The sequence below is a fragment of the Kitasatospora sp. NE20-6 genome, assembly GCF_045862635.1.
Genome location: NZ_BPRL01000003.1, coordinates 57492 through 115162 on the forward strand (window position 1 = coordinate 57492; position 57671 = coordinate 115162).

50 protein-coding genes and 1 pseudogene (2 of these 51 cut by a window edge) are annotated in these 57671 nt (G+C 74.6%); 28 read left to right on the forward strand and 23 right to left on the reverse strand.

Annotated elements, in window-relative coordinates:
- The 13 genes and pseudogenes from SNE206_RS02570 to SNE206_RS02630 form a co-directional block, all read left to right on the forward strand.
- A pseudogene (locus tag SNE206_RS02570) lies at positions 1 to 425 on the forward strand (sensor histidine kinase) (its annotated part extends 793 nt beyond the left edge of the window); the annotation flags it as partial.
- The gene (locus SNE206_RS02575) at positions 422 to 865 is read left to right on the forward strand and encodes a roadblock/LC7 domain-containing protein (protein WP_405010978.1); all 444 of its coding nucleotides are present in this window, start codon (positions 422 to 424) and stop codon (positions 863 to 865) included. The pseudogene SNE206_RS02570 and the gene SNE206_RS02575, both read left to right, overlap by 4 nt.
- The gene (locus tag SNE206_RS02580) at positions 862 to 1218 is read left to right on the forward strand and encodes a DUF742 domain-containing protein (protein WP_407911661.1); all 357 of its coding nucleotides are present in this window, start codon (positions 862 to 864) and stop codon (positions 1216 to 1218) included. The genes SNE206_RS02575 and SNE206_RS02580 overlap by 4 nt, the downstream gene beginning before the upstream one ends.
- Positions 1219 to 1372: 154 nt before the next feature.
- The gene (locus tag SNE206_RS02585) at positions 1373 to 1954 is read left to right on the forward strand and encodes a GTP-binding protein (RefSeq protein ID WP_407911971.1); all 582 of its coding nucleotides are present in this window, start codon (positions 1373 to 1375) and stop codon (positions 1952 to 1954) included.
- Entirely contained in the window at positions 1951 to 3210 is a 1260-nt protein-coding gene (locus tag SNE206_RS02590) for a cytochrome P450 (protein WP_407911662.1), read from the forward strand. Before SNE206_RS02585 ends, SNE206_RS02590 begins: the two co-directional genes overlap by 4 nt.
- On the forward strand, positions 3207 to 4430 hold the full coding sequence (locus SNE206_RS02595; protein ID WP_407911663.1) for a cytochrome P450: 1224 nt from the start codon (positions 3207 to 3209) through the stop codon (positions 4428 to 4430). The genes SNE206_RS02590 and SNE206_RS02595 overlap by 4 nt, the downstream gene beginning before the upstream one ends.
- A gap of 577 nt (positions 4431 to 5007) precedes the next feature.
- A complete protein-coding gene (locus SNE206_RS02600) occupies positions 5008 to 6066 on the forward strand; it encodes a transposase domain-containing protein (RefSeq protein WP_407911665.1) in 1059 nt (352 codons plus the stop codon).
- A gap of 106 nt (positions 6067 to 6172) precedes the next feature.
- Positions 6173 to 6520, forward strand: a complete 348-nt coding sequence (locus SNE206_RS02605) for a peptidase inhibitor family I36 protein (RefSeq protein ID WP_407911666.1) — start codon at positions 6173 to 6175, stop codon at positions 6518 to 6520.
- A 293-nt stretch (positions 6521 to 6813) separates the two neighbouring features.
- Positions 6814 to 7164: a peptidase inhibitor family I36 protein gene (locus SNE206_RS02610; protein WP_407911667.1), complete on the forward strand. Its 351-nt coding sequence runs from the start codon at positions 6814 to 6816 to the stop codon at positions 7162 to 7164.
- Positions 7165 to 7449: 285 nt separating this feature from the next.
- A complete protein-coding gene (locus SNE206_RS02615) occupies positions 7450 to 8259 on the forward strand; it encodes a hypothetical protein (RefSeq protein ID WP_407911668.1) in 810 nt (269 codons plus the stop codon).
- Between the two features lie 130 nt (positions 8260 to 8389).
- The gene (locus SNE206_RS02620; protein WP_407911669.1) at positions 8390 to 9814 is read left to right on the forward strand and encodes a hypothetical protein; all 1425 of its coding nucleotides are present in this window, start codon (positions 8390 to 8392) and stop codon (positions 9812 to 9814) included.
- Between the two features lie 196 nt (positions 9815 to 10010).
- Positions 10011 to 10268: a hypothetical protein gene (locus SNE206_RS02625; protein WP_407911670.1), complete on the forward strand. Its 258-nt coding sequence runs from the start codon at positions 10011 to 10013 to the stop codon at positions 10266 to 10268.
- Positions 10269 to 10412: 144 nt separating this feature from the next.
- The gene (locus SNE206_RS02630) at positions 10413 to 12428 is read left to right on the forward strand and encodes a BTAD domain-containing putative transcriptional regulator (RefSeq protein ID WP_407911671.1); all 2016 of its coding nucleotides are present in this window, start codon (positions 10413 to 10415) and stop codon (positions 12426 to 12428) included.
- A gap of 122 nt (positions 12429 to 12550) precedes the next feature.
- Here the strand turns inward: SNE206_RS02630 and SNE206_RS02635 are convergent, their stop codons facing one another.
- Positions 12551 to 14074 (reverse strand): MFS transporter, encoded by a 1524-nt coding sequence (locus SNE206_RS02635; RefSeq protein WP_407911672.1) that lies wholly within the window; start codon positions 14072 to 14074, stop codon positions 12551 to 12553.
- Positions 14075 to 14368: 294 nt separating this feature from the next.
- On the opposite strand from SNE206_RS02635, the gene SNE206_RS02640 reads away from it, so the two are divergent.
- From SNE206_RS02640 to SNE206_RS02665, 6 genes are all read left to right on the forward strand, one after another.
- A complete protein-coding gene (locus SNE206_RS02640) occupies positions 14369 to 14947 on the forward strand; it encodes a TetR/AcrR family transcriptional regulator (RefSeq protein WP_407911673.1) in 579 nt (192 codons plus the stop codon).
- 455 nt (positions 14948 to 15402) lie between these two features.
- Entirely contained in the window at positions 15403 to 17367 is a 1965-nt protein-coding gene (locus SNE206_RS02645; protein WP_407911674.1) for a sensor histidine kinase, read from the forward strand.
- Entirely contained in the window at positions 17364 to 17798 is a 435-nt protein-coding gene (locus SNE206_RS02650; protein ID WP_407911675.1) for a roadblock/LC7 domain-containing protein, read from the forward strand. Before SNE206_RS02645 ends, SNE206_RS02650 begins: the two co-directional genes overlap by 4 nt.
- A 50-nt stretch (positions 17799 to 17848) precedes the next feature.
- On the forward strand, positions 17849 to 18268 hold the full coding sequence (locus SNE206_RS02655) for a DUF742 domain-containing protein (RefSeq protein WP_407911972.1): 420 nt from the start codon (positions 17849 to 17851) through the stop codon (positions 18266 to 18268).
- The gene (locus SNE206_RS02660) at positions 18249 to 18884 is read left to right on the forward strand and encodes a GTP-binding protein (protein ID WP_407911676.1); all 636 of its coding nucleotides are present in this window, start codon (positions 18249 to 18251) and stop codon (positions 18882 to 18884) included. The genes SNE206_RS02655 and SNE206_RS02660 overlap by 20 nt, the downstream gene beginning before the upstream one ends.
- A gap of 41 nt (positions 18885 to 18925) precedes the next feature.
- Positions 18926 to 20164, forward strand: coding sequence for a styrene monooxygenase/indole monooxygenase family protein (locus tag SNE206_RS02665; RefSeq protein WP_407911677.1), 1239 nt, complete (start codon positions 18926 to 18928; stop codon positions 20162 to 20164).
- A gap of 79 nt (positions 20165 to 20243) precedes the next feature.
- Here the strand turns inward: SNE206_RS02665 and SNE206_RS02670 are convergent, their stop codons facing one another.
- The 3 genes from SNE206_RS02670 to SNE206_RS02680 form a co-directional block, all read right to left on the reverse strand.
- Complete coding sequence (locus SNE206_RS02670; protein WP_407911678.1) at positions 20244 to 21308, reverse strand: glycosyltransferase family 2 protein; 1065 nt, start codon at positions 21306 to 21308, stop codon at positions 20244 to 20246.
- Positions 21309 to 21471: 163 nt separating this feature from the next.
- A complete protein-coding gene (locus tag SNE206_RS02675) occupies positions 21472 to 22560 on the reverse strand; it encodes a dipeptide epimerase (RefSeq protein ID WP_407911679.1) in 1089 nt (362 codons plus the stop codon).
- Positions 22557 to 22823 (reverse strand): hypothetical protein, encoded by a 267-nt coding sequence (locus tag SNE206_RS02680; RefSeq protein WP_407911680.1) that lies wholly within the window; start codon positions 22821 to 22823, stop codon positions 22557 to 22559. Before SNE206_RS02680 ends, SNE206_RS02675 begins: the two co-directional genes overlap by 4 nt.
- Positions 22824 to 23125: 302 nt before the next feature.
- On the opposite strand from SNE206_RS02680, the gene SNE206_RS02685 reads away from it, so the two are divergent.
- Positions 23126 to 25345, forward strand: coding sequence for an NADP-dependent isocitrate dehydrogenase (locus tag SNE206_RS02685; RefSeq protein ID WP_407911681.1), 2220 nt, complete (start codon positions 23126 to 23128; stop codon positions 25343 to 25345).
- Positions 25346 to 25436: 91 nt separating this feature from the next.
- On the opposite strand, the gene SNE206_RS02690 is transcribed toward SNE206_RS02685, so the two are convergent.
- From SNE206_RS02690 to SNE206_RS02715, 6 genes are all read right to left on the reverse strand, one after another.
- Positions 25437 to 26624, reverse strand: a complete 1188-nt coding sequence (locus SNE206_RS02690; RefSeq protein WP_407911682.1) for a 3-hydroxybenzoate 6-monooxygenase — start codon at positions 26622 to 26624, stop codon at positions 25437 to 25439.
- Between the two features lie 133 nt (positions 26625 to 26757).
- On the reverse strand, positions 26758 to 27099 hold the full coding sequence (locus SNE206_RS02695; protein WP_407911683.1) for a hypothetical protein: 342 nt from the start codon (positions 27097 to 27099) through the stop codon (positions 26758 to 26760).
- Complete coding sequence (locus SNE206_RS02700) at positions 27087 to 28976, reverse strand: anthranilate synthase family protein (protein ID WP_407911684.1); 1890 nt, start codon at positions 28974 to 28976, stop codon at positions 27087 to 27089. Before SNE206_RS02700 ends, SNE206_RS02695 begins: the two co-directional genes overlap by 13 nt.
- Positions 28973 to 29635: an isochorismatase family protein gene (locus SNE206_RS02705; protein ID WP_407911685.1), complete on the reverse strand. Its 663-nt coding sequence runs from the start codon at positions 29633 to 29635 to the stop codon at positions 28973 to 28975. Before SNE206_RS02705 ends, SNE206_RS02700 begins: the two co-directional genes overlap by 4 nt.
- Before the next feature lie 69 nt (positions 29636 to 29704).
- Positions 29705 to 30475 (reverse strand): 2,3-dihydro-2,3-dihydroxybenzoate dehydrogenase, encoded by a 771-nt coding sequence (locus SNE206_RS02710; protein ID WP_407911686.1) that lies wholly within the window; start codon positions 30473 to 30475, stop codon positions 29705 to 29707.
- A gap of 174 nt (positions 30476 to 30649) precedes the next feature.
- The gene (locus tag SNE206_RS02715; RefSeq protein ID WP_407911687.1) at positions 30650 to 31822 is read right to left on the reverse strand and encodes a 3-deoxy-7-phosphoheptulonate synthase; all 1173 of its coding nucleotides are present in this window, start codon (positions 31820 to 31822) and stop codon (positions 30650 to 30652) included.
- Between the two features lie 223 nt (positions 31823 to 32045).
- Here SNE206_RS02715 and SNE206_RS02720 point away from each other — a divergent pair, with 223 nt between their 5' ends.
- From SNE206_RS02720 to SNE206_RS02730, 3 genes are all read left to right on the forward strand, one after another.
- Positions 32046 to 32537: a cupin domain-containing protein gene (locus SNE206_RS02720; RefSeq protein WP_407911688.1), complete on the forward strand. Its 492-nt coding sequence runs from the start codon at positions 32046 to 32048 to the stop codon at positions 32535 to 32537.
- 25 nt (positions 32538 to 32562) lie between these two features.
- Entirely contained in the window at positions 32563 to 33558 is a 996-nt protein-coding gene (locus SNE206_RS02725) for an amidohydrolase family protein (RefSeq protein ID WP_407911689.1), read from the forward strand.
- A 104-nt stretch (positions 33559 to 33662) separates the two neighbouring features.
- Entirely contained in the window at positions 33663 to 35387 is a 1725-nt protein-coding gene (locus SNE206_RS02730; RefSeq protein ID WP_407911690.1) for an FAD-binding oxidoreductase, read from the forward strand.
- Positions 35388 to 35496: 109 nt separating this feature from the next.
- Here SNE206_RS02730 and SNE206_RS02735 read toward each other — a convergent pair whose 3' ends face one another.
- Positions 35497 to 37095, reverse strand: a complete 1599-nt coding sequence (locus tag SNE206_RS02735) for an FAD-dependent oxidoreductase (protein WP_407911691.1) — start codon at positions 37093 to 37095, stop codon at positions 35497 to 35499.
- A gap of 108 nt (positions 37096 to 37203) precedes the next feature.
- Positions 37204 to 38715, reverse strand: coding sequence for an MFS transporter (locus SNE206_RS02740; protein ID WP_407911692.1), 1512 nt, complete (start codon positions 38713 to 38715; stop codon positions 37204 to 37206).
- A gap of 213 nt (positions 38716 to 38928) precedes the next feature.
- Here SNE206_RS02740 and SNE206_RS02745 point away from each other — a divergent pair, with 213 nt between their 5' ends.
- Both SNE206_RS02745 and SNE206_RS02750 read left to right on the forward strand, forming a co-directional pair.
- Positions 38929 to 39309: an ArsR/SmtB family transcription factor gene (locus tag SNE206_RS02745; RefSeq protein ID WP_407911693.1), complete on the forward strand. Its 381-nt coding sequence runs from the start codon at positions 38929 to 38931 to the stop codon at positions 39307 to 39309.
- 285 nt (positions 39310 to 39594) lie between these two features.
- Positions 39595 to 41082, forward strand: a complete 1488-nt coding sequence (locus tag SNE206_RS02750; protein ID WP_407911694.1) for a PucR family transcriptional regulator — start codon at positions 39595 to 39597, stop codon at positions 41080 to 41082.
- A gap of 148 nt (positions 41083 to 41230) precedes the next feature.
- Here SNE206_RS02750 and SNE206_RS02755 read toward each other — a convergent pair whose 3' ends face one another.
- Positions 41231 to 42520, reverse strand: a complete 1290-nt coding sequence (locus SNE206_RS02755) for an IS701 family transposase (RefSeq protein ID WP_407911695.1) — start codon at positions 42518 to 42520, stop codon at positions 41231 to 41233.
- A gap of 414 nt (positions 42521 to 42934) precedes the next feature.
- Here SNE206_RS02755 and SNE206_RS02760 point away from each other — a divergent pair, with 414 nt between their 5' ends.
- On the forward strand, positions 42935 to 43537 hold the full coding sequence (locus SNE206_RS02760) for a superoxide dismutase (protein WP_407911696.1): 603 nt from the start codon (positions 42935 to 42937) through the stop codon (positions 43535 to 43537).
- A 75-nt stretch (positions 43538 to 43612) separates the two neighbouring features.
- Here SNE206_RS02760 and SNE206_RS02765 read toward each other — a convergent pair whose 3' ends face one another.
- Both SNE206_RS02765 and SNE206_RS02770 read right to left on the reverse strand, forming a co-directional pair.
- Positions 43613 to 45667, reverse strand: a complete 2055-nt coding sequence (locus tag SNE206_RS02765; protein WP_407911697.1) for a protein kinase domain-containing protein — start codon at positions 45665 to 45667, stop codon at positions 43613 to 43615.
- A gap of 100 nt (positions 45668 to 45767) precedes the next feature.
- Positions 45768 to 46727, reverse strand: coding sequence for a helix-turn-helix domain-containing protein (locus SNE206_RS02770; protein WP_407911698.1), 960 nt, complete (start codon positions 46725 to 46727; stop codon positions 45768 to 45770).
- A 99-nt stretch (positions 46728 to 46826) separates the two neighbouring features.
- Here SNE206_RS02770 and SNE206_RS02775 point away from each other — a divergent pair, with 99 nt between their 5' ends.
- Both SNE206_RS02775 and SNE206_RS02780 read left to right on the forward strand, forming a co-directional pair.
- On the forward strand, positions 46827 to 47876 hold the full coding sequence (locus tag SNE206_RS02775; protein ID WP_407911699.1) for an NAD(P)-dependent alcohol dehydrogenase: 1050 nt from the start codon (positions 46827 to 46829) through the stop codon (positions 47874 to 47876).
- 150 nt (positions 47877 to 48026) lie between these two features.
- Positions 48027 to 48728, forward strand: a complete 702-nt coding sequence (locus tag SNE206_RS02780) for an SDR family oxidoreductase (RefSeq protein WP_407911700.1) — start codon at positions 48027 to 48029, stop codon at positions 48726 to 48728.
- 59 nt (positions 48729 to 48787) lie between these two features.
- On the opposite strand, the gene SNE206_RS02785 is transcribed toward SNE206_RS02780, so the two are convergent.
- The 8 genes from SNE206_RS02785 to SNE206_RS02820 form a co-directional block, all read right to left on the reverse strand.
- Positions 48788 to 50206 (reverse strand): VWA domain-containing protein, encoded by a 1419-nt coding sequence (locus SNE206_RS02785; protein WP_407911973.1) that lies wholly within the window; start codon positions 50204 to 50206, stop codon positions 48788 to 48790.
- A gap of 98 nt (positions 50207 to 50304) precedes the next feature.
- Complete coding sequence (locus SNE206_RS02790; protein WP_407911701.1) at positions 50305 to 51192, reverse strand: AAA family ATPase; 888 nt, start codon at positions 51190 to 51192, stop codon at positions 50305 to 50307.
- A gap of 113 nt (positions 51193 to 51305) precedes the next feature.
- Positions 51306 to 51875: a TetR/AcrR family transcriptional regulator gene (locus SNE206_RS02795; protein ID WP_407911702.1), complete on the reverse strand. Its 570-nt coding sequence runs from the start codon at positions 51873 to 51875 to the stop codon at positions 51306 to 51308.
- A gap of 96 nt (positions 51876 to 51971) precedes the next feature.
- The gene (locus SNE206_RS02800) at positions 51972 to 53540 is read right to left on the reverse strand and encodes a long-chain-fatty-acid--CoA ligase (RefSeq protein WP_407911703.1); all 1569 of its coding nucleotides are present in this window, start codon (positions 53538 to 53540) and stop codon (positions 51972 to 51974) included.
- A 137-nt stretch (positions 53541 to 53677) separates the two neighbouring features.
- Positions 53678 to 54934, reverse strand: a complete 1257-nt coding sequence (locus tag SNE206_RS02805; protein WP_407911704.1) for an ABC transporter substrate-binding protein — start codon at positions 54932 to 54934, stop codon at positions 53678 to 53680.
- Positions 54931 to 56088: a branched-chain amino acid ABC transporter permease gene (locus SNE206_RS02810; RefSeq protein ID WP_407911974.1), complete on the reverse strand. Its 1158-nt coding sequence runs from the start codon at positions 56086 to 56088 to the stop codon at positions 54931 to 54933. The genes SNE206_RS02805 and SNE206_RS02810 overlap by 4 nt, the downstream gene beginning before the upstream one ends.
- Positions 56089 to 56092: 4 nt before the next feature.
- Positions 56093 to 56983, reverse strand: coding sequence for a branched-chain amino acid ABC transporter permease (locus tag SNE206_RS02815; protein ID WP_407911705.1), 891 nt, complete (start codon positions 56981 to 56983; stop codon positions 56093 to 56095).
- On the reverse strand, positions 56980 to 57671 hold the 3' portion of the coding sequence (locus SNE206_RS02820) for an ABC transporter ATP-binding protein (RefSeq protein WP_407911706.1). The gene runs 88 nt beyond the window's last position; the window shows 692 of its 780 coding nt (coding positions 89-780); its start codon lies off the right edge, out of view; its stop codon occupies positions 56980 to 56982. The genes SNE206_RS02815 and SNE206_RS02820 overlap by 4 nt, the downstream gene beginning before the upstream one ends.

Consider the following 57671-nt stretch of genomic DNA (forward strand, 5'->3'; position numbering starts at 1 on the left):
CGCTCGGTTCCGGTACGGCGGGCGGTGCGGGCCGCCCGGCCGCGCCTGCGGCTGCCCCGGCGGCCGCTCCTGCCACTGCCTCTGCCTCTGCCTCTGCCCCCGCTCCTGCCACCGCGCCGTACGAGCCGGGCCGGTCCGTCACCGCGGAGGAGGCTCCCGGCGCCGGGGGCCTGGCCCGCCGGCAGCGCGGGCAGACCCTTGCCGCTGCGGAGGGGGGCCGCCGTGAGAGCGTGCCGCCCCGGACGGCGCCGGGCACCAGCGCCGGCGCGGGCCTCGCCCGCTTCAGCAGCTTCCGCCAGGCCGTCCGCGGCACCTCGGCGGGCACCGTCCCGGTGCCCGGGCATCCGGAGCAGCCGGACGCCGAACCGATCACCGGCCGGGCCCCGGCCGCTTCCCCGTACCCGGAAGGTGACACCCCCCGATGACCGCCACCGTCAACGAGCCCACCCCGGCGTCCGCGTCCACCACCGACGGCACGCTGGACTGGCTCCTGGAGAACCTGCTCGCGCGCACCCCCGGCGCCCGGCACGCGCTCGCCCTCTCCCGTGACGGCCTGAAGCTCTGTCGCACGTCCGGGCTCTCCGTCGACCAGGCCGACCAGCTCGCGGCGATCGCCGCCGGCATCCAGTCCCTCTCGTACGGCGCGTCGATCGAGTTCGGCGACGGCTCCGGCGGTGTGCGTTCGGCGGTGACGGAGTTCTACGGCGGGCTGCTGTTCATCGTGGAGGCCGGCGAGGGCGCCCATGTGGCGGTCATCGCCACCGAGGAGGCGGACGCGGGGCTCGTCGGCCACAACGTCAGCGAGCTCGTCGAGCAGATCGGCGAGCACCTGCGCGCCGCACCCCGCCGCACCGAGCAGCCGTGAGCCGCCCCGGCAGGGACGACGCGCCGGACCGGCTGTACACCGTGACCGGCGGCCGCAGCCGTGCCGGGTCGGACGTCTTCGACCTGGTGACCCTGGTGGTCGCCGAGTTCGACACGGCGGTCGGCCTGCAGTCCGAGCACGCCGCGATCCTGCGGATGTGCCAGCGGCCCACCGCGGTGGTGGAGATCGCCGCCGAACTCCGGCTGCCGGTGAGCATCGTCCGCATCCTGCTCTCCGACCTGCTCGACACGGGCCGGATCAGCGCCCGCCATCCGCGCACCGCGGCGGCCGCCTACAGCCGTCCCGACCCCGACCTCCTGGAGCAGGTGCTCGTTGGCCTCCGCAACCTCTGAACGGCCGGGCGGCACCGGCCGGTCGGACGGCACCGACCTGCCCACCGGCAGCGGCCTGCCGGCCGACCCGGACCTGCCCACCGGCAGCGGCCGGCCGGCCGACCCGGACCTGCCGGCTGACCCGGACCTGCCCGACGGTACCGGCCTGCCGGCCGTGCGCACGGAGCTCCGGGCCACCTCCGACAACGGTCTCAAGATCGTCGTCGTCGGCGGCTTCGGTGTCGGCAAGACCACGATGGTGCGTTCCGTCAGCGAGATCCGCCCCCTCAGCACCGAGGAGACGATGACCCGCGCCGGGGAGGCCGTCGACGACGTCACGGAGGTCCGCGGCAAGGAGTCCACCACCGTGGCCTTCGACTTCGGCCGGATCACCCTGGACGCGCGCAACGTGCTCTACCTGTTCGGCGCCCCCGGGCAGGAGCGCTTCTGGTTCCTCTGGGACCGGCTGTTCTCCGGCACCCTCGGTGCCGTCGTGCTGGTCGACACCCGCCGGATCTCGGACTCCTGGTACGCCATCGACTGTCTGGAGGCGCACGGCACCCCGTTCATCGTGGCGTGCAACGAGTTCGACGGCCCCGTCCACACCGAGCAGGAGGTGCGCGAGGCCCTCGACCTCGACCCGAAGGTGCCGCTCGTCGTCTGCGACGCGCGCCTCCGGGACTCCAGCAAGCACGTGCTCATCACGCTGGTGCAGCACGTCCGATCCCTGTACGCCCTCCAGGAGACCTCCCAGTGACTGCCGAGACCGCCGAGACCGCCGAGACCGCCGACGGCCCCGCCCGCGTCCCCCTGTCGGGTGCCGAGTTCCAGACCGAACCCGCCGTGCTGTACCGGCGGATGCGGCAGGAGCACGGCACCGTGGCGCCCGTCGTGCTCGACGGCGACGTGCCCGCCTGGCTGGTGCTCGGCTACCACGAACTGCACCAGGTCACCGGCGACCCGGTGCTCTTCAGCCGCGACTCCGACCTGTGGAGCGAGTGGGACCGCATCCCGGAGGACTGGCCGCTGCGCCCGATGATCGGCCACAAGCAGCCGTCCATCCTCTACACCGTCGGCGAGCGGCACCGGGAGCGCGCCGCGATGGTGAGCAACGCCCTCGGCGCCGTCGCCCCCACCGAACTCCGCCTGCACGCCGAGCGGTTCGCGGACGAGCTGATCGACGCCTTCTGCGCCCGCGGCAGTGCGGACCTCGTCGGCGACTACGCGATGCTGCTCCCGGTGCGCGTGCTTGCCCGGCTCTACGGCTTCTCCGACGGGCAGGGGCCCGGCCTGGTCTCCGCGATGAACGACATGATCGACGGCCAGGACCGCGCGATGGCCGGGATGATGCACCTGGGCGCGTCGATGCAGAGCCTCCTCGCGGACAAGCACGCCGTGCCCGGCGACGACGTCGTCTCCCGGATGCTCGCCGACACCTCCGGCTTCACCGACGAGGAGGTCGCGCAGGACCTGATGGTCATGATGGCGGCCGGCCACCAGCCCACCGCCGACTGGATCGGCAACTCGCTGCGGCTGATGCTCACCGACAACCGGTTTGCCGCCTCCCTCTTCGGCGGACGCAACAGCGTCGCCGAGGCCATGAACGAGGTGCTCTGGGAGGACACCCCCACCCAGAACGTGGCGGGCCGCTGGGCCTCCCGCGACACCCGGCTCGGCAACCGCCACATCAGGGCCGGCGACATGCTGCTGCTGGGCCTGGCCGCCGCCAACTCCGACCCGCGGGTCCGCACCGACGGCGCCGCCCTCACCGGCGGGAACAACGCGTTCTTCTCCTTCGGTCACGGTGAGCACCGCTGCCCGTTCCCGGCGCAGGAGATCGCCGAGGTGGTCGCCCGGACCGCCATCGAGGTCGTCCTCGACCGGCTGCCCGACATCGACCTGGACACCCCCGCCGAAACGCTCTCCCGCCGGCCGTCCCCCTGGCTGCGCGGCCTGACGGAGCTCCCCGTGCGATTCACCCCGACCCCGACCCTTGGAGGCACGACGAGATGACTTCTTCCAGCGGCACGCGCATCGTTCTCGACCCCTTCGTCACCGACCTGGACGGCGAGAGCGCCCGGCTGCGGGCCGCCGGCCCCCTCGTCGAGGTCGAACTCCCCGGCGGTGTGCCCGTCTGGGCCGTCACGCGGCACGCCGAGGCCCGCCAACTGCTCACCGACAAGCGGTTGGTCAAGGACATCAACCTGTGGGGCGCCTGGCAGCGCGGCGAGATACCCGCCGACTGGCCGCTGATCGGGCTCGCCAACCCGGGCCGCTCCATGCTCACCGTGGACGGCGCGGACCACCGCCGGCTCCGTACGCTCGTCGCCCAGGCCCTCAGCCCGCGCCGCGTCGAGCTGATGCGCGAACGCGTCGCCGAGCTGACCACCGGACTGCTGGACGGCCTCGCCGACCGGCCGGCGGACGAAGTGGTCGACCTGAAGGCGGAGTTCGCCTACCCGCTGCCGATGTACGTCATCAGCGAGCTGATGGGCCTGCCCGAGGACGGCCTGCCCCGGCTCAAGGTGCTCTTCGAGAAGTTCTTCTCCACCCAGACCCCGCCCGCCGAGGTGCTCGCGACCCTCGCCGAACTCGGTGGCCTGATGGGCCAGGTGGTCAAGGCCCGCCGCGAGGAGCCCGGGGACGACCTCACCAGCGCCCTGATCCTCGCCTCCGACGGGGACGACCGGCTCACCGACGAGGAGATCCTCAACACCCTCCAGCTGATGATGGCGGCCGGCCACGAGACCACCATCTCGCTGATCGTCAACGCCGTCGTCAACCTCTCCACCCACCCCGAGCAGCTCGCGCGGGTGCGCGCCGGCGAGGTCGGCTGGGACGCGGTGGTCGAGGAGACCCTGCGCTGGTCCACCCCGACCTCGCACGTGCTGATCCGGTTCGCCGCCGAGGACGTGCCGGTCGGTGACGCGGTGATTCCCGCGGGAGACGCCCTGATCGTCTCCTACGCCGCCATCGGCCGCGACGAGGAGGCCCACGGGCCCACCGCCGGCGAGTTCGACGTGACCCGCTCGCCCAACCGCCACATCGCCTTCGGCCACGGGCCGCACGTCTGCCCCGGCGCCGCGCTCTCCCGCCTCGAAGCCGGCGTGGCCCTGCCCGCCCTCTACGCGCGCTTCCCGGACCTCCACCTGGCCGTCCCGCGCACCGAACTGCGCAACAAGCCGGTCCTCACGCAGAACGACCTCCAGGACCTCCCCGTCCGCCTCCGCTGACACCTCCCCGCTCCCGCCCGCACCTCCCCGCTCCCGCCCGGCCGGGACGGCCCGTGAGGCCGGCACGGGTGCCGGGGGTGGTGCCGGTGCCGCTATTCCGACGAAGCCGCAGGTCCGCCGACCTGCGGCTTTTTCGTGCCCGGAGCCGGGGTGGCGCCGCGGGGGACCCCGCGGCAGGACCGGTGCCCCGGTGGCGGGATCCGCGCGACGGCGCCCCGCGGGCGGGACGCACGGCGATACGCGGGGGATACCGGGCCGGGTGAGGATGGCCGGGCGGGTGCCGTTCACCCGGGCCGGTCGACGTGCCCGGTGTGCGCGGGGCCGACCGGTCGCGGCCGGTCGGCCCGTCGCGTCCGCGTGTCCGGCGTGCAGGGCGTGTACGGAGGGGGGTTGTGCTGTGAGATCGCCGATCGGCGTCCGGTGCAACCCCGGTGACCGGCCCCGGGCACGTCGTGCGGACACCGCGCCCGCTTCCCGGGGCTGTTGACGGGCCTGCCCGCCCCGCCCGTCCGCCCGCGGTGCCGCGCACGGCCGTTCCGTGCGCGCCGTCGGCCCACCACTACGCGAGGGATCGCCCTTGTCCGAACACACCGATTTCGACGGGTTGAGCCTGCTGGTCCGTACGTACCCGGCGTCCGCCGTCGATGCGGCGATCGCCTCGTGCGGCCGCACCGAGCAGCGCCGGCGGCGGTTGTCCGCCCGGTTGATGGTCTACTTCGTGCTGGCCATGGCGCTGTTCGCACCCGCGCCGTACCTGGAGGTGATGCGGCGGCTGACGTCCGGGCTGTGCCGGGCCGGGCTGTGGGAGGACGGACCGCTGCCGACCAAGGCGAGCATCTTCCAGGCCCGCGAACGCCTGGGCGCGGGCCCGTTACGCGAGTTGTTCCGTTCCTGCGTGCGCCCGTCGGCAGGCCCGGACACGCCGGGCAGCCGCTGGCGGGGGCGGCCGGTGCTGCTGGTCGAGGAGCACGCCGTCGACCTCCCGGACGGTTCCGGCCGGGCGCGGCTGCCACTGGCCGGGCTGGTCGAGTGCGGCACCGGTGTCGTGCTCGACGCGGAGTGGGAGGCGCCCGATCCGGTCGGGGCGCTGCTGCGTTCGGTGGCGCCGGGGGCGCTCCTGGTGGTCGAGGGCGGGCCGTTCGGTCCGGAGGCGGCGGCCGCCGCGGCCGCCGGTGGCATCGGTGTGATCCGGCGACTGCCGTCCCCAGTGGTGCCGTTCCAGCCCGAACTCCGCCTCCGGGACGGTTCGTTCATCGTCAGCCGGGCGGGCCGCCCGTGGCGGGTCATCGGCCCCGACCTCGTCACCACCCTGCTCGACCCGGTCGAGGCACCGGCCCGCGAACTGCTGGGCGGCTACGTCATGGCGGGTGCCGCGCACGGCACGCTGCGCGCCGCCCTGCGCGGGCCCGACCCGGCGGGCGCCGGCCTCATCAGCCGGACGCCCGAGGGCATCGACCAGGAGCTGTACGGGCGGCTGCTGGTGCACCACGCCGCGCGGCGGTCCGCGCACGGGGCCCCGGCGGCCGCACGGGAGCACCGTGCGGCGTCCCGAGCGCCCGAACTCGCCTGCCGGCCCGTCGGCCGGCCCGCCCGTTCGTCCGTGATGACGGCAGTTGTGATGCGAACCCGTCACTAAACAAACGGCTTTGCCGCCGGAACGACCCCGGGGTTAGCGTTCCGGACGTCGGAGAAAGTCAATCCGGAATCCGGCTCCAGCACTCCACCAGGCGAAGGACGAACACATGCGTATCAAGGCTGCCATTGCGCTCGGTGCCGTCGGGCTCGCGCTCGCCACGGTCGGCGCGGGCACTGCGTCCGCGAGCAACTCGGCGACGCTCTACTACAACTCGAACTACGCCGGTAACTGGGTCAACTTCACGTCCAACGTGTCGAACTTCTCCGGTTACTACTTCATCGACGGCCAGCCGGTCAAGAACAACGCCGCCTCCGCGTGGAACTTCGGCACCAGCACGGCCACGATCTACTTCAACTCGAACTACGCGGGTGCCTCGGACCGCCTCGCGCCGGGCACCGGCCAGGCCCGTCTGGCGAACACCTACAACGAGAACGCCTCGCTGCGCTTCTCCTGAGCCCCACCGGCCGGCCGGGCCGGGTATCCCGGCCGGCCGCCCCGGCGCGCGCGTGCAGGCCGCCGCGCGCGCCGGACCCGACCGCCCGGCAGCACCGCCGACCGGCACCGGGTGAACCGCGGCCGCTGATCCGCAGCCGGTGAACCGCGGCCGCTGATCCGTATCCGTGCCGGTCCGCACAACCGCCGAGCTGCCGATCCGCGCGACGTCGTCCGGCACCCGCGCCTCGGCACAGCCCGCACCGCGTACTCCGCTCGTACTCCCCGTTCCGCACACCCTGGGAAGGACCACCCATGCGCATCAAGGCCGCCATCGCCGCCACCGCCACCGTCGCCGCCGCCCTCACCGGTCTCGCCGCGGGCACCGCCTCGGCCGACAACCACGTGGGCCTGTACTACAACTCGAACTACGCGGGTGACCAGGCGCACTTCTACAGCAACATCTCGGACTTCGCCGGGTACGTCTTCATCCACGGCCAGCCGATCAAGAACAACGCCGCCTCCGCGTGGAACTACGGCACCAGCACCGCCACGATCTACTTCAACTCGAACTACGCGGGTGTCTCGGACCGCCTCGCGCCGGGCACCGGCCAGGCCCGTCTGGCGAACACCTACAACGAGAACGCCTCGCTGCGCTTCTCCTGAACCGACCGGGCCGGCCGGGCCTCAGCCCGGCCGGCCCGCGCCGTCCCGGCGCACCGCCGTCGTCGCCGTCACCGCCGCACCCGGCGGGCGCCCGTACGGCGGGCCAGTCCCCCGCACCTCTGCACGCCACCGGTCCGACGAGGAGTCACCCAGGTCATGCCCGGTCGATCCCACCTCCGCCACGTCCTCGCCGCCGTCCTCGGCGCCGCGGCCGTCCTCGCCGCGGCCTCGGGCTGCTCGGGGCCCGCGGGCGCCGCGACCCCGGCGCCGGCTGCCACGCCCACCGTGCTCGACGCCACCGACCTCCGGCTCCCGGCCGCCGACTACCTGCTGACGCCGCAGGCCCGGCTCCGGATGGACCGTGCCTCGCAGGCACTGGTCACGGCCTGCGTGAAGCGGTACGGGCTGGAATTCACCGGCAGCCCGCCCGCCCCGCGCAGCGAGCCGGAGACGGTGACGGAAATGCGCTACGGAGTGGCGAACACCGAGCAGGCGCGGACCACCGGATATCACTTCGGGCCGGCGAACCGCGGTTATCTGCCGCCGACCGGTACGGCCGAACCGGCGCCGAACAAGGACGCCGGATATCAGCTCGTGCTGAACGGGAACGGGTCGCCGGGAAAGAACGACGGAACGGCCACGGAATACCGCGGTAAGCCCGTCGGTCCGGGTGGCTGCATGGCGGAGATGACGAAGAGGCTCTCGGGGCGTTCGACATTCCTCGGCGAGGCGGCGCTCGTGCAGCAGGTCGACGCCCGGAGTTTCGACGAATCACTGAAGGCGCCGGCCGTTCAGAAGGTTTTCCAGGCGTGGTCGTCCTGCATGCGTGACAAGGGATTCACCTACGCGACACCGCTCGACGCGGTGAACGATCCCGCGTTCGGCAAGCCCGAACCGGCCGCCGGCGAGCAGCGGACCGCCCAGGCCGACGTCGCGTGCAAGCAGCAGCACAACGTGGTCGGTGTCTGGTTCGCGACCGAGGTGGACCGGCAGAACGCGCTGCTGGCGCCGCACGCCGCCGAACTGCGGACCGTGAAGATCCAGATGGGCGAGCAGGACGCCGTGGTGACCGACGTGCTGCGCGGCGCAGACTGACCCTGCGTCACCGGTCGTCCCGCGCATGGCCCAGACTCTTCTGTGTTGTACCCGTCAGGAACATCGGGACTGCGAGCACAGTTCTCCCAGCACCCGATGATCATGAGTCGGGAGACCGAGGAGAGAATCAGTGGCCCGCAAACCGCGCCCCGTCGATCCGGCCGACGGGCCGATACCGGCCTTCGCCCACGCCCTCAGGAACGTCAGGGAGGACGCCGGCAACCCGACCTACCGCGCGCTCGCGGTCCTGGCCGGATTCAGTGCGACCACCCTGAGCGACGCCGCCGGAGGCGTCCGCCAGCCGAGCCTGGAGGTCACGCTCGCCTACGTCGGCGCGTGCGGCGGCGACGTGCCCGGCTGGGAGCGGCGCTGGCGTGAACTCGACGCCGTACTCGTGCAGGAACGCGCCGCCGCTGCGGGCTCCGCGGGCTCCGGTGCGGACGGACGCGTGGCGAAGGGGGCCCACCCGGTGCGGCCGGCCCCCCGGGACGAGCCGCCGGCCGAGGCCGGCCCGACGGTCGAGCCGACGGAATCGGCAGAGCGGACGGAACCGGCGGAACCGGCCGAACCCTCCGAACCGGCAAGGCCGGGAGCGCCGGGAGCCGCGCCCGCGCAGGTGCCCGAACTGCCGCCGCCCACCGAGGACCTCACGGCCGGTCCGGGCGTGACGGTGCCCGCCTGGGCCCGGTGGTCGGCGCTCGCCGCCGCGCTCGCCGTGGTCGTGCTCGCGGGGGTGTTCGCGGTCCGCCACGCCGGTGCCGACGGTGCGCCCGACATCGCCGCGTCGACGCCCGCCGCACCGCCGGAGTGCTTCCCCGACAGCCCGGCCGGCGTGTTCTCCGGTACGACCTACAACGTCAGTACGCAGATCAGGGCCGGTGCGAGCATCAGCGCACCGGTCCTTCGGCGTGCCCGCAACACCTGCTCGCTGCAGCTCACCGGGTACTGCCTGGGCGACGTCGTCGTGGACATCACCGCGGGCACGCCCGACATCCGGTGGTTCCAGGTCGAGGGCGGCGGGGTGGTCTCGTCCGCCGTGGTGCACGGCAACCCGCCGGGCGGCATGCAGCCGAGCGCCTGCCCGGACTCCGTGCCCGCGCCGACCGCGGTCGCCCTCTCCGCGGTGCGTCCCGGCGGCTCGGACTCGGTCGAACTGCGGGCCCGGGGCACCCAGGTGGCGATCGTCGGCTTCGCCGCGTACTTCGCCCCGCCGGGCGCCTCCGACATGACCCCGACGTGGCAGCAGATCGGGCTCACCGACACGGCGGCGCTGGGCTTTGCGACACCGTGGCGGATCGGGCCGCTGCAGGCGAAGGCGGCGCCGGGTGCGACCGTGCCCGTCGTGGCGGCGGCGTGCCTGGGCGGCGGGGGCCCGACCGCGGTGGTCGACGCCCGTCTGCTCCCGCTCTCCACGGAAAGCGGCACGGGCGCAGGCACGGGTACCGGCGCGGGCGGGAGCGGCGGAGGGGCGGCGCTGCCGCTCGCCGCCGTCCCGCCGGGGACGGACCTGGTGAAGGCGGCGCATGCCGCCTGCCGCTACCCGATGCGGGGCTGATCGGGGCCCGCCGTGCGGCGGATCCCCCGGAGGCCGGGCCCCGAGCTCCGTGGGATCCGCTGCGCGACCGGGACGATACGGCCGCGCCGGAGACCGGACCGGGCAACTGGCGCTGTGCGGTGGCGTTCTGTCGGACGGTCGGCGGGACGCGGCGCGGCCGTCCGTCCGTCCCCGTTCGGAGAGGCGACCCCGACCCGTGACACCCACCCGACTCCTGCGCCGGATGTCCGGCCTGGCCGCGACCGCGGCACCGGCCGCCGGAATCCTGACCCTCGGCCCCGCCCCCGCCGCCTCGGCGGCCACCGGCGGCGGGGCCGCCTCGCTCGCCGCGGTGAACGTCGGGCGGACGGCCGGTACCTGCGCCACCACCCCGACCCCGGACCCCCGGGCCGTGGGCCCCGATCCCGCGGGCCGACCCTGCCGACCTGCGGCGGAGCGGGCCCGGAGCCGTTGACCGGAATTGATTGAAAGGCGGCGGCGAGGCTCCTGGACAGCTCCGTGGCGGGCTTGGATCTGATCAGGCGGCCGGTGACGCACAGCGCACAGCGTGCGGCACCGGCCGCCGGAGCCGTCGTCGGGAGCACAGGGGAGCGGGCGGATGGAATTCGGGATCCTCGGACCACTGCAGATCAGGATCGGCGCCGCGGTGCAGGTCGTTCCGGCGGCCAAGCAGCGGGTGCTGCTCGCCGCGCTCCTCGTCCGCCGCGGCCAGGTGGTGCCCGCCGAACAGTTGGCCGACGCCGTCTGGGGCGCGCACCCACCGTCCAGCGCGGCCACCACCCTGCGCAACTACGTCATGCGGCTGCGCAAGGGGCTCGGTGAGGCCGGTGAGCGCATCGAGACGCACGCCGGCGGCTATCTCGTCCGGGTCGCGCCGGGCGAGTTCGACGCCGACCGCTTCACCGCCCTGCGCGCCCTCGGCGCGGACGCGCTGCGCGACGGCGCACCCGACCGCGCGGTCGGGCTGTTCGAGGAGGCGCTCGCGCTCTGGCGCGGACCCGCCCTGGCCGACGTCGACTCGGACACGCTGCGCCTCACCGAGGCCGGGCGGCTCGCCGAGGCGAGGCTCGACGTGCAGGAGTGCAGGCTCGGCGCCGAGCTGCGGCTCGGCCGGCACAGCGGCCTGCTGGGCGAACTGCGCGCGCTGACCGCGAGCCATCCGGAGCGGGAACGGTTCTGGGTGCTGCTCATGACGGCGCTCTACCGCAGCGGCCGCCAGTCGGAGGCGCTGACGGCCTACCAGGAGGTGCACCGCATCCTCGGCGAGGAGATGGGGGTCGAGCCCGGGGCCGAGTTGCGGACCGTCCACCGCCGCATCCTGCGCGCGGACCCCGCACTGGACGGTCCGTCCGAGGTGCCCCCGCGCCCCGGCCCCCCGGCGGCGCCGACCGGACAGGGCCACGCCGACGGGAGGCGCCGGCACCCCGGCGGGCAGCCGGGCCGCGCCGACGGGCGGCGGACACGCGCCACGCCGCAGCCGGGCCGCACCGCCCCGCAGCCCGGTCCCTCCGACCCGCGTCCGGGGTATGCCGCCGTGCAGCCGGAGCATGTCCGGCCGTTCCAGCTGCCGCCGGACGTACCCGACTTCACGGGCCGCGACGCCGTGCGCGCCGAGCTCACCGCCCGGCTCGCGGCCCGCGGACGGCGGGCGCCGTTCGTCGCCGCGGTGTCGGGCGGGCCGGGGTCCGGCAAGACCGCGCTCGCCGTCCACCTCGCGCACGCCGCCCGTGCCCAGCACCCGGAGGGCACCCTCTTCGCGGTGCTGCGCGGCAGCACACCGGTGCCCGCCGAACCCGCCGCCGTGCTGCACGGCTTCCTCACCGCGCTCGGCGTGCCGGGGGAGTCCGTCCCGGCGGGCGTCGAGGCGCGTACCGCACTGTTCCGCTCGCTGATCGCCGGGCGGCGGATGCTGGTCGTGCTCGACGACGCCCGGGACACCGCGCAGGTGCGGCCGCTGCTCCCCGCCGATCCCGGTCACGCGGTGCTGGTCACGGGCCGCGGACGGTTCACCGACCTTGAGGGCGCGCAGCCGGTGGTGCTCGGCGGGCTGGGCGAGGCGGCCGCCCGGGTCTTCCTCGCGCGGGCGGCGGGCACGGGCCGTGCCTGCACGGACCCGGATGCCGCGGCCGCGCTCGTCCGGGCCTGCGACGGCCTGCCGCTGGCCCTGCGGGTCTGCGCCGCCCGGCTGTCCGCCCGGCCGTCGTGGAGCGTGCGCGACCTGGCCGCGCTGCTCGCGGACGACCGCCGGCTGCTGGACGCGCTGCGGGCCGGCGACCTGGACGTGCGGGCCGCGCTGTCCGGCGCGTACGACGCCCTCGCCCCGGCGGCCGCCCGGGCCCTGCGCCTGCTGGCCCCGGCCGACGGCCTCCCGGCCGTGCGGGTGCCGGCGGCCGCCCGGGTGCTCGGCGAGTGCGAGCCGCGGACGGAGCAGCTGCTGGAGCAGCTCGTCGACGCGCACCTGCTCACCGCCGCCGGCCGCGGGGAGTACCGCTACCCGCGGCTCGTGCGGGTGTTCGCGCGGGAGTGCAGCGGCCGGGTGGACGGCGTCCTCGCGCAGCGGCGCGCCGGACAGGCCGCCCTGCAGGGCGCACCGGCTGCCGCGCTGGCCTGCTGACGGCCGGACGCCGGGGCGGGCGCAGACGTACGGGCGGGCGGCCCGCCAGGCCCCCCGCCCGTACGCCTCCTGCCCGTACGCCTCCTGCCCGTACGTCTCCTGCCTGTACGTCTCCCGGGCCGTCAGCTCCGCACGCCGGTCCGCGGGGTGGTGGCGGTGGCGTCGGCGGTGTCCGTCGACCGGACCGGCGCGGTGACCGGCTCCGCGACCGGCTCCGTGACCGGCTCCGTGACCGGCGCGGTGGCCGCGGGCACGCCCGTCCGGCGGGACGGGACGAGCAGCGCCGCGAGGGCCGCGGCCAGGCAGAACACGGCGAGCAGGGTGAAACCGTGGGTGTAGCCCGAGGCGTACGGGAGGCCGGAGGGCTGGAGGTGGCCGGTGACGAGCCCGGTCATGAGGGCGGCGCCGACGGAGCCGCCGATGGTGCGGATGTTGGCGTTCATGCCGGTGGCGGCGCCGGTCCGGTCGGCGGGCACGCTCTGCACGATGAGGTTGCTCATGGAGGCGAAGGCGAGGCCGATGCCGAGCCCGAACACCCCGGCGGCCAGGCCGACCTGCCACGGCTGGGCGTGCCAGGCGGCGAGGATCGCGCAGGCGGCCGCGCCGAGCACGGCGCCCGTGGTGAGCTGCGCCTTCGCGGGGAAGCGTCCGGCCAGGCGGCCGCTGAGGACGCCCGCGGCGAACATCGTGACGAGCATCGGCAGCATGAGCAGCCCGGCGCCGGTGACGCTCGCGCCGAAGCCATAGCCCGCGGAGGCGGGGGCCTGCGTGAAGCCGGGGAGGAAGGCCCACACCGCGTACATGCCGCCGCCGAACAGCAGGGCGGCCGTGTTGGTCGTCCACACGGCGGGGAGCCGCATGATGCGCAGGTCGATCAGGGGGTTGCGGGAGCGGCCCTCGACGACGGCCCAGACGGCGAAGAGGACGACGGCGGCTGCGAGCAGGCCGATCACGAGGGGGGAGCCCCAGCCCCAGCTCGACGCCTGGCTGATGGGCAGCAGCAGGGCGACGAGCCAGCCGGAAAGGAGCGCCGAGGCGAGCCAGTTGACGCTGCCGTGGGTGCGGTTCGGCGACTCGGGCACGTACCGGTGGGCGATCAGTGCGGTGATCGCCACGATGATCACGGGGAACCAGAACAGCCAGCGGTAGTCGAGCGCGCCGACGATCGGCCCGGCGAGCACCATGCCGAGGCCGCTGCCGACCGCGATGACGGCGGAGAGGTTGCTGATGCTGGCGGGCACCCGGCCCGCGGGGAACTCGTCGCGGATGATGCCGAACGACAGGGGGAACAGCGCGCCGGCGATGCCCTGGATCACCCGGGCGATGATCAGCACCGTGATGTTGGGCGCGAGGGCGGCGACCAGGCAGCCGACCAGCAGGGCGACCAGGGCGGCGACGAGGGTGCGCTTCTTGCCGGCCAGGTCGCCGACGCGGCCGAGGATCGGCGTGAAGACCGAGGCGGAGAGCAGGTAGGCGGTCATCACCCAGGTGACCGTGGCCTGCGAGGTGTGCATCGCCTGCTGGACGGTCGGCAGGGCGGGCGTGATCAGCGACTGGAGCAGGGCGTAGACGCCGGCGCCGGTGGCGAGGACGCCGAAGGTGAGGCGGTTGGAGGCAGGCTTCGGACGGAGTGAGGCGCGGGTCATCGAACCTTCTCGGGACGCGGGTTTTCTCGGACGCGGCACATCGGGACGCGGGCACGCGGGACGGTGCGGGCGGTGCGGTGCACGGACGGTGCAGGGCGCGGACGTGCGGTGCGGGCGGGCGGTGCAGGCGGAGCGGGGGCGGCGGCACGGCGGCCGGTGGCCTCCGGGGAGGTCGGGCCGCTGCCGGACGGCGGCAGCGCGCGGCCGGGCCCCCACTGCTAAAGTTGAGGCACGCCTCCACATTAACGGAGGTGCCCCTCCGGTTCAACCCGGTGTGCCCGAAGCGAGGTCCCCGTGCCCGAACAGGTCGTCGTCGGTGAGTTCCTCGCCGCCCAGCGCCCCCGCCGTGCCGACGCCGCACGCAACTTCGACGCCCTCCTCTCCGCCGCCCGCGAGGCCTTCGCCGAACACGGCGCCGAGGCCTCCCTGGAGGACATCGCCCGCCGGGCCGGCGTCGGCATCGGCACCCTCTACCGCAACTTCCCCACCCGTAGGCACCTCTTCGAGGCCGTCTACGCGAGCGAGGTCGACGACCTGGGCGTCGTCGCCGCCGGACTCGCCGGCGAACCCCCGTGGGAGGCGCTCACCGCCTGGCTCCGCCGCTTCGTCGCCTACGCCCTCACCAAGCGCGCCATCCGTGAGGCCCTGGAGGACGAGGAGACCGACGTCTTCCTGGCCTGCCGTCAGTCCATGTACGACGCGGGCGAGCCCCTGCTCCGCCGCGCCCAGGAGGCCGGCGTGGTGCGGCCGGACATGGGTATCGGCGACCTGCTGCGCCTCGTCTCCGGCATCACCTCCGTCGCCTTCCCCGACGAGGCCCGGCGCGACCACGTCCTCGGCATCGCCCTCGACGGCGTACGCGCCCGGCCGTGAGGGCCGCCTCCCCGGCGGGCGGGCGGACGTGTTCCGTGTGCGCCCAGGTCGGGGCAGGTTGTGGCGAGGTCATGCCATTCGATCGAGGCGCCGTTCCGCCATGTGGTCGCGGGCGGCGGCGGAGGGGGTGTGATCTCCGTCACCCCGGTCTGCGGGGGAGGCTCGGATCCGAGGTGACACCGAGGCTCTGGCCTGTGCGTTTCGGTGACCGGTGAAGACCGTGTGAGATCGCGGTGCTGTCGCTTCCGTCCGAGTTGATCTTGTTTTGGCAGCGTGTTCTGCGCTTGACTCCTCCGAGTGCCCGGGCCGGTGCCGGCCGGGTCCGCCGGTCGAGCGGGATGGTGAAGACCCCGTCCCTCTCGGGCGCCTGAAGCCGGATGAGATGGTGAGCACCATTGCGTACGAGGACTGACGGGCGCCCGTGCCCGCCCCGGGAGACGGCCACGCCGGACGGGGTGCCGCCGGACCGGGCCGGACAGGACACCTCCCGCCACCTCGTGCCCCGCCCCGTACGCGCCCTGGCAGGCACCCTCCCGCTCCTCGCGCTGACCGGCTGCGGGGCCGCCGCCGACGGCTCCGTGAGCCCCGGGGTGTGGGGCCCGGGACTCGCCGTGGGCGTGCTCGCCCTCGGCGGCACCGCACTCGGGATCCGCCGGGCCGCCGCACGGCGCCTGCGCGCGGCGCTCGACAAGGCCGACGCGGACCGTGACGCGCTCATCGCCAACGGCAGGGCCCAGATTTACGGCATGGCCACCGAGCGCCACGCACTGCTCGGCGAACGGGCCGAACTCGTCCGCCGCCTCACCGAGGCCGCCGAGGGACAGGCCGAACTCGCCCGGCTGCGCGACGAAGCCGCCGCCGAACAGCACCGGCTGATGCTCGAACTCGACGAGATCGCCCGCGAACGGGACGACCTGCAGGGCAGCGTCGACGCCACCTTCGTCAACCTCGCCATGCGGACGCTGACCCTGGTCGAGCGCCAACTCGTGCTCATCGAAGGGCTGGAGGGCCGCGAGGCCGACTCCGCCCAGCTGGAGAGCCTCTTCCGGCTCGACCACCTCGCCACCCGGATGCGCCGCAACAGCGAGAACATGCTGCTCCTCGCCGGCCTGGAGAACAGCCACCGCAGCCGCCAGGCCGTCTCCCTGCTCGACGTCGTCCGGGCGGCCGTCTCCGAGATCGAGCGCTACGAGCGGGTCAGGATCGGCTTCCTCGCCGCCGTGCGCCTCAGCGGCGCGGCCGCCGACGACACCAGCCACCTGCTCGCCGAACTGCTCGAGAACGCCACCGCCTTCACGCCCCCGCAGGACCAGGTCGAGGTCGGCGGCTGGCTCCTCGACAACGGCGAGGTCATGCTCTCCGTCGTCGACCGCGGCATCGGCATCCCCGCCGAGCGCCTGCGCCAGCTCAACGAGCAGCTCTCCGAGCCGGTCGAGCCCGTGCCCGACCGGCGGGACGCACTGCTCGCCGGGGCCCTGACCGGCCGCAGCATGGGCCTCTTCGTCGTGGCCCGGCTCGCCCGCCGGCACGGCATGCGCGTGCAGCTGCGGGAGAACGCCCAGGGCGGCGGCGTCACGGCGATGGTGGTCCTGCCGCGCGAAGCCCTGCTGCAGGACGCCGTCTCCACCTCCGACCTCGACGACCAGCGCCACGCGGAGCGCAGCGCTGCCGCCGAGGCCGAGCAGGGCCGCGCCGCCGAGCAGGCGGCCGCGCCCGCACCGCCGCCGGCCGCCCCGCGGGCGGCGACGTCCGCCCTGCCCGCGGCCCGGACCGGCGACGACGGGCCGCTGCCCGAACTGCCGCGCCGCAAGCCCGCCCGGACCTCCGGCCCGGCCCCGCAGGAGCCGGCCGGCGAGCACCGGCGGGCGGAGGAGGCCGAGGGACACGCGGACACCCGCACCAGCACCGCCGCCGCGCCCGCTGCGCCCGCTGCGCCTGCTGTACCCGCCGCGCCCACCGTGCCGTCCACGCCTGCCGCGCCCGCCCCCGGACTCCCGGTGACCTCGCGCGGGCTCCCGCGTCGCGTACCGAGCGGCAACGGCCTGCCCGGCACCGGTGAGGCACCCGTCTCCGGGCTGCGCCGGGTGGCCGTCGCGGCCGACCCGGCGGCCGACCTCCCGGCACGGGCCCCCGGACCGCAGGGCGCCGCCGAGGCCCCCCGCAAGCGCGGCATCTCGCCGGAGGAACTGCGGCGCCGCCTCGGCGGCTTCCAGGGCGGGCTCCAGCAGGCCGCGCGGGGGGAGCGGGCTCGGGGCACGGCCGGCGGAAGCGCCGCCGCGGGCGCGCGGGACGGATCCGGCGCGCAGGACGGCATCGGTGCGCGGGATGCGGGGAATGCAGGGGATGCCGCGGATGTCCGGGGGATCCGGGGGGTACGGCACGAAGGACCGGGGGCGATCGATGAGGGGCAGGATCGATGAGCAATCCCGTGAGGGGCGCGATCAGTGCCGAGGCCAGCAGTGTGCGCTGGCTGCTCGGCGACTTCCTCGGGTCGGTGCCCGGGGTCGAGGACGCCGTGGTGGTCTCCTCGGACGGCCTGCTGCTGGCCGACTCCCAGGACGGTGCCCGCGGCACTGAACTCGCGGCGATCGTCTCGGCGCTGGTCGGCCTGTCGACCGGTGTGTCGCGGGTGCTCGACCGCGGCGGGCTGAAGCGGGTCATGACGACGATGGACGAGGGCCATCTCGTCGTGATGGCGATCAGCGACGGGTCGTGCCTGGGGGTGTACGCCTCGCTCCGCTGCGACCTGGGCGTGCTGGCCTACCAGATGGCGCTGCTCGTGGAGCGCGCCGGGCACGCGCTGACGCCGCAGGTGCGCAGCGAACTCCAGCGGGCGATGGCCGTCCGGTGAAGCCGACGGAGGTGGGAGGCAGCGTGAGCGCCGGTGATACCGGATCGTCCCTGCAGGGCCAGGACTTCGGGGGGCGGCGCAGCGGCACCGTCCGGCGTGACCGCGGGCGGTCGTCCCGGGTGCGGCCGTACACCATCACCGGCGGCCGGACGCGGTTCCGGCAGGTCCTGCTGGTGGAGACCCTGGTGTCGGCGCTGAACCTGCCGGCCGACCGGGCCGACCGCAGCCTGCCCGAGCTCGCGGCCATCCACGAGCTGTGCCGTGGTCAGATGCGGTCGATCGCGGAGATCTCGGCGGTGCTGAGGATTCCGCTGGGCGTGGTCAAGGTGCTGGTCAGCGATCTGGCGGACCAGGGCGGCATCCGGGTGCACGGCACCCCTGCCGCGGAGGTGCAGGACGGAACGGTCGGGGCGACGGCCTCGAAGCGGGATCTGCTGGAGAAGGTGCTGGGTGGACTTCGCAAGCTCTGACGCCGGTGCGGGTGTGCCGGCGGGCATTCCCCTCACGGGCGGTAACGCCGTCTCCACCAAGATCGTGGTGGCGGGCGGGTTCGGCGTGGGCAAGACGACCTTCGTCCGGTCGGTCTCCGAGATACCGCCGCTCACGACCGAGGCCGTGATGACGCAGGCCGCCGCCGACGTCGACGACGTCAGCGGCACACCGGACAAGGTCACCACCACGGTGGCGATGGACTTCGGCCGGATCAGCCTGGAGTCCGACCTGGTGCTCTACCTGTTCGGCACGCCGGGGCAGGGCCGGTTCTGGTTCATGTGGGACGACCTCGTGCGCGGGGCCGTCGGCGCGGTCGTGCTGGCGGACACCCGTCGCCTGGCGGACTCCTTCCCCGCGCTGGACTACTTCGAGGCCAGCGGGCTGCCGTTCCTGGTGGCGGTGAACCAGTTCGACGACGCCCCGGTGTACTCGCCGGACGACGTCCGCGACTCCCTGGCGCTGAAGGACCACATCCCGGTGCTGGTCTTCGACGCCCGCGACCGGGCCGGTGTGGTGCAGGTGCTGACGGCCCTGGTGGTGCACGCGCTCGCCGAGGAGGAGCTCCCGGCGGGCCCGCTCCCCGCGGCGCCGTGACGACGTCCGACCAACGACACGAAGCAAGAAGGCAGGCAGCGATGCGCAGGATTTTGATCGTCGGGGCCGGACAGGCCGGGCTCCAGCTCGCGCTGGGGCTCCAGTCGCACGGTTACGACGTCACCGTGATGACCAACCGCACCGCGGACGAGATCCGCGACGGCCGGGTCATGTCGACCCAGTGCATGTTCGACACCGCGCTGCAGACCGAGCGCGACCTGGGCATCAACTTCTGGGAGGACGAGGCGCCCCGCATCGAGGGCCTCGGCGTCTCCGTGAGCGGTCCCGGGTCGGCCCGGGTGATCGACTGGGTCGGCCGGCTGGACGGCTACGCGCAGTCCGTCGACCAGCGCCTGAAGATGGCCGGCTGGCTCGACGCGTTCGCGCAGCGCGGCGGCCAGGTCGTGGTGCACGGCGTCGCGGTCTCCGACCTCGACTACTTCTCCCGCTCCTACGACCTGGTGCTGGTGGCCGCCGGCAAGGGCGAGCTGGTCTCGATGTTCGGCCGGGACGCCTCCCGTTCCCCGTACGACGCCCCGCAGCGTGCGCTCGCCGTCACGTACGTGCACGGCCTCGGCCCGCGTCCGGAGCACGACTTCCGCGCGGTGCGCTGCAACCTGGTGCCCGGTGTCGGCGAGCTCTTCGTCATGCCCAGCCTCACCGTCTCGGGCCCGTGCGACATCCTGTTCTGGGAGGGCGTCCCGGGCGGGCCGCTGGACGTCTTCGGCGACGTCAAGGACCCGCAGGAGCAGCTGCGGATCACCCTCGACCTGATGCGCACCTTCACGCCGTGGGAGTACGAGCGGGCTGCCGGGGGCGTCGAGCTGACCGACGCCGGCGCCACCCTCTCCGGGCGGTACGCCCCGGTCGTCCGCAACGCCGTCGGTGAACTCCCGGGCGGCGGGGCGGTGCTGGGCGTCGCGGACGTCGTCGTCGCCAACGACCCGATCACCGGCCAGGGTTCGAACAACGCGGCCAAGTGCGCCGCGGTGTACCTCGCGGCGATCCTGGAGCACGGCGACAAGCCGTTCGACCGCGACTTCATGCAGGCCGCCTTCGACCGCTACTGGGACGACGCGCAGCACGTCACCAAGTGGACGAACGCCATGCTGGCCCCGCCGCCGGAGCACGTGCTCAACCTGATCGGCGCGGCCGGCCAGCTGCCGCCCGTGGCGCACCGGTTCGCGAACGGCTTCAACGACCCGGCCGACTTCGAGCACTGGTTCTACGACCCGGAGAAGGCCGCCGCCTACCTGGGTTCGGTCGCTCCGGCGGGCTGACGGCCGCCGGCCCGCGCCTCTCCCCGCACGTGCGGAGGAGGCGCGGGCCCGCAGCCGTCCCGGGGCTGCCGCGGGGCGGTCAGACGGTGGCCGGTGCCGCCGGGCGGAGGACCGGGGTGGGCTGCCTGCGGGTGCGCCACTGCCGGACGGTGCCGTGCAGGCGCTGCACGGCGACGAGGGCGCCGGTCCGGCCGGCGAGGGTGAGGCGGTACTTGACGCGCAGCGGGGCGCCGAGACGGGCGATCCGCTCGGTGCCGATGGCGTGCAGCAGGCGGGTGACGTGCTGCTGGTAGGCGTCGCGGTACGGCCGGTCGCCGTCCGGTACGGACCAGAAGAACATCGGGATCTCCTCGACCAGCGCGTTGTGGTCGTAGGCGTGCAGGTGGGCGGCGAACTCCGGCTCCGGGCGGGCGAGGAGCCAGGCGCGGACGAGCTCCATCGAGCGGACCCGGTCGACGAGGCCGCGCGGATCGGTCCTGCGCTGGGTGATCGACCGGTCGGCGCCCTCGCGGACCCGCCAGTGGTAGACGTGGTCGGCGAGCACGTCGACCCGGTCGGCGAGGAAGTGGTGGGGCACGCTCACCGGGGCGTCCTCGTAGAGCATGCCCTCGGGGTAGAGGATGCCCGCGCGGTCGAAGAAGCTGCGGCGGTAGACCTTGTTCCAGGCGGTGCGGTCGGTGACCAGGGCGGGCGTCTCGCTGATGTGCGTCCGCAGCCGGGTCTCCCGGAACGGCCTGAGGTGGGCGTGGGACTGCTCGTACCCGCCCGCGCGCAGCCGCAGCGCGTTGCCGGCGGCGAAGTCGGAGCCGGTGGCGTCCAGGGTGTCGACCATCAGCCGGTAGGCGTGCGGCGGCAGGGTGTCGTCGCTGTCGACGAACGCCAGGTACTCCGTGCCGTCGGCGATGTGGCGGTAGCCGGTGTTGCGGGCCGCGCCGAGCCCCTGGTTCTCCTGCCGGACGAGCCGGAAGCGCGGGTCACGGGCGGCGTACGCCTCGGCGATCGCCGGGCCGGAGTCGGTCGAGCCGTCGTCGACCATCACGCACTCCAGATCCGTGAGGGTCTGGGCGGCGATCGAGTCGAGGCACGCGGCCAGGTAGGGCTCGACGTTGTGGATCGGGACGACCACGGAGAGACGGGGGGCCATCGGCGTCGCGGCGCCTTTCCTCGGGGGCGGGCGACCGCCCGGCGACCGGCCGCAGGGGCGGCCGGTCCCAGGCTGCCCGTCCGAGGTGACGTCCTTCCCGGGGCTGGGCCAACGGAGGGTTGCGCGGCAGGGACGGCCCGCCGTCGGCCCGGCGCGCCGGGGTTCACCCGGGGTCGTCGGTCACCCGGTCGTCCGGCTGCACCCGGTCGTCCGGCTGCGCCCGGTGCAGGCCGAGCCCGGGGAGGTGGCCGGTGCGGACGGTGCCGTCCGTGCCGCCGATGCCCCGCCAGGGGTCGTGGGCGAGCAGGAGGTGGCCGTCGAGGTCGGCCCAGTGGGCGTGGTCGGCGAGGTGCACGGCGGGGGCGATGCCCAGGGAGCTCGCCGTCAGGCAGCCGAGCATGATGCGGGTGCCGCTGCCCTGCAGGGCGTCGCAGATCCGCAGGGCGGCCGTGACGCCGCCGCACTTGGCGAGTTTGACGTTGACGCCGTGCACCCGGCCGGCGAGGCGGAGCACGTCCTCGTGGGTGACGGCGTCCTCGTCGGCGACGACCGGCAGCGGGGAGCGCGCGGCGAGGGCGGCGAGCAGGTCGGGACGGCCCGGGGCGACGGGCTGTTCCACGGCCTCGACGCCGAGGGCGGCGAACCCGGCGAGCAGGCGGGGCGTCTCCTCGGCCGTCCAGCCGCCGTTCGGGTCGAGCAGCAGCCGCACCCCGGGGGCGGCGTCGCGGACGGCCCGGACGCGGGCGAGGTCGTCGGCGCGGTCGGGGGAGCCGGCCTTGACCTTGAGCAGGGTGAAGCCGGCGGCGGCCAGCCGGGCGGCCTCGGCGGCGGCCCGGTGCGGCGGGGTGATGCCGATGGTGCGGGCGGTGGCGGTGGACGGCGGCGCGGCGGCGCCGAGCAGCCGGTGCACGGGCAGCCCGGCTCGGTGCCCCGCGAGGTCGAGGAGGGCGGCCTCGACGGCGGCCAGCACACCGGCCGGGAGGCTCTCGAAGTGTGCTGCTCCGTCGCGGAGTTCGGCGAGCGCGGTCTCCGGGTCGGGGAGCCGGGCGAGGGCCGGGGCGAGGCCGGCGAGGGCGCGGCGGATGCGGTCGGCGGGGAGGCCGAGGTACGGGCTGGCGACGGCCTCGCCGTGGCCGGTGAGGCCGTCGTGGTGGAGGGTGACCTCGACGGCGTCGCGGGCGGCCATGACCGAGCGGGAGATGCGCAGCGGTTCGGTGAGCCGCAGGTGCACGGTGCGGGCGTGGAGCCTCACGGCCTGGCCTCCCGGGAGGGGTCGGGTGTGCGGCAGAGGGCCCGGCCGCCGACCTCGGCGGCGCCGGGGTGCGGGATCTCGGCGGGGTGGGTGGCCGTCCGGGCGGGGTGCAGTCCGCGGGTCCGGCAGAAGGCGTCGTCGTGGACGGTGCCGAGGTGGCGGTGCGGACCGTCGGGGAAGACGGTGGCGACGCGCTGCCCGGCGGGGTCGGGGCCGAGGGCGCCGGTGCGGGCGCGGTCGGTGAGGGTGGCGAGGGTCAGCACGCGGGGGCCGCCGCCCGGTCGGCGTGCGGCAGGAGGCTGCTCATGGAGCCCACCCGGCTCTCGACGACCAACAGATGTGCCACGGGCCTGCCTCTCGGTTCGCGGGCACGGCGGTGCCGAGGGAGAACTTAGCGAGATCGGTTTTCATTTTCAACAGCTGTCCGGAGTGTCCCCCCGCCCGGCGCCCCGGCGGGTCCGGAGGGCGAGATCTCCGCGGCTCGACCCAGGGTCCTGTCGAGCGGGGGCCGCCCAGGAGATATCTTGATGTCGAGCAATGTTGCAGACGTGGAGCGGAGCACCCGGTGACTGACTCGACCATCATCTACACCCACACCGACGAGGCCCCGGCCTTGGCGACGTATTCGTTCCTGCCCGTCGTGAAGGCCTACGCCTCGACGGCCGGGGTCGGCGTGGAGAGCCGCGACATCTCCCTGGCGGGCCGGATCATCGCGAGCTTCCCGGAGTACCTCCAGGAGGAGCAGCGCATCGAGGACGCGCTCGCCGAGCTCGGTGAGCTCGCCAAGACGCCGGGCGCGAACATCATCAAGCTGCCCAACGTCTCGGCCTCGATCCCGCAGCTCAAGGCGGCCGTCGCCGAGCTCCAGCAGCAGGGCTACGCGCTGCCGGACTACCCGGACGACCCGAAGAGCGACGAGGACAAGGACGTCCGCGCGCGCTACGACAAGATCAAGGGCAGCGCCGTCAACCCCGTCCTGCGCGAGGGCAACTCCGACCGCCGGGCCCCCGCCTCGGTCAAGAACTACGCCAAGGCGCACCCGCACCGCATGGGTGCCTGGACGGCCGACTCGAAGACCGACGTCGCCACCATGGGCGCCGACGACTTCCGCTCCACCGAGAAGTCCGCGGTCGTCGCCGAGGCGGGCGCGCTCCGCATCGAGCTGGTCGCCGAGGACGGCACCACCACCGTGCTGCGCGAGTCCGTCAAGGTGCTCGCCGGCGAGGTCGTCGACGCCTCGGTCATGCGGGTCGCCGCGCTCCGCGAGTTCCTCGCCGCGCAGGTCGTCCGCGCCAAGGCCGAGGGCGTGCTCTTCTCCGTGCACCTCAAGGCCACGATGATGAAGGTCTCCGACCCGATCGTCTTCGGCCACGTCGTGCGCGCCTTCTTCCCGAAGACCTTCGCCGCCTACGGCGAGACCCTGGCCGCGGCCGGCCTGAGCCCCAACGACGGCCTCGGCGGCATCCTCAAGGGCCTGGAGGCGCTGCCCGAGGGCGACGCGATCAAGGCCTCCTTCGACGCCGAGCTCGCCGAGGGCCCCGCCCTCGCGATGGTCGACTCCGACCGCGGCATCACCAACCTGCACGTGCCGAGCGACGTCATCGTCGACGCCTCGATGCCGGCCATGATCCGCACCTCCGGCCACATGTGGGGCCCGGACGGCGCCGAGGCCGACACCCTGGCCGTGCTGCCGGACAGCAGCTACTCCGGCGTCTACCAGGTCGTCATCGACGACTGCCGCGCCCACGGCGCCTTCGACCCGGCCACCATGGGCTCCGTGCCCAACGTCGGCCTGATGGCGCAGAAGGCCGAGGAGTACGGCAGCCACGACAAGACCTTCGAGATCGCCGCCGCGGGCACCGTCCGCGTCGTCGACGCCGCGGGCGAGGCCGTGCTGGAGCAGCAGGTCGCCGCCGGCGACATCTTCCGCATGTGCCAGACCAAGGACGCGCCGATCCAGGACTGGGTCAAGCTCGCCGTGGGCCGCGCCCGCGCCACCGGCAACCCGGCCGTCTTCTGGCTCGACGCCGAGCGCGCGCACGACGCCCAGCTGATCGGGAAGGTCCGGGCGTACCTGCCGCAGCACGACACCGAGGGCCTGCAGATCGAGATCCTCTCCCCGGTCGAGGCGACCGCGTTCTCCCTGGAGCGCATCCGCCGCGGCGAGGACACCATCTCCGTCACCGGCAACGTGCTCCGCGACTACCTGACCGACCTCTTCCCGATCCTGGAGCTGGGCACCAGCGCCAAGATGCTGTCGGTCGTCCCGCTGATGAACGGCGGCGGCCTCTTCGAGACCGGTGCCGGCGGCTCCGCCCCGAAGCACGTCCAGCAGCTGGTCAAGGAGAACTACCTGCGCTGGGACAGCCTGGGCGAGTTCCTCGCGCTCGCGGTCAGCTTCGAGCACCTCGCGCAGACCACCGGCAACGCCCGCGCCCAGGTGCTCGCCGACACCCTCGACCGCGCCACCGCGACCTTCCTCAACGAGGACAAGTCGCCGAGCCGCCGCCTCGGCGGCATCGACAACCGCGGCAGCCACTTCTACCTCGCCCTCTACTGGGCCCAGGAGCTGGCGCAGCAGACCGCGGACGCGCAGCTCGCCGAGGCCTTCGCCGCGCTGGCGAAGACCCTCGCCGAGCAGGAGGCGACCATCGTCGCCGAGCTGATCGCGGTGCAGGGCTCGCCGGTCGAGATCGGCGGCTACTACCAGCCCGACCCGGCCAGGGCCGCGGCCGTCATGCGCCCGTCGGAGACGTTCAACCAGGCGCTCGCGCTCCTGGGCTGACGCTCCCCGCACGCAGCCGTGGGCCCCACCCGGACGGGTGGGGCCCACGGGCGTTCCCGGGCCCGGCGGCGGCCCCGGCGGCGGCGCGCGGTCACCCGGCCCCGGTGAACGTCCGCGAGCCGTGCAGCCACGCCACCGCGTCGTACAGGCCCTCCGTGCCGTACCCGGCGAGCCGCTCGTTGCGGGCCTTCGCCGCGTCGCCCGCCGGGTGGTACAGCTGCCGGCCCATCTCGCGGGCCACCAGCTGCGCCCGGGCCGTACGGCCGCGCCGCAGCGCCGCGTACCGCAGCAGGGCGCCGGCGGGGTCGGCGGCCCCGGCACCGCCGAGCAGGCCGCCCAGGACGACCGCGTCCTCCAGGGCCGTGCAGGCGCCCTGGGCGGCGTACTGCAGCATCGGGTGGGCGGCGTCGCCGAGCAGGGCGACCCGGCCGTCGGTCCAGGTGTCGACGGGGTCGCGGTCGCACAGCACCCAGCGGCGCCACTCCTCGCCGAGTTCGAGCAGGGCACGGGCGGTCGCCCCCAGGTCGGGGAACTCGCCGAGCACGTGCGCGCGCTCCGCCGGCACGCCGGCGACGGCCTCGGCCGCGCCGTCGTCCCGGGTGGCGGCCAGGTTGAGGAACGCGCCGCCGCCGATGGGGTAGTGCACGAAGTGCCACTTCGGCCCGGCCCACAGGGTGACGGTGTTCCACCGCAGCTCCGGCGGCACCCGGTCCATCGGGATCACCGAGCGGTAGATGGTGTGCCCGGACACCCGCGGCTCCCCGTCGCCGAGCAGCTGCTCGCGGACGGCCGACCGGATGCCGTCGGCGCCGATCAGCACGTCGCCGGTGAACCGCCCGCCGTCGTCGGTGACGGCGGTGGCCGGGCCGCCGTCCTGCGCGTACCCCACGACGCGGTGGCCGCCGAGCAGGCGGATGCCCTCGTGCGCCCGGCAGGCGTCGAGCAGCGGCTGGTAGAGGTCGCCGCGGTGCACGACCGCGTACGGGTTGCCGAAGCGCTCCCGGTAGGCGCCGGTGAGGGGCATCGCGGTGACGCGCTCGCCGGTGGTGCCGTCCATGAACCGCAGCTCGTCGATGAAGACGGCGCGGTCGCGGACGGCGTCGCCCACCCCGAGCCGGTCGAGCGCGTGGAAGGCGTTCGGGCCGAGCTGGATGCCCGCGCCGAGCTCGGCGAACTCCTCCCGGCGCTCCAGCACCGTCACCCGGTGCCCGGCCGCCGCGACGGCGACGGCCGCGGCGAGCCCGCCGATGCCGCCGCCGGCGATCACTGTCTCCGTCATCGCTGTCGGTCTCCTCTCGGTGCGAACGGTCGGTGCGGCCTGCCGGGCGGGCCGGCAGGGGCGGGACGTCCGGAAGGGGCGGAGCGGCCGGGGGCGGGTACGGGCGTCACGGGTACGGGCGCCACCGGAGGGCTCACCCCTCCCACAGCAGGCCGCGCCCGCCGAGCGCGGCGGCCTCGAAGACGCCCTCGACGGTCGCCTCCACGTCGAAGGCGAGCCGGACGGCCGGCGGCCCGCCGATCAGCTCCGCCGCCCGCGGCGGCAGCTCGACGGCCGCGTGCTCCGCGGACTCGGCGGACTCCCACAGGAAGACCGCGCCCCAGCGGCCGGCGGCCCGGTCGGAGATCCAGAACTTCAGCCGCAGCCCCGGCACGGCCGCGTACCGGTTGACGGCCTCGTCGCGCAGGAACTCCCGCAGCGACTCGACGGTCTGCGGCGACCCCGCGAGGTCCCACCAGGCGATCACGGCGTGCACGACTGCAGCACCCCCGTCATCAGACCGGCGAGGATCCGCACGCCGTCGTCGGTCAGCACCGACTCCGGGTGGAACTGCACCGAGGCGAAACCCCGGCCGCGCAGGGCGTGCACCTCGCCGCCCACGGTGTCCCGGCTCACCTCGACGCTGCCGAACTCCGGGTGCTCGACGAGGTCGTGGGCGCTGCGCGCGGCGAACGTGTTGTAGAAGCCCACCTGCTCGGTGCGGCCGAAGAGGTCGATGCCGCGCCGCACGCCCTGGGCGGGCGCGTCCCGGCGGACGAGGTCGAGGCCGAGCCGCGCGCTCAGCACCTGGTGGCTCAGGCAGACCGCGACGAACGGCAGCCGCTGCGCGAGCCGTTCGCCGACGGCCGCCGCGAGGTGCGCGATCTTGGGGTGGGCGGCATCCCGCGGGTCGCCCGGTCCGGGGCCGAACAGCAGCAGGTCGTAGCCGTCGGTGCGGTAGGGCTCGTCGAAGCGCCGGACGGTCACCTCCAGCCCGGTGGAGCCGAGTTGCTGGGCCAGCATGGAGGTGAAGGTGTCCTCCGCGTCGACCACGAGCACCCGCCGGCCGGCGAGTCCGGCCACCGGCTCCGCCCGGTCGACGGGGCGGCGCAGCCAGAAGTCGGCGATGGTGTCGTTGCGGCGGCCCAGCACCTCCCGCACCTCCGGGTGGTCGGCGAACCGCCGGGTGCCGCCGTCCTCCAGGGCCGCGAGGAGCCCCGCGGCCTTCGCCCGGGTCTCCGCGACCTCGCCCCACGGGTCGGAGTGGCGCACCAGCGTCGCGCCGACCCCGATGCGCAGCCGGCCGGCCGCGCTGATGTCGGCGGTCCTGATCATGATCGCCGAGTCGAGGGTGCGGCCGCCCAGTTCGTCGCGGCCGATCAGCGCGAGGACGCCGCTGTAGTAGCCGCGCCCCTCCGGCTCGTACCGGCTGATCACCCGGCAGGCGCTCTCCAGCGGCGAGCCCGTCACGGTCGGGGCGAACAGCGTCTCGCGCAGGATCTCCCGGACGTCCCGCGAGGAGCGGCCCTCGATGAAGTACTCGGTGTGCGCGAGCCGCGCCATCTCCTTGAGGTACGGGCCGGTGACCCGGCCGCCGCCCTCGCAGATCCGGGCCATCATCTTCAGTTCCTCGTCGACGACCATGTACAGCTCGTCGGCCTCCTTGCGGTCGGCGAGGAAGTCCAGCACGCCCGCGAGGTCCGGGCCGGCCGCGGGGTAGCGGTAGGTGCCGCTGATCGGGTTCATCACGGCGGTGCCGCCGCGCAGGCTGACGTGCCGCTCCGGGCTCGCCCCCACGAACGTCCGCTCGCCGGTGTGCACCAGGAACGTCCAGTACGCGCCGGTCTCGCGCTGCAGCAGCCGCCGCAGGAACGACAGCGCGGTGCGCGGCGTGCAGTCGGTGATGTCGGCGACGAACGACCGCTTCACCACGAAGTTCGCGCCCTCGCCGCTGCCGATCTCCCGGTCGATCACCTCCCGCACCAGGGCGGCGTACTGCGCGTCGTCCACGTCGAAGCGCCCGTCCTGCAGCGTCACCGGGTCGTCGGGCAGCCGGTGCAGTGCCTCCTGCAGCGGCACCGAGGCCTGCTCGTGCACGGTCATGGCGAGCAGCGGTTCGCGGTCGTCGTTGACGGCGTAGCCGCGCTCCGCGATCTGCCGGTACGGCAGCACCGCCAGCACCTGGTGGCGGCCGCCGCCGTCGCCCTCCGGCACCGGGATGTCGCCGATCCGGCCGACGTCGCCGACCTCCCCGAGCAGCACCTCCAGCACGTCGCCGCCGGCCGACTCCGGGCGGTACAGCAGGGCGTACGCCGACCGGGTGCCCGTCAGCACGTCGTCCAGCAGGTCAGTGGCACGGGCCGGCGCGGTCACCGCCGCCCCCCGTGGGCGACCAGTCCGGTGGCGAGGGCGTCCGCCACGGCGGCGGTCGTGGTCACGACCGCGCACCGCTCGGCCGCGTACGCCAGCGCCTGCTGGTGGTAGGCCGCGGAGAAGTCGGCGACCGCGTCGGCGACGAGGAAGGTCTCGATGTCGTTGGTGAAGGCATCGACCGCGCTCATCAGCACGCCGACGTGCGCGTACACCCCGCACACGACGAGCTGGTCGCGTCCGGCGCGGCGCAGCCGCTCCAGCAGGTCGGTGCGGAAGAACGCGCTGTACCGCCACTTGGTGAACACCCAGTCGTCCTCGACGGGTTCGAGCGGGTCGACCACCTTGCGGTCCTCCGGGGCGACCCGCATGCCGGGGCCCCAGAAGTCCTTCAGCAGCCCGCGGTCGGTGTCCGACATCCCGCCGGGCTGCGCGGTGTACGCGACCGGCACGCCGCGCCGGGCGGCCTCCTCGCGCAGCCGGACGGCGTTGCGCAGCAGGGCGTCGCCGGGCTCGGCGGGCAGCGGCTGCAGGAAGTAGCGCTGCATGTCGTGCAGGAGCAGTACGGCCCGGTCGGGGTCGACCGTCCAGCGGGCGGTGGAGGCCGGCAGGTCGGTCGCGGCGGGCATCGGGTAAGGGGTGATGGCGGGCAGGCCGGCCATGGGGTCCTCTCTGCGGAGCGGGGATGCGGACAAAGACAGGGGCGGTGCGGGACTTCGGCCGTAAGGCCGTCAGACGCCCAGCGCGGCGCCGCCGTCGACGGTGAGGTCGTGCAGGGTGATGTGCGCGGCCCGGTCGGACAGCAGGAACGCGACGGCGTCGGCGACGTCGGCGGGCCGGGCCAGCCGCCCGAGCGGGATACCGACCCGGAACGCCTCGGGCACGCCCTCGACGGACACCTTGGAGCCGTCCGTGTCGTGCCACATCGCGGTGAGCATCGGGGTGTCGGTGGAGCCGGGCGCGACGACGTTGCAGCGGATGCCGTACTGCGCGACCTCCAGGCCGAGGCACTTGGTGAACATCGTCGCCGCCGCCTTGGACGCGGCGTACGCGGCCATGTCCTGGCGGGCGGTGCCCGCGGCGTTCGACGCGACGGTGACCACCGCGCCGGACCGCCGGGGCACCATCCGGGCGACGACCGCCCGCGAGACGTGGAACACGCCGGTGGTGTTCACCGCGAACGTCGCGGCCCAGTCGTCGTCCGTGAGGTCGACGGCCCTGGCCAGCCGCAGCACCCCGGCCGCGTTGACCAGATCGGTGAGAGGGCCGAGGCGCCGCTCGACCTCGTCGACGGTGCGTTCCACCGCGGCGGACGAGGTGACGTCGCACGGGAAGGCCTCGGCCCGCAGGCCGTCGGCCGTCACCTCGGCGACGACCTGCGCGAGCCGGTCCGGATCGCGGTCGACCGCTGCCACGGTGACGCCGCGCGCGGCGAGGTCGCGGACGACCGCGGCCCCGATGCCGCCGGCCGCGCCGGTGACGAGGGCGGTTTTCTCCGTCATGTGCTGCTGACCTCCGGGTCGGCCGCGCCGTGGGCGCGGCGAGGGACGGCAGGGGCGGTACGGGCAGTGCAGGCGGTGCAGGCGGTACGGGTGCGCAGGGGTGGGGCAGGCAGGACGCGGGTGGTGCGGTGCTGCCGCGGACGGGCGGCGGTACCGTGCCGGGACCGGGACGGTTCAGCCGCGCCAGGCGGAGGCGACCGTCACGGCCTGCCCGGGGTTCAGCCGCGGATCGCAGAAGCTCGTGTACTTCAGGCCGACCTCGTGCAGCCGCGAGTGGTCGCGCACGCACTCGGTGACCTCGGACGGCGTGGTCTCCAGGTGCAGGCCGCCGGCGGTGCCGCCGCTCTCGGTGACGGCGGTGTGGAACTCCTCGACCTCGTGCACGACGGTCTCCACCAGCCGGGTCTTGAGGCCGTCCGGCGCGGTCAGGGTGTTGCCGTGCATCGGGTCGGTCAGCCAGATGACGGGGTGCCCGGCGGCGCGGACGGCGGCCACCAGCGGGGGCAGCCGGTCGGCGACGGCCGCACTGCCCATCCGGGCGATCAGGGTGAGCCGGCCGGGCACGTGGTCGGGGTCGAGCCGTTCGCACAGGGCGAGGAGCTCGTCCGTGTCCGCCGTGGGGCCGACCTTCACCGACACCGGGTTGGCGACGGCGGCGAGCATCGCCACGTGGGCGCCGTCGACCTGGCGGGTGCGCTCGCCGATCCACGGCCAGTGGGTGGAGGTGAGCAGCAGCCGGCCGTCCGGCTGGCGGCGCAGCTGGGGCAGTTCGTAGTCCAGCAGCAGCGCCTCGTGGCTGGTCCACACCTCGCCGTCGATCCGGGCGGCGGTGCGTCCCGTACGCCAGCCGAGGTGGCCCATGACCTCGGCCGCGGCGTGGTAGCCGGTGAGCATGCGGCGCGGGTCGGGGCGGCGCAGCTCGGGGTCGGGCTCCGGCGAGTTCACCATGTGGCCGCGGTAGACGGGGAGTTCGACTCCTCCGACGGTCTCGGTGGGGCTGGAGCGCGGCTTGGCGTACTGGCCGGCGAGGCGGCCGACCCGCAGGACCGGCTTGTGGGAGATCATCTTCATCGCCCCGGCCAGCATGTCCAGCAGCCCGGCCCGGCGGGCGACCTCGCCCGGTGTCGTCTCGGCCCAGTCCTCGGCGCAGTCGCCGGTCTGCACGATCTGGATCCGGCCGCCGGCCGCCTCCGCCAGGTGCTCGCGCAGGGTGTCGGTCTCCGCAGGTGTCACGAGGGGCGGGAGCATGCCGAGTTCCTCCCGCACGGCGGGTAGCTCCGGATGCTCCGCCCAGTCCGGCTGCTGACGGGCGGGCAGAGAGCGGATGAATGCATGGACTCTGTTCAAGGGGTGCCTCCCTGGAAGTGGTCTGGGAACGACTGTCCGGGATGCGGCGAGCGGAAAAGAAGTGCGTCCCTGAACTTTGTCAGGTGCCGCTCCACCCATTCCCGACCTGACACAGTCACCGGCCGTCCCTTGCCCCACCCGCGGGGTGCTGCGGAAACTCGCCTGAGCCGACTGCGGGAGCCGACCGGGCCCCGCCCCCGTGTGCAGGAACGGAGGCCTTTTCTTGAGTTTCGAGGAGCAGTGGTCGCGCCGGGTCGTCCACGTGCCGCCCGGCGCGGGGCCGAGCCGATGGGCCTTCGGCGACCGCTACACGATCAAGTCGGGCCTGCACAACACCGGTCCGGGCTTCTTCATGATGGAGGCCCTGGTACCGCCGGGTGGTGGGCCGCCCCCGCACATCCACCACCGCGAGGACGAGGCGTTCTACGTGCTGGAGGGCGAGGTCTCCCTCTTCGACGGCACGGAGAAACTCGCCCTGGGAGCAGGTTCGTTCGTGCATGTCCCGCGGGGCTCCGTGCACAACTTCACGAATGTCGGTGACGAGCCGTCGAAACTCCTCATCATGTTCGTCCCCGGCGGCAAGGACGGATTCTTCCTGGGCGCGGGCGTCTCCGCCGACGACGGTGCCCCGCCGCCCCCGCAGGCCCAGTACGACCTCGATGTGGAAAGGGCCCTGCGGGTGGCCGCCGAATTCGGTGACGAGTACCTCGGATGACCCCGCAGCCAGGAGCACCCACCCCGTGACAGAGACGCTGGAGACTGCCATGCCCGCGCCCGCCGGACTCATCGACGTCCACCACCACGCCGTGCCGCCGGAGTACGCCGCCGCCCTCGCCGACCGGGTGGCCATCCCCGGCGTCGACTACCCCCACTGGTCGCCCGAGGAGAGCCTGGAGGTGATGGACCGCCACGGCATCGACGCGGCCGTGCTCTCCATCACCGCGCCGGGCGTGACGTTCGTCGAGGGCGACGACGCGCGCAAGCTCGCCCGCACGGTCAACGAGTACTTCGCCGGGCTGATCGCGGCCCACCCGGCCCGGTTCGGCGCGTTCGCGATCCTGCCGCTGCCGGACGTCGACGCGGCCCGTGAGGAACTCCACCACGCCGTCGACGAACTGGGACTCGACGGGGTCGGCCTGCTCACCAGTTACGGCAGCCGCTACCTCAACGACCCGGCCTTCGAACCGCTGCTCGCCGAGATCGCCGAGCGCGGACTCGCCGTCCACGTGCACCCGGTGGTGCCGCCCTCCGCGGACCTCGTCACCTTCGACCTACCGCCCTCGCTCTACGAGTTCACCTTCGAGACGACCCGCACGGTGGCCGGCCTGCTCTTCGACGGCGTCCTCGACCGGCTGCCCGGCCTGCAGCTGATCCTCTCGCACGCCGGCGGCACCCTGCCGTTCCTCGCGCAGCGGCTCACGCACGGGCCCACCATCGGCGCGTACCTCACCGGGCGGGCACCCGCCGACGTGGTCGGCACGCTGCGCCGCCTGCACTACGACATCGCGATGTCCGCGAACGCCTTCGCCCTGCCCGCGCTCACCGAACTCGCCGGCACCGAACACATCCTGTACGGCAGCGACTTCCCGTTCATGCCGGCGTCGCACACCACCGAGAACACCGACGGCTTCCGCGCGTACGCGGGCTGGGACGAGACCCAGCGGGCCGCCGTCGGGCGGGCCAACGCGCTGCGGCTGCTGCCGCGCCTCGCGGAGCGGATCGCCCGGCATGCGTGACCGCCGGGACGCCGAGGCCGCACCACCCATCGAGACCGCACCACCCCTGAGACCGCACCACCCCTGAGACCGCACCACCCTGTACAGAAAGGTCCTTCCACGTCATGAGCACGGAACAGATCGGGATGCCGAGCCGCCGCCGGATCCTGGGCGGCGCGGCCGCCCTCGGTGCCGGCGCGGTCGTCACCGTCGGAGCGGGCCCCGCTCTCGCGGCGCCGCGCCCGCCGGCGGGAACACCGGCCCCGGCCGTACCCGGTGCGGTGCCGCAGCCGGGGCCGGCCCCGGAGTTCGGCGCCGCCACGGTCACCCCCGCCGACGCCCGCTACCGCGACCTGGTGCGCGGCATGAACCAGCGCTGGGTCGGCAGCCCGGAGTCGGTGCGGGTCGTCGACTCCACCGCCCAGGTGCTCGCGGTGGTGCAGGAGGCGGCGCGGGCCGGCAAGAAGCTGACCGTGCACAGCGGCGGGCACTGCTACGAGGACTTCGTCTTCAACGCCTCCACCCGGATCGTCCTCGACATGTCCGAGATGACCTCGGTCTCCTGGGACGACCGGTTCAAGGCCTTCGCGGTCGAGGCCGGTGCGACCCTGCTGGACGTCTACGAGCGCCTCTACAAGGTGTGGGGCGTCACCGTGCCCGGCGGCATGTGCTACTCCGTCGGGGCGGGCGGGCACGTCAGCGGCGGCGGCTGGGGCATGCTGGCCCGCGAGCACGGGCTCATAGTCGACCACCTGTACGCCGTCGAGGTCGTCACGGTCGACGCGGCCGGCACCGCCCGCGTCGTGGTGGCGACCCGGGAGCCGAACGACCCCGAGCGTGACCTGTGGTGGGCCCACACCGGCGGTGGCGGCGGCAACTTCGGCGTCATCACCCGCTACTGGTTCCGGTCGCCGAAGGCCGTCGGCACCGCTCCCGGGCAGGCCCTCCTCCGGCCCCCGGCCGAGGTCTTCATCAGCGCGATCTCCTGGGACTGGGCGCAGGTCACCGAGGCGGCCCTCACCCGGCTCACCCGCAACTTCGGTGCCTGGCACGTCGCCAACTCCGCGCCGGGCGGCCCGTACGGCGGTCTGATGAGCTTCCTCAAGCTCAACCACCGCTCCAACGGCCAGATCGGTCTGCTCACGCAGATGGACGCGACGGTGCCGAACGCCGAGCAGCTGCTGCACGACTTCATCGCGGCCGTCACCGAGGGCGTCGACATCCCGACCGGTCCGGTCACCACCGCCATGGGCGAGCACGGCCCGATGCCCGAGTACTACACGCCGCAGCGCATGCCGTGGCTGCAGTCGGCCCGCTACCTGGGCACCACCAACAGCACCCTGGTCGACCCGAGCCTGCGCGGCGACTACAAGTCGGCCTTCCACAAGCGGAACCTGACGGACGCGCAGATCGCGACGTTCTGGAAGCACCTCACCCGCACCGACCTCGACAACCCCGGTGCGATGGTGCTGCTCAGCTCGTACGGCGGCGCGGTCAACGCGGTGGCGCCGGGCGCGACGGCGACCGTGCACCGCGACTCCGTCTTCAAGCTGCTCTTCCAGAGCTACTGGCCGTCGGCGGCCGACGACGCGGTGAACATCGGCTGGCTGCGCGACGCGTACGAGGAGACGTACCGCACGACGGGCGGGGTGCCGGTGCCCGGCGACACCACCGACGGCTGCTACGTGAACTACTGCGACATCGACCTCAACGACCCGCAGCACAACCGCTCCGGCGTGCCCTGGTACACGCTCTACTACGGCGCCAACTACCCGCGTCTGCAGCAGGTCAAGGCGAAGTACGACCCGAAGGACCGTTTCAACCACGGCCAGTCGATCCGGCTGCCGTAGCGCCACCGGCACACGGAAGGCGCCTCGGGCGCACGGAAGGGCCGCCCGGCACGGGAACGACCGTGCCGGGCGGCCCTGTGGTCAGGAGCCTGTGGTCAGGAGCCTGTGGTCAGGGGGCGGCGGGTTCGCCGATCCAGGTCCGCAGGGCGGCGGTGAGGGAGGCGGCGTCGCGGTCGGGGTCGGTGGCGCTCCACGCGGTGTAGCCGTCGGGCCGCACCAGCAGGGCGTCGGCGGGCGGTGCGTCGGTGACCGCCGTGACGGTGACCACCCGGGGGCCCCAGGGAGCGGCGGCCGCCCGCAGGTCCGCGCGGTCGGCGAGGTCGAGCAGCAGGGGCTTCGCGGCGCGCAGCAGCCGGGCGACGCCGGTGCGGGCCGCCGGGGTCTTCAGCGGCAGGTCGGGGGTGAGCCGGCCGGCCAGCGGGTCGGTGTGCGGTCCGGTGTCGTAGTGCACGCCCTCGCCGCTGATCATGCCGGAGAGGTAGGTGTTGACCTGCGGCATGTGCATGAGCCGGACGAAGAGGTCGCGCAGCGCGTCCGTGCGGGGGTCGGGGTTCATCAGGGCGACCTGGGCCCGGACGTTCCACAGCACTTCGGCGGCGGCCGGGTGGCGTTCGGCGTGGTAGGTGTCGAGCAGTCCGGCGGGGGCGTCGCCGCGGACCTCGGCGGCGAGCTTCCAGCCGAGGTTCACGGCGTCCTGCAGCCCGAGGTTGAGGCCCTGGCCGCCCGCCGGGAAGTGCACGTGCGCGGCGTCGCCCGCGAGCAGCACCCGGCCCGAGCGGTACTGCTCGGCCTGCAGCGCCGCGTCGCTGAAGCGGGTGAGCCAGCGCGGGGAGGCCATCGGCACCGGGCGGCCCGCGATGCGCTCGGTCTCGCCCTGCAGCTCGGCGAGCGTCACGGGTGCGCCGCGGTCCGGGTGCGGCCCGCGGAAGTCGTACGTCGACACCCGGCTGCGGCCGTACGGGTTGAGCCAGACGAGCGTCCAGCCGCGTTCGTTGCGCTGCCAGCCGGCGGGCGCGTCGTACGGGTCGAGGAGTTCGACCTCGCCCATGAGGGCGCCCACCCCGGCGGGGGTGCCGGTGAAGCGGATGCCGCTGAGCTGCCGTACGGCGCTGCGGGCGCCGTCGCAGCCCACCGCCCACCCGGCGGTCACCGGGCGGGTGGTGCCGGTGCCGTCGCGGACGGTGAGGTGCACCCGGTCGTCGTCCTGCCGGATGCCGACGACCTCGGCGCCGCGCACGATGCGGGTGCCGAGCGCCTCGGCGAGCCGGGCGAAGACCTGCTCGGCGTACGCCTGCGGGCTGCCGACCATCGCGGGCCCCTCGTCGACGACCGCGGCGAGGTCGAGCTCGAACATCCCGCCGAAGTGGAACGGTACGGGGCCGCGGCTGTACCGCGCCTTGTGCGGGCCCGGCTGGACGGCCTCCAGGAGTCCGCGCCGGTGCAGGGTCTGCGCGGTGCGCGCGTGCAGCGTGCCGGCCTTGGACTCGCCGGTGGGGCGGGGCAGTTGCTCCAGCACGGTGGTGCGGATCCCCTGCAGCGCCAGCTCGTACGCCAGCAGCATGCCGACGGGGCCGCCGCCGATCACGGCGACGTCGGTGTCCAGCGGCCCGGTGCCGGGCCGGCCGCCGGCGGGGCGGGAGGCGGCGGGGCGCGGGGTGCCCGGGCGCCCGGTGTCCACGGGCTCGGGGGAGGGGGCTTCGGGGGACATGCGGTCGACCTCCGGGAGGGGTGGGATCGTCGGGATCTGCGGCGGACGGCAGGCGCGGCGGGGAGCGGGGACGGCCGTGCCCCCGCTCCCCGCCGCGCCCGGGCCCGGTCAGGCCTGGCTGCGGGCGCCGGCCGGGGCGGTGCCGGCGTGGCGGTCGGCGGGCCCGGCGGCCGCATCGGGCGAAACGGGGCCGGTCGGCAGGGCCGGCCGCCGGCCGGGCAGGGCGAGGGCGACGATCGCGCCGAGCAGGATGCCGGCGGCCGCCACGTAGACGGCGGTGCGGGTGCCGTCGGCCATCGCGGTGCGCAGCAGGTCGCCCTGCAGGCCGTCGGTGCCGGAGTTGGCGATGGCGATGAGGACGGCCAGGCCGACGGCGCCGCCGATCTGCTGGGTGGTGGAGGCCATGCCGGAGGCGATGCCCTGCTCGTGCGCGTCGACGCCGGACGCGGCGGCGATCCACATGCCGGTCCAGGTGATGCCCTGGCCGATGCCGGAGACCACCAGACCGGGCACGACCGAGCCGTAGCCGCCGTCGGCCGCGATGCCGAATGCCAGGACGGCGGTGCCGACGGTGCCGACGAGGAGGCCGGTGAGCAGGGTGGTGCGGGTGGCGGTGCGGGTGGCCATCCGCTCGCCGATCTGGGTGCCGGCGGCGATGGAGAGCGACGGGACGAGGAAGGCGAGGCCGGTCTGCAGCGCGCTGAAGCCGTGCACGCTCTGGAAGAGCACGGTCAGGAAGTACGGCAGGGCGCTGAAGGTGCCCATGAAGATGAAGGTGACCGCCATGCCGGCCGCCAGGCTGCGGTTGCGGAACAGCCGCAGCGGCATGAGCGGGTCCTTGCTGCGGGCCTCGATCAGGGTGAAGAGTCCGAGGAGCAGGACGGCCGCGACGGCGCTGACGACGATGCCGGCCGAGCCCCAGCCGCTCTCCGGGCCCTGCACGAGCACGTACACGAGCAGGGTGACGCCGGCGGTGGCGGTGACGGCGCCCGGCAGGTCGAAGCTGCGGCGCTCGCCGGAGCGGCGGTCGCGCGGGATGACGGTGAGGGCGGCGATCGCGACGATGCCGGCCAGCGGCACGTTGACGAAGAACACCGACGCCCAGCCGAAGGCGCCGGTGAGCACGCCGCCGAGCAGGGAGCCCAGGGTGAGGCCGCTGGCCCCGGCGCCGCCCCACACGGCGAGTGCGCGGTTGCGCTGCGGGCCCTCCGCGAACAGCGTGTTGATGAGCGAGAGGGTGGCGGGGAAGAGCAGTGCGCCGCCGAGGCCCTGCACGGCGCGCACCGCGACCATCGTGCCGGGGTCGCCGGCGAACCCGCCGACCAGGGACGAGAGCGCGTACAGGCCGAGGGCGAGGACGAACATGTTGCGGCGGCCGAGCAGGTCGGCGGCCCGGCCGCCCAGCAGCAGGAACCCGCCGAAGGCGACCGCGTAGGCGCTGACGACCCACTGGAGGGACTGGTCGGTGAAGCCGAGCTCGGCGCCGATCTCGGGCAGGGCCACGTACACGATGTTGAAGTCGAGCGAGATGATCAGCTGGGCGAACGCCAGCAGCGCCAGGACCCAGCCGAGACGCGGGGTTCCGGCACCCGGGTGAGGGGCGGAAGCGGTGGCAGTCATGGGGGTACGACGACCTTTCTCAGGGTACGACGGTACGCGGACGTTCGCACCGTAGGAATGTACGTGGATCGTCGTACGGTTTGGGTGGGCCTGTCAACGGCAGGCCGATGCCCTGTCAGGTCCGCACGCCCCCAGCACTCTTGTGACCTGCGAAAACGAGGGCAGCGGACAGAATTGTTCGACTGTACGAGGACGGCCGGGTTACTTTGGGGCATGGCTGTCACCCACCCCACCCGGGACAACATCACCCTGGAGAACCTCTTCGTGGCCCTCGGCAACCCCATGCGGCTGCGGGTCGTCCGCGCCCTGGCCGCCGGCGGCGAGCACCCCTGCGGCGCGCTGCTCACCGGCGTCTCGAAGTCGACCCTGACCCACCACTGGCGGGTGCTCCGCGAGGGCGGCCTGATCTGGCAGAAACCGTCCGGACGGGAACTGCTGCTCTCGCTGCGGCGCGAGGACCTCGACGCCCGCTTCCCCGGCCTGCTCGACTCCGTGCTGGCCGCCATCGACTCCGCCGACGCCGCGGGCCCCGCGCCCGCCGCCGTCGGGGGATCCGCTGCTGCGGACGGGACCGCCGGCCCCGCCGGGCGGTGAACACCGCGGTGCCCGCCCGCCGGCGGCTCCGGGCCGGTCCGCCCCCGCCCCCGCCTGCCGTCCTGCCCGCCGTCCCGTCCGCGTCTGTTCAGTCCGCGCCCGTTCTGCCTGCGCCCCATCGTGCCGCCCGGGCCCGCGGGGTCCGGCCGGACCTGCGCAAACACGGGCCGCCCGGTGGTGCCGGACAGTCACGGACCGGTCACGCGGGAGCTTGACCGTACTCCGGGTGGGCACATATGTTCTCCTTGCGCCGGGCTTGATTCGCGAGTGGCGGGGGTTGTCGGTGTGGAGCGGTACGAGGCGGCCTCGCCGACCGACCCTGCGCTGACGGTCCTTCAACTACTGGCCTCGGGCGGGCCGTCGGCCTGTTTCGACGACCTCCTGCTGGACGCCGTGGGCCGTGGCGCGCCCACCGCCGAACTCGCCGCGCTCCGTGCCGCGGTGGATCTGGCCCGCACCGCCGGGGCGGTCCTCGCCCCCGGCCTGCCGCCCGCCACCGCATCCGCCGCGCCGGACACCGTCCGGCTGCGCCGGGCCGCGGCCCGCGCCCGCCACCTCCACGCGGTGCACGGCGAACTCACCACCGCCGTGCTGAACGGCGGCGACGTGCACGGCGTCGTCCGGCAGGCCTCCGGCGCGCTCGGCGGCGACCTCCTCGTGCGCGACGCCGCCGGCCGCACCCTCGCCGGCGCCGGCTCGGTGACCGCCCTGGACCAGCTCGCCGCCGAGGCCGTGCCGCCGGCGCCGCACACCGGCGGCCCGGTACCCGTCCTGTCCGCAGGCGTCCGGGCCGCCGCGGTCACCGCGGGCGGCCGCCACCGCGGTGTGCTCCTCCTCCGGACGGACCGCGCCCTCGACGAGTCCGAGGAGTGGTTCCTGCAGGCGGTGGCCCAGACGGTCGGCCTCCTCACCCTCCTCGCCGACCGCAGCACCGCCGTCGCGGAGGGCCCGCTGCGCGACGAACTCTTCGAGGACCTCCTCGCCGGTCCCGCCCGCTCCGCCCGCCAGCTCGGCGAACGCGCCCGAAGACTCGGCATCGACCCCGGCGCCCCGCACGTCGTGCTCGTCGCCCGTCCCGAGGGCGGCGAACAGGGCAAGGCCATCGTCTGGGCATCCTCGTACGCGTACCGCATGGCCGGGCTCAAGTCGCAGCACGGCGACTGCATCTCCCTGCTCGTGCCCGGCTCCGACGCCTCCGCCGCCGCCCGTGCCGTCTCCGGTGAACTCACCCCGCTGCTCGGCCACCCCGTCTCCGTCGGCGCGGCCGGTCCCGCCGCCGGACTCGACGCCGTCGCCGGACTCCACCGGGAGGCCGTCCGCTGCCTGGAGGTGCTGATCGCCCTGGACGGCGCCGGCAGCACCGCCTCCACCGAGGACCTCGGCTTCGTCGGCCTGCTGCTCGCCGAGGACAACGACATCGGCGGCTTCATCGACTCCGCCCTCGGCCCCGTGCTCCAGTACGACAACGAGCGGTTCACCGACCTCGCGCGCACCCTGGAGGTCTACTTCGCCGCCGGCGGCAGCCCCACCCGGGCCGCCGAGACGCTGCACGTCCACGCCAACACCGTCTCCCGCCGCCTGGAGCGGATCGGCGAACTCCTCGGCCCCGGCTGGCAGAAGCCGGAACGCGCACTGGAGATCCAGCTCGCACTCCGGTTGCTGCGCACCCAGGACGTCCTGCACCGGCAGCGCGCGGCCCGGCCGCGGGCCGCCGGCATGCCCCAGCACCCCCGCGGCGAGCACGGCCTGACGCCCGACGGCCGGCACGTCTGAGCCCGCCGCGTCACCGGTTCCGGGCGCGACCCCGGGCGCGGTGCCGCGCCGGGTGCCCGTGCCCCGCCGTCACTCCGTGCCCCGCCGTCACTCCGTGCCCCGCCGTCACTCCGTGCCCTGCCGTCACCCCGTGCCGTCCTGCCCGTGGTCACGCCGCCCGGGGCGGACAGGGGCCGGTGTCCTGCGCCGGCAGCCGGGCCGCGGAGCGGCCGGTGACGTGACCGGACGACTCCCGCCGGCTGCCCGCCAGCACGGCCACCGCGTGCGCGGCCGAGGCCAGCGTGATGTGCCGGTGCCAGCCGCCGAACGAACGCCCCTCGAAGTCCTTCAGGCCCGCCTCCGCCCCGGTGCCGCCGAGCGCGTGCCCGACCCGGCCCGCCAGGTCGGTCAGTTGCACCAGCGTGCCGCGCGACGCCGCGGTCATGTTGGTGAGCCACAGCTCCGCGGGCGGCCGGTGGGCGTCCCGCCACCGGCCGAGCAGCACGACCTCGCCGGTCGACGGGCCCCCGCCCGGCTCCTTCGCGGGCGTCACCCGGACGGTCGCCGCAAGCCCGCTGCGCAGCACGGACGGATCCCGCGGGTCCGTCCAGGCCGTGGGTCTGCGCAGGCCCTTGACGGACTCCAGGATCCGGCGGGCCGTGAGCGGGCCCATGCCGTAGCCCGGCAGGACCGTACTCCCCACCGTGAAACGGGCGTTGGCCGCGAGCCGGGCGATCACCGGCACCCCGGCCCGGGTGAAGCGCTGCACCGACGCGGCCGCGTGCGCCGAGCAGATGTCGAGCACGACCGGCCGGGCCGGCGGTGACCAGGCCAGGATGTCCTCCAGCACGGCCGCCGCGCACTCCTCCGGCGTCTCGCCCCCCACCCCGCCCGGGATCTCCACCCGGTCGCGGCGGGCGGGGTCGCCGGCCCACGAATCGGGCAGCAGCAGGCGCCAGTTCACCGGCGTGCTCAGCGTGTCCGCGGCGAGCCAGACGCCGAACGCCTGCTGACCGTAGAACTCCCGTCCCCGGTGCGGGTCGAAGCCGTGGTCGACGCCCACCGAGTGCTTCCCGGCCTTGGGGATCGGCATCGGCCGCACCACCCAGGCGCGCGGGGTCACCGCTGCCTCGACGTAGGCGGCCAGCGCCGCCCGTACGGGCATCCAGTCCCAGGTCGAACTGCTGATGAAGTGGTGGATCCGCTGCTCCGCCGCCGGGCTGCCGAGCCCGGCGGCGATGTTGCGGATCGACTTGCGGCCCTCGGTGCCCAGCAGCCCCCGCAGGTACTGCTCGCCCCGCTGGCGCTGGTCCCGCCGCGGGAGCGAGGCGAAGAGCGCGTCGGACAGCTCCTGCACCACCACCTCCCGCAGCACCCGCCCGTAGCCCGCGGGTTGCGGCAGCTGCCGGGGGGAGAACAGGTCGAGCGTCGATCGTTCGTTGCAGACAGGGATGTTCACGTCACTCCCACCGCGTTACGCGCGAAATCCGGTTCGTCCCTTCAAGCCTGCCTGCGGGGCGGCTCCCGGAGGAGGTGGGCAGGCCACCTGATTCGGGCGGGGGACGGTTGTTGCGGCACCCGGTGCCCCCGGACTTTGTCAGGTCGCCGGCCGCCGCAGGAGGCTGCGCCGCGCATCCGGGCACGCCGGAACGCCGCCGGGGCCGGTGCCCGCGGCGGCGGCGGGGCGGGGCCGGCGGGCGTCCCGGCAGGCGCCGGCTGGGAAGACGATCATCGGTCAGGAAGGACGGGTGCCCTGCTCGGCCGACGTACCGGCCCCGCATCGAACATGCTGAAGCATGTAGTTCTCTGTTGCAAGTCATGCGCAATAGAGTGTCCCTCGCATGATCCGTACCGATGAAGAGGACATCACCTGATGGGCGTCTACTCGCTTCCCGACCTTCCGTACGACTACTCCGCGCTGGAGCGTGCCATGTCGGCGGAGATCCTGGAACTGCACCACTCCAAGCACCACCTGGCCTACGTCAACGGCGCCAACACCACGCTGGAGCAGCTCGCCGAGGCCCGCGACAAGGAGCAGTTCGGCGGGCTGGTGGGCCTGCAGAAGACCCTCGGCTTCCACCTGTCGGGCCACGTCCTGCACTCGCTGTTCTGGGAGAACCTCTCCCCGGACGGCGGCGGCCGCCCCGACGGCGCCCTCGCCGACGCCATCACCGAGCACTTCGGCTCCTTCGACGCCTTCAGGAAGCAGCTCACCGCCGCCACCGTCGGCGTCCAGGGCTCCGGCTGGGGCATCCTCTCCTGGGAGCCCCTCGGCAAGCGCCTGATCGTCGAGCAGGTCTACGACCACCACGGCAACGTCGGCCAGGGCACCACCCCGCTGCTCGCCTTCGACGCCTGGGAGCACGCCTACTACCTGCAGTACAGGAACGTCCGCCCCGACTACGTCACCCGCCTGTGGGACGTCGTCGACTGGCAGGACGTCACCACCCGCTTCACCGCGGTCGCGGGCGGCTGAGCCGCTCCTGACGGTTCCGGCCTCCGGCTCCGGCTCCGGTGCGGTACGGCGGTGGCCCGCCGTACCGCCGTGCCGTCAGCTGCAGTGCACCGCACGGCTGCCGAGGCTGCTCGCCGTGGTGCCGGTGGCGCCGCCCCAGGTGATGCTGCCGTAGCCGGTGATGCAGGTGGACGCGGCGGCCACCCGCACCGGCCCCGCGTACATCGTGAAGTTGCCCTCGTCGGTGCTGGTCGTCCCGGCCACCTTGGTGCACGTCGCGGCTGCCGCGGCGTTGCTGCACCGGCTGATCGACGCCTTCACCGCGGACGCCGTGCCGTAGCCGCTGTTGACCGTCTTGATCGTGGCCGCGCAGTTCCGGCCGCTCGTGTTGTCGAACCAGATGTAGAAGTAGCCGAGCACGGCGCCGCTGCCGGTCTTCACCGGATAGCTGCCGACCAGCCCGCCGCTGCAGCCGTATGCGGCTGCGCCGGTTCCGGGCGACGGGGGCGCCTTGGTCGGCGCCACGGTGGTGGGACGGGCCGTGGTCGGTGCCGCGGTGGTGCCCGGCGCGGCCGGACCGGTGGTGGCGCCGCCCGGCCGGGTCGCCGTGCCCGTGGGCGATGCGGGGGCGCCGGTGGCACCGGCCGCCGACGGGCTGCCGGACGCCGCGGGGCCGGAAGGCGTGCTGCCGTCCGAGGCCGCCGCCGAGGCCGGGGCGGTGCCCGGCGGGTCGGTGGCGGCCGCACCGGTGTCGAGCGGAGCTCCGGCGGCAGCGGCGGAGGAGGCGGCCCCGGGCCGTCCCGCGGCGATGTCCGGTCCGGTGTCCCGGCTGCCGATCACCCAGGTGAGGCCCGCGACCAGGGCGAGGGCCAGCGCGGCGCTCCCCGCCACGACACCGGCGCGGCCGCCTGCCCGTCGGCGCCACCAGGGCTCCTCCTCGAACGCCTCGAAGGGGGTGAACGTTTCGGTGACCGTGAAGCCCGGGGGAGGCGTGAACGCCTGCTCGGGCGTGAGTCCGTGCGCGGGGGTGAAGGGTGCGCCGGGGGCGAGCGCTGCACCGTCGGCCGGCGGTGCGTCGGCCGTGCCCGCCGACCCGGACGCGGATGGCGCCCCGGACGTGAGTGCCGCGTCCGGCGTGAACGGCGCATCGGGCATGAAGGCTGCATCGGGCGTGAACGCTGCATCGGGCGTGAACGCTGCATCGGGCGTGACCGGCGCGGCGGTGGCCGGGAACCCGGCGGCGTACGGCGACGCGGCGGCGGCAGCGGCCCGCACGTCCTCGGAGAGTCCGCCCAGTTCGGCGGCCACCTCGTGCGCGTCCGCGGGCCGGTCCTCCGGCGCCTTGGCGAGCAGCCGCAGCACGAGTGCGTCGAGCCCGGCGGGCAGGCCGGGACGCTGCCGGCTCGGCGGCGCCGGGGTCTCCCGCAGGTGCGCGCCGAACTGGACGGTCACCTCGCGGTGGCCGAACGGCGCGGCGCCGGTGAGGAGATGGTGGAGCACGCAGCCGATCGCGTACAGGTCGCTGCGGTGGTCCACGTCGCCGGTCCCGCGTACCTGCTCCGGCGACATCCACGGGACGTCGGTGAGCACGGTGCCCCCGCCGTTCCCGGCACCCGCGGCACCCGCGGAGCCTGGCCCGCCCGCGCCGGGTGCCCCGGGAGCGGGGGCAGCGGCGGTGGCCGTGTCGATCGCGAGGCCGCGGATCTTCACCGTCCCGGCCGGGGTGAGGAGCAGGGCGGCGGGCCGGATGCGGCGGTGCACCAGCCCGGCCGCGTGGGCCGCCGCCAGGCCGTCGCACGCCTGGCGGATCCACTCGGTGGCGCGCGCCGGGTCGGGGACGCCGTCACCGGCGAGGACCTCGTCGAGGCCGCGTCCCGCTTCGGGTCCGGTGACGGCGTACACCTGGCCGGTGGCGTCGTCCCGGCCGGCGGCGATGACGCGTACGAGGTGGGGGTGGTCCGGCAGGGCGGCCGCGGTGCGGGCCTCGTCGAGGATCCGCCCGGCGGTGGCGGGGTCGGCGGCCGGTCCCGCGAGGAGCGTGACCGTGACGGTGCGGTGCTCCTCGTGGTCGTGGGCCGTCCATGCGGACGTTCTCCCGCCGTGCTGCCGTTCCCTCAGTTCGTAGCGTCCGTCGATCAGCTGGCCTTCCACGGCGCGTCCCCTTTCCCGGCCGGTACGGCACCATCGAATGATCGTCCGAGAACCTATCGGGTCGCGCCGGCGCGGCGTCACGCGGGAGGCGGGAAGGCGTCTACGGCCCGTCGGCCGCCGCGGCGCTGCCCTCGACGGGACGCGGACGCCGGACGCCCCGACCGCCGGCGCCTCCGCCCGGAACCCCGTCCCCGCCCGGCCCTTCGGCGGCCGGGCCGTCGGCGCGTCCGCCCGCCCAGGAGGCCAGCAGGCGGAGGGCGTCGGCGGAGGGTGTGCCGGGCTCGGCGTGGTAGGTGAGCAGCACCTGGTCCGGGTCGCCCGGGGGCCGGAACATCTCGTACCGGAGCGTGAGGCGGCCGACGACGGGGTGGTGGAGTTCCTTCACGCCGTGGCCCTTGTCGCGGATGTCGTGGGTGGCCCAGACTCGGCGGAAGTCCTCGCTCTTGACGGAGAGTTCGCCGATGAGGGAGGTGAGCTTCGGGTCGTCGGGGATGCGTCCGGCGTCCATCCGCAGCCCGGCGACCACGTCGGAGGCCTTGGCCTCCCAGTCGCGGTAGAGGTCGCGCGCGGCCTGGGTGAGGAAGACCTGCCGGGCCATGTTGCGCTGCTCGGGCGGCATCGAGGGGAAGTCCCCGACGAGCGCGCAGGCCAGGGTGTTCCAGGCGAGCACGTCCATGCGCAGGCCGAGCACGTAGGCGGGGACGTCGGCCATGGCGTCGAGGAGCTGCTGGAGCGCGGGTCGTACGCGCTGCGGGCGCTGGGCGCCGCGGGAGCGGCGGGGTACGGGCCGGACGAGCCGGTCGAGGTGGTCGCGTTCCGCCTGGTCGAGCTGCAGGGCGCCGGCGATGGCGTCGAGGACGGCGGTGGAGACGTTCTCGCCGTGCCCCTGTTCGAGGCGGATGTAGTACGCCGTGCTGACGCCGGCGAGTTGTGCGATCTCCTCGCGGCGCAGGCCGGGGACGCGGCGCCGGCCGCCGTACCGGGGCAGGCCGACGTCCTCCGGCCGGAGGCGGGCCCGGCGGGAGCGCAGGAACTCGCTCAGCTCGGTGCGCATGTCCATACCGGAAGTATGAGGGTGAGTCCCGCAGTGGTACGAATGCCGTGCGTACGTCCAGTGGGGGTCTGGTTCCGTCCGGCCGGGTGTTGCAGGCTGCTCCGTATGACCCACACGACTGTCTCCGCCTATGCCGCCCCGTCCCCGAAGGCACCGCTGGAGAAGACGACCGTGCCCCGGCGGGTGCCGGGCGCGCACGACGTCCTGATCGACATCCGGTACTCGGGCATCTGCCACTCCGACATCCACCAGGTGAACGCCGAGTGGGGGGTGGGCACCTTCCCGATGGTGCCGGGCCACGAGATCGCCGGCGTGGTCGCCGAGGTCGGGCCGGAGGTGACCCGCCACGCGGTGGGCGACCGGGTCGGTGTCGGCTGCTTCGTCGACTCCTGCCGCACGTGCGAGAACTGCCGCACCGGGCTGGAGCAGTACTGCACCGGCAGCGGCATGGTCGGCACCTACAACAGCGTCGGCCGTGACGGCGAACCGACCTACGGCGGCTACTCCACGCACGTGGTGGTGGACGAGAACTACGTCCTCCGCATCCCCGGGGCCGTCCCGCTGGATGCCGCGGCGCCGCTGCTGTGCGCGGGCATCACCCTGTACTCGCCGCTGGTCCACTGGGGTGCCGGTCCCGGCACGAAGGTCGCGGTGGTCGGCCTGGGCGGCCTGGGCCACCTCGGGGTGAAGCTGGCCCGTGCGAAGGGGGCCGAGGTCACGGTGCTCAGCCAGTCGCTCCGCAAGCAGGAGGACGGCCTGCGGCTCGGCGCCGACCACTACCGCGCGACGTCGGACCCGTCGACGTTCACGGAGCTGGCCGGCACCTTCGACCTGATCCTCAACACCGTCTCCGCCGACCTCGACCTCGGCGCGTACCTCTCCCTGCTGCGCACGGACGGCACCCTGGTGCAGATCGGTGCCCCGGAGAAGCCGGCCGTGCTCGCCGCCTTCTCCCTGATCGGCGGCCGGAAGTCGGTGGCGGGGTCGATGATCGGCGGCATCCCGGAGACCCAGGAGATGCTGGACTTCTGCGCCGAGCACGGCATCGGCGCCGAGATCGAGGTGATCCGCGCCGACGAGATCAACGAGGCGTACGCGCGGGTGCTGGCCAGCGACGTCCGCTACCGCTTCGTCATCGACACCTCCACCATCTGACGGAGCCCGGCCCCGGCCCGGTACGGCACGGCATCGGCCGCGCCGTACCGGGCCGTGTCGTACCGGGGCGGGCCGGTCGCCCTTGCGTCGGGAAACCGATCGGTTTACCTTGATGGAAACCGATCGGTTTCCTCCGAGGGGAGCACTCCCATGACCGACATCGAGGGCGTCACCGCCATCGTCACCGGCGGCAGCCGCGGCATCGGCCGGGCGCTGGTCGAGGCGCTGTACGCCCGCGGCGCCGCCAAGGTGTACGCCACCGCCCGCGACCCGCGCACCGTCACCCACCCCGACGCCGTCCCGCTCGCCCTGGAGATGACCGACCCCGCGTCGGTGGCCGCCGCGGCCGCACGGGCCCAGGACGTCACCCTCCTGATCAACAACGCGGGCGCCGCGGTCGGGGCGTCCTTCCTCGACGCGCCGGTGGACGACGTCCGCCGTGAGTTCGACACCAACTTCTACGGCCCGCTGCTCACCACCCGCGCGTTCGTGCCGGTCATCGAGCGGAACGGCGGCGGCCACATCCTGACCGTGCACTCGGCGCTCTCCTGGCTCGCCACCGCCGGCTCGTACAGCGCCTCCAAGGCGGCCCTGTGGGCGCAGACCAACGCGCTGCGGCTGGAGCTGCTGCCGCGCGGCATCGCCGTCACCGGGCTGCACGTCGGCTACGTGGACACCGACATGACCGCCCGTGTCGACGGGCCGAAGTCCGACCCCGCGGACGTCGCGGCCCGGGCGCTCGACGGCATCGAGGCCGGTGCGTACGAGGTGCTCGCCGACGAGGTCTCCCGCCGGGTGAAGGCCGGGCTCGCCGGTGACCTCGCCGTGCTCTACCCGCAGCTCACGGCCTGACCGGCCGGCCCCGCGCGATCCGCGGCCCCGGGCGCCCCGCACGACCCGCCCCGGCGCCGTCAGACCGGCAGCAGCCCGCCCACGAGTTCGCCGAGCCGGCGGGTGTTGCGGCAGGCGTACATGTCGACCACGGCGGCGTACTCCTGCGCGGCGGAGTCGCCGGACCCCCAGAGCGAGGCCTGTTCGGGGTTGAGCCAGATGACCCGGCGGGCCCGGTCGGCGACCAGTCGCAGGGCGTCCACGTCGGGATCCCAGCCGTTCGTCCGGGCGTCGCCCAGCACGAGGACGGCGGTGCGCGGGCCGACGGCGTCGAGGTGGCGTGCGGCGAACTCGCCCAGCGCGGAGCCGTAGTCGCTGCTGCCGTGGTAGCCGGTGACGGCCGCGCCGGTGAGGATCCGCTGCGCCAGGCCTGCCGGGTCGGCGGTGCCCGCGGCGACCAGGTCGGTCACCTCGGCGGTGCGGTTGACGAACGCGAACACGCGCACCCGGCTGAACTGGTCGCGCATCGCCCGGACGAGCAGCATCGTGAAGTCGGCGAAGCCCGCGACCGAGCCGGACACGTCGCACAGCAGCACGATCTCGGGCCGGGCCGGCCGGCGCCGGCGGTACGCCGGGCGCAGCGGTACGCCGCCGGTGCCGAGGGAGCGCCGCAGGGTGCGCCGGAGGTCGATCCGTCCGCGGGCGGCGCGGCGCCGGCGGGCGGCGAGCCGGGTGGCCAGCTTCCGGGCCAGCGGGTGCACGGTGCGGCGCAGTTCGGCGAGCTGGTCGGTGCCGGCGGTGAGGAAGTCGATCCGGTCGGGGGTGGGGGCGACGGCCCGTTCGGCGATCCGTTCCGTGCCGCGCAGTTCGGCGACCCGGCGCCGGGCCTCGCCGGCGACCATGCCGCGGAAGGCGCGGATCCGGCGGCGGATCTCGTCCTCGACGAGGCGGTCCGTGACGTCGGCGGCGTGGTCAGCGCCCCGGCCGGCCCGGACGGCGGCGAGCACCCGGGCGAGCAGGGTCTCGGGCTGGAGCCGGCCGAGGGTCTGGTAGGCGGACCAGCCGTCCGAGCCGGGCCCGGTGCCGTAGCGGCCGAGCACCTCGACCGCCTCCCGCGCGATCCGGGCCAGCCGCCCGGACGCGGCGGGGTCCGAGGGGTCCGAGGGGTCGGTGGCGGCCAGGGCGGCGGCCAGCCGGTCGCGCAGGTCGGCGACCAGTCCGGCGATCCGGTCGGCGGGGACGTCCGGCGCGCCGGTGCCGGCGCGGCCCTCCTCCCCGGGGCGGGCGGTGCCGGTGGGGGCGCCGACGCCGAGCGGGAAGTAGAGGTCGAAGACGGCGTCGAACACCGGGCGCTGCCCCTCGCCGCGGAGCAGTGCCGCGGCGAGCCCGGCCCGGACGTACGCACGGTCGGTGAGCCCGAGCGCCTGGAGGACGGCTGCGGCGTCGACGGTCTCGGCCGGGCCGATGCGCAGGCCGTGCCCGCGGAGCGCCCGCACCATGCCGGTCAGCCGCTCGGGCAGGCCGTCCGGCGCTCCGCCCCCCTGCCCGCCCGCCGTCCCGCCCGCCTGCCCGGTCACCTGCCCGCCCGCCTGCCCGGTCACGCGGGTGCCAGTTTCGCGGCGGCGCGGATGATGTCGTCCTGGTGCTTGAGCACGACCCCGAGGCTGTCGCGGATCACCGTGTCGTCCAGGGTGTCGGCGCCGAGGGCGAGCAGGGTGCGGGCCCAGTCGACGGTCTCCGCGACGGACGGCGCCTTGCGCAGCTCCATGGCGCGCAGGGCGCCGACGACCTGCACGAGGCCGTCGGCGAGGACCGCGTCCAGGCCGGGCACCAGGAGCCGGACGATGCGCGCCTCCAGGGCTGCGTCCGGGTAGTCGAGGTGCAGGTAGAGGCAGCGGCGGCGGAGTGCCTCGGAGAGCTCGCGGGTGGCGTTGGAGGTGAGCAGCACGAAGGGGTGCCGGGTGGCGGTGATCGTGCCGAGTTCGGGCACGGTGATCTGGAAGTCGCCGAGGACCTCCAGGAGCAGTCCTTCGACCTCGACGTCGGCCTTGTCGGTCTCGTCGATCAGCAGCACGGTCGGTTCGTCGCCGCGGATGGCGGTGAGCAGCGGGCGGGCGAGCAGGAACTCCTCGCCGAAGATGTCGCCGCGGGCGTCGTCCCAGCTCTCGTCCCGGCCGGCGGTGATCCGCAGGAGCTGCTTGGCGTGGTTCCACTCGTAGAGCGCCCGGGCCTCGTCGATGCCCTCGTAGCACTGGAGCCGGACGAGCCGGGCGCCGCCGACCCGGGCGACGGCCTTGGCGAGTTCGGTCTTGCCGACGCCTGCGGGGCCCTCGACCAGCAGGGGCTTGCCGAGGCGGTCGGCGAGGAAGACCGTGGTGGCGACGGCGGCGGAGGCGAGGTAGCCGGCCTCGGCGAGCCGCGCCGAGACGTCCTCCACCGAGGTGAAGAAACCTGTCCCGGCGCCGTGTCCGTCGGTGGCGGCCATCGCGTCAACTCCTGTCCGTGTGAGGCTGTGCGCCCGGCGCGGTGCGCCGTGCGGGGCGAGGTGGGCACGCGTCGGGCGAGGGCGGTGGCGGCGGGTCGGGGCGGGTGGCCCGCTCAGTGCACGCCCGCCGCGTCGAGCAGGGCGGCGGCCGTGGGCACGGCCAGGCCGGGGAGGGTCTCCGCCTGCACGCCGGACCGGGCGGCCGCCCCGTCGAAGAGGAGGGTGAGCCGCCGGGCCAGCAGGTCGGGGTCGGTGGCGCCGCCGGCCTCCGCCTCGCGGCGGAAGTGCTCGGTGAGGCCCTGCTTGACCCGGCCCGCGACGATGCTGGCCGGGTGGCCGGGGTCCTTGAGCTCGACCTGGGCGGCGAGGTAGGGGCAGCCGCGGTAGCCGGGTGCGGCGGAGAGCTCCTCCAGCCGTTCGAAGACGGCGAGCAGGCGGGCCCGGGGCGGCCGCGGGTCGTCGGGCGGGGGCAGGAGGGCGGCGGCGTAGCCGGGGGCCCGGCGTTCGAGGGAGGCGGCCAGCAGGTCGTCCTTGCTCGCGAACAGCTGGTACATGGACCGCTTGGACACGCCGGCGGCCTTGCAGAGCGCGTCGATCCCGGTGCCGACGCCCTGCCGGTAGAAGAGGTCGGCGGCGGCGTCCAGCAGCCGGTCGCGGGGGGAGGGCCTGGCCGTGGTGTCCATACGGCGAGGCTACCGCGCCGGGGCCGCCGGGGAAACCGATCGGTGTACGGCCTCCGGGGGCGGGCCCGGTCCCCGCGGCCGGCGGGTGGTGCACCGTCAGGCGCCCGTGGCCGGGGTGACGGTGCGGCGCAGTTCGCGCTTCAGCACCTTCATGCTCGGGCCGAGCGGCAGCGACTCCGCGATCTCGACCTGCCGGGGGTACTTGTGGCGGCCGAGCCGGGCGGCGGCCCACGCGGTGATCTCGGCGGGGTCCGGCGGTGCGGCCGGGTCGGCGGGCACGACGACCGCGCAGACCTCCTCGCCGTGCACGGGGTGGGGCACGCCGATCACCGCGACCTGGCCGATGCCGGGGTGGCGCATGAGCACGTCCTCGACCTCGCTGGGGTAGACGTTGAAGCCGCCGCGGATCACCACGTCCTTCGTGCGGTCGACGATGGTGACGAAGCCGTCGGCGTCCTTGGTGCCGAGGTCGCCGGTGCGGAACCAGCCGTCGGCCATGGTGGCGGCGGTCTCCTCGGGCAGGTTGTGGTAGCCGGCGAAGACGTTGTGGCCGCGCACCACGATCTCGCCGAGCTCCCCGGCGGGCAGGAACGCCGGCGGGTCGCTCTCCGGCACGGCGATCTCCACGTCGACGCCCCAGATCCGGTGGCCGACCGTGCCGGGCCGGGAGCCGAACTGCGGCTGGTTCACGGTCGCGGTGGGGGAGGTCTCGGAGAGCCCGTACCCCTCGAAGACCGGTGCGCCGAGGTGCTTCTCGACGGCTTCGAGCACGGCGAGCGGCAGGGAGGCGCCGCCGGAGACGCACATCCGCAGGGCGAGCGGGCCGGGCCGCCGCCGGGCGGCCGCCTCGGTCAGGGCGACGTACATGGTGGGCACGCCGTGGAAGATCGTCGCCCGGTGCTCGGTCATCAGTTCGAGGGCGCGTTCCGGCCGGAAGCGGCCCATGAGCACGAGGGTCGCGCCGACCCGGAAGGTGGTGTTCATCGCGACGGTCTGCCCGTAGGCGTGGAACAGCGGCAGGCAGCCGAGGACGACGTCCTCGGAGCTCACGTCGTTGGCGTCGAAGGCGTTGACGACCGCGTTCATCACCAGGTTGAGCTGGGTGAGCACGGCGCCCTTCGACCGGCCGGTGGTGCCGCTGGTGTAGAGGAACACCGCCGCGTCCTCGGGCCGCCGGGTGGCGTACGTGGTGAGCGGGGCGGTCGCGGCGGCCGTGTCCTCCAGGCGGGGCAGCACGCCGCGCCAGGCGGCGTCGGCCTCCGGGGCGCCCTCGGGTCCGCCGACGCTGACGACCGGGATGCTCGCCAGCCAGGCGGCCTCGGCGCCCGCCCCGGCCAGCGACCGGTCGACGAGCAGCAGCCCGGCGCCGCTGTCCTTCAGCACGTACGCCACCTCGGCCGGGGTGAGCAGCAGGTGCACGGGCACCACGACGGCGCCCGCGGCGAGGATCGCGTAGTACGCCCGGGGGAAGTCGACGGTGTTGGGCACCATGAGCGCCACGCGGTCGCCGGGCCCGACGCCGAGTTCGCGCAGGGCGGCGCCGCGGGCGAGCGCGCCCGCCCAGAGCGCCGCGTACGTCTCGTGGAGCGGGCCGTCGACGACGGCCGTGCGGTCGGGGTACCTGCGGGCGGCCTCGGCGAGGATGCAGGCGAGGGACAGGGTCACGGGAGGGCCCTTTCGGGTGTCGGCCGGGTCGGTCCGGCGGTGTGGTGCCCGGGCACGGGGACGCGGCGCGGACGGCGCGGGTGGACGGCGCGGGGCGGGGCGGCCGGCCGGGCGCGGGGCCCGGCCGGCCGGTCCGGTCAGCCCTTCGGCAGCTGGTAGCTGCGTCCGGCGGCGACCTCGTGGGCGGGCTCGACGGTGGTGAGACCGCCGGTGGCCTGCTTGGAGGGCTTCTGCACGAAGGACGCGTACGTGGACGGCTTCGAGGGGTCGCTGAAGTCGAACGGCACGTCGAGGATGTTCAGCGCGGTCTGGGCGCGGTGGGCGGCGGCGATGCCCTCACGGGTGAGCTTCTTGGAGGTGCAGGCGTCGCTCAGCGCCTCGGCGGCGACCTGCGCGGCGACCCAGCCGCTGACGACACCGCTGTCGACGGGGGCGTCGGGGTAGCGCGCCTTGTAGTCCTGCACGAGCTGGCGCATCCGGGAGGTATCGGCGCTCGCGGCCGGGTAGCCGCTGGTGAGGAAGAGCATCTTCTCCAGGGCGGGCGCGGCCGCGCTGTCGAGCAGCTGCGGGGCGAAGCCGGGGGCGCTGGAGACGACCGGCACGAGGAGGCCCTGGGCGGCGGAGAGGCCGACGAGGGACGCGGTCTGCTTGGGGCCGGCGCTGATCAGGATCGCCTTGACACCGGCCTGCTTGAGGGCGGCGACCTGGGCGGCGAGGTCGGTGTCGGTGGCCTTGATCTTCTGGCCGACGATCTCGTAGCCGCTCTGCTGGGCGGCGTAGCGGGCGCCGGCGAGGGCGTTCTCGCCGTACTCGCCCTCGAAGTAGACGTGTCCGATCTTCGCGCCCGCGGTGAGGTGGGCGGTGCGGGTGAGGAAGTCGACGGCGTTGACCATGTCGATGTCGTACGTCGGGCCGACCACCTGCACGTACTCCTGGCCGAGCAGGGTGGACGACCAGCCCAGCGGCAGGGTGAGGATCTTGCGGGCGGCGATGTCCTGCTTGAGGGCGGCGACGACGGGGGAGCCGATGACCTGGGTCAGCATGGCCGACTCCGGCTCGATCTCGGCGAACGCGGCGACGCCCTTCTGCACGTCGTAGCCGTGGTCCTTGACCTTGATCTCGACCTTGCGGCCGCAGATGCCGCCGCTCTTGTCGACCTGCTCCGCCCACATCTGCTGGGCGTTGACGATGCTCTTGCCGAGCGAGGCGTAGACGCCGGTGAGGTCGGTGAGGGCGCCCAGGGTGATGGTGGTGTCGGTGACGCCGGGGCCCATGGCCACGTCGTCCTTGCCGACCCGCTCCGAGGAGGTGCCGGTCTTGGTGCTGCAGGCGGTCGTTGCGAGGAGGAGGACGGCGGCGGCTGCGGCGGATCTGACGAGTCGGTTGTTCTTCACGGGGTCGGCTCCTTGCCGTGCGAGGGGTGGATGGCAGGCGTGGGCGGTGCGAGTGGTGCGGGTGAGGGCGTGGGGGTGGTGCCGGGCCGGCGTCGGACCAGCGAGGCCAGTCCGCCGGGCCGGAGCGTGAGGATCAGCACGATCGCGGCGCCGTAGAGGTACCGGGCGGCCTCGCCGGGGGTGGCCCCGAAGGCGTCGGAGCCGGCCGGGGCGACCAGCGGCAGCCCGTCGGCGTACGTCGTCAGCACCTGCGGCAGCAGGGAGACGAGGACGGCCGCGGCGGCGGCGCCGCCGACCGAGCCCAGACCGCCGATGACGATCATGGCGAGGTAGTCGATGGACAGCGCCAGCCCGAAGTGGTCGGGCACGACGCGCTTGAAGACGAGCGCGGTGAGCGCTCCGGCCGCACCGGCGTAGAGGCAGGAGACGACGAACGCCGCGCAGCGGTAGCGGGCCACCGGCACGCCCATCACGGCGGCGGCCGTCTCGCTGTCCCGGATCGCGCCCAGCGCGCGTCCCGGGCGGCCCTGCCGCAGGCCGTACGCGGTGAACAGGCCGACCGCGACCAGGGCCAGGCCGAGGTACCAGAGGCGTTCGATGCCGCCGAACGGCACCCCGAGCACGGTCAGCCCGCCGGGCGAGGCGTCGCTGAAGGAGAAGCCGAACACCTCCATGGGCGTCACCGCGCGGCCGTTGAAGCCGCCGGTCACCGCGTGGGAGGTGAGCATCACGTGCTGGCCGAGGAAGACCAGGGCGATGGTGGCGACGCCGAGGTACATGCCGCGCAGCCGGCCCGCGATCGGGCTGAACAGCCCGCCCGCCGCCCCGGCCAGCGCGATCGCGAGGACGAACGCGAGCACCGGCGGCAGGCCGAGCCCGGAGAGCCGGCCGGTGCCGCTGCCGGAGGGCTCGCCGGAGAGCCACACGTAGCCGTACGCGCCGACGGCGAGGAAGAACGCGTGGCCGAGCGAGAGCTGGCCGGCGGTGCCGGTGAGCAGGTTGAGGCCGATCGCCCCGAGCACGGCCGCCATCGCGAACAGTCCGCTCTGCAGCCAGAACCCGTCCGCGTAGAGCGGCAGGACGAGCAGCAGCACGACGCCGGCGGCGGCCGCGGCCCGGCGCGGCGACAGGAGCGGTGACAGGAGCGGTGACAGGAGGTCAGACACGGGAGGTCTCCTTCGACCCGAGGAGACCCGCCGGCCGCACCAGCAGCACGAGGATCATCACGAGGTACGGGGCGATGCCGGGCAGGCCCTCGCCGAACGCGCCGAGCCGGTCCTGGTAGCCGGTCGCGAGCGCGCCGGCCAGGCCGATCGCGATGCTCCCGGCGAGGGCGCCGAGCGCCGAGTCCATGCCGCCGAGGATCGCCGCGGGGAAGGCGGCGAGGGCGAGCTGGCCGGTGGAGCGGTCCAGGCCGGGCGCGGGGAACGCCGCGAGGAAGACCGCGGCCACCGCGGCCAGCGCGCCGGCCGCGCACCAGGCCACCAGCCGGACCCGCCCGAGCCGGATGCCCATCAGGGCGGCGGCCTCCTGGTCGGCGGAGGCGGCCCGCATCGACAGGCCCCAGCGCGACCAGCGGAAGACGGCGAAGAACACGCCGATCAGCGCCACCGACACGGCGATCCCGGCGAGGCGGGACTCCGCGAGCGACACCCCGCCGATCCGGACCACCCCGGTGCCCCAGGGGTCGCCGGTGCCGAGGTAGTCCGGGCCGATCCCGCGGGCCAGCGCCGTGACGAGCAGCAGGTCGACGCCGATGGTGAGGATGGTCGCGACGTGCACCCCGGCGCCGCGTACGCCGCGCGCGGAGAGCAGGTGCAGCAGGCCGGAGGCGGCGGCGGCGCTCGCCGCGCCGAGCAGCACGGCGAGGGGGAAGCCGAGCGCGGCGTGGGTCGCCGTGATCGTCCAGCCGCCGAGCAGCAGGACGGATCCGTGGGCGAAGTTCATGACCCCGGACGCCTTGAAGACGACGACGAAACCGAGGGCGATCAGGGCGTAGACCGACCCGAGGGCGATGCCGTTCAGCACGGTCCCGGCGAAGGTGGTCATGCGGATTCCTCCTGTCCGAGATAGGCGCGGACGACCGCCGGGTCCTGCTGGACGGCCTCCGGGGTGCCGTCGGCGATGCGCCGGCCGAAGTCGAGGACGGTGACGGTGTCGGCGAGCCGCATGACCATCCCCATGTCGTGCTCGACCAGCAGGATCGAGATGCCGAGGGCGTCGCGGACGGCGGCGACGGTGGACGCCATGGCGAGCCGCTCGGTGGGGTTCATGCCGGCCACCGGCTCGTCGAGCAGCAGCAGCTGCGGCTCGGTGCACAGGGCCCGGGCGATCTCCACCCGCTTGCGCAGGCCGTACGGCAGCGGGCCCACCGGCCGGTCGAAGTGCGGTCCGAGGCCGAGGAAGTCGGCGATCTCCGCGGCGCGCGCCCGGTGCCGCCTCTGCTCGCGGACGGCGGAGGGCAGCCGCAGGGCGGTGGCCGTGAACCCGGCCCGGGTGAGCCGGTGCCGGCCGAGCATGAGGTTGTCGGCGACGGTGCCCTCGGTGAGCACGATGTTCTGGAAGGTGCGGGCGACGCCCAGCGCGGTGATCCGGTGCGGCGCCAGGCGGGTGAGGTCGTGCCCGGCGTACTCGACGCTGCCGGCGGTGGCCCGGTAGACGCCGGAGAGCACGTTGAAGCAGGTGGACTTGCCGGCGCCGTTCGGGCCGATGAGCGCGTGCACGGTGCCGGGTTCGA

What these genes read in the sequence shown, in the direction of transcription:
- SNE206_RS02575 (WP_405010978.1), top strand. Translation starts at nt 422, where the DNA reads ATGACCGCCACCGTCAACGAGCCCACCCCGGCGTCCGCGTCCACCACC.
- SNE206_RS02595 (WP_407911663.1), top strand. Translation starts at nt 3,207, where the DNA reads ATGACTTCTTCCAGCGGCACGCGCATCGTTCTCGACCCCTTCGTCACC.
- SNE206_RS02605 (WP_407911666.1), top strand. Translation starts at nt 6,173, where the DNA reads ATGCGTATCAAGGCTGCCATTGCGCTCGGTGCCGTCGGGCTCGCGCTC.
- SNE206_RS02610 (WP_407911667.1), top strand. Translation starts at nt 6,814, where the DNA reads ATGCGCATCAAGGCCGCCATCGCCGCCACCGCCACCGTCGCCGCCGCC.
- SNE206_RS02630 (WP_407911671.1), top strand. Translation starts at nt 10,413, where the DNA reads ATGGAATTCGGGATCCTCGGACCACTGCAGATCAGGATCGGCGCCGCG.
- SNE206_RS02635 (WP_407911672.1), bottom strand. Translation starts at nt 14,074, where the DNA reads ATGACCCGCGCCTCACTCCGTCCGAAGCCTGCCTCCAACCGCCTCACC.
- SNE206_RS02650 (WP_407911675.1), top strand. Translation starts at nt 17,364, where the DNA reads ATGAGCAATCCCGTGAGGGGCGCGATCAGTGCCGAGGCCAGCAGTGTG.
- SNE206_RS02665 (WP_407911677.1), top strand. Translation starts at nt 18,926, where the DNA reads ATGCGCAGGATTTTGATCGTCGGGGCCGGACAGGCCGGGCTCCAGCTC.
- SNE206_RS02670 (WP_407911678.1), bottom strand. Translation starts at nt 21,308, where the DNA reads ATGGCCCCCCGTCTCTCCGTGGTCGTCCCGATCCACAACGTCGAGCCC.
- SNE206_RS02690 (WP_407911682.1), bottom strand. Translation starts at nt 26,624, where the DNA reads ATGACGGAGACAGTGATCGCCGGCGGCGGCATCGGCGGGCTCGCCGCG.
- SNE206_RS02705 (WP_407911685.1), bottom strand. Translation starts at nt 29,635, where the DNA reads ATGGCCGGCCTGCCCGCCATCACCCCTTACCCGATGCCCGCCGCGACC.
- SNE206_RS02710 (WP_407911686.1), bottom strand. Translation starts at nt 30,475, where the DNA reads ATGACGGAGAAAACCGCCCTCGTCACCGGCGCGGCCGGCGGCATCGGG.
- SNE206_RS02730 (WP_407911690.1), top strand. Translation starts at nt 33,663, where the DNA reads ATGAGCACGGAACAGATCGGGATGCCGAGCCGCCGCCGGATCCTGGGC.
- SNE206_RS02735 (WP_407911691.1), bottom strand. Translation starts at nt 37,095, where the DNA reads ATGTCCCCCGAAGCCCCCTCCCCCGAGCCCGTGGACACCGGGCGCCCG.
- SNE206_RS02740 (WP_407911692.1), bottom strand. Translation starts at nt 38,715, where the DNA reads ATGACTGCCACCGCTTCCGCCCCTCACCCGGGTGCCGGAACCCCGCGT.
- SNE206_RS02745 (WP_407911693.1), top strand. Translation starts at nt 38,929, where the DNA reads ATGGCTGTCACCCACCCCACCCGGGACAACATCACCCTGGAGAACCTC.
- SNE206_RS02760 (WP_407911696.1), top strand. Translation starts at nt 42,935, where the DNA reads ATGGGCGTCTACTCGCTTCCCGACCTTCCGTACGACTACTCCGCGCTG.
- SNE206_RS02770 (WP_407911698.1), bottom strand. Translation starts at nt 46,727, where the DNA reads ATGGACATGCGCACCGAGCTGAGCGAGTTCCTGCGCTCCCGCCGGGCC.
- SNE206_RS02775 (WP_407911699.1), top strand. Translation starts at nt 46,827, where the DNA reads ATGACCCACACGACTGTCTCCGCCTATGCCGCCCCGTCCCCGAAGGCA.
- SNE206_RS02780 (WP_407911700.1), top strand. Translation starts at nt 48,027, where the DNA reads ATGACCGACATCGAGGGCGTCACCGCCATCGTCACCGGCGGCAGCCGC.
- SNE206_RS02785 (WP_407911973.1), bottom strand. Translation starts at nt 50,206, where the DNA reads ATGGTGCGGGCGCTCCGCGGGCACGGCCTGCGCATCGGCCCGGCCGAG.
- SNE206_RS02790 (WP_407911701.1), bottom strand. Translation starts at nt 51,192, where the DNA reads ATGGCCGCCACCGACGGACACGGCGCCGGGACAGGTTTCTTCACCTCG.
- SNE206_RS02795 (WP_407911702.1), bottom strand. Translation starts at nt 51,875, where the DNA reads ATGGACACCACGGCCAGGCCCTCCCCCCGCGACCGGCTGCTGGACGCC.
- SNE206_RS02815 (WP_407911705.1), bottom strand. Translation starts at nt 56,983, where the DNA reads ATGACCACCTTCGCCGGGACCGTGCTGAACGGCATCGCCCTCGGGTCG.